Below are 55,707 nucleotides of genomic sequence, written 5' to 3'. Positions count from 1 at the left end.
ACGGGCGTTTTTACGTCGGTGGTGCGGGACTCGGCGCCTGGCGTGGCGATAAAGGTGGCACGCCCGTGGCGATCAAGGTACGTGATGCGCTAGCGCCCGGCGAGTCGTTCACCGTGGTGGCCAGCCGTCGTCATTCGAGTCCGGAGCAAGAGCGATTGCTGGCCGGGTTGAGCGCCAGCCTTGGCGAGCTGCAACTGGCCAATATCGGCAGTTCGCTGAAGTTTTGCCTGCTGGCCGAAGGGGCGGCGGATTGCTATCCGCGCCTGGCACCGACTTCCCAGTGGGACACGGCGGCGGCGCAAGGTGTGTTGGAAGGTGCGGGCGGTGAAGTGCTGGAGTTGAGCGGTGAGCCGTTCAGCTATCCGGCGCGGGCGTCGCTGTTGAATGCGTTTTTCCTGGCATTGCCGGCGAAGGCGGCCTGGCGGGAGAAACTGCTGGAATTGGCACGGTCCTGAGCTCACCTTTACTTTGTGGCGAGGGGGCTTGCCCCCGTTCGACTGCACAGCAGTCGCCAATCAGGCAAAGAGATTTAGCTGAAAATGCGCAATGGTCGGGTTTGGGGCCGCTGCGCAGCCCAACGGGGGCAAGCCCCCTCGCCACAAGTGTTGTGTCAACCGGTTCACCGGTGCAGCACGTACTGTCCGACAAACCTCACCGCATCCTCATCACGACCTTCGTTGACCACCCGTGTATGCAGCGTCAACCGAGCTCGGCTGTATCGCTGGAAGGTGGTCAGGAATTTCTTCCAGATCACCGGGTCCGGCGCCTGGCAAATGGCGTTGGCATCCCCCGTCACCGGCAGCGGATAGCTGATCTGCCCTTCCTGAATCACGATGTGCCCGTCGGTAATGCCTTCTTCCTTGAGGCGCAAATGCAGCCAGCCCCAACCGGCCAGGACCGCGCCGCAATAAAGGCTGCCGCCGAACATGGTGCTCTTGTGGTTGACGTTGGCTTCCAGCGGCAAGTGCAGGCGCAGTTGCTGGTCATGCCAGTCGAGCACTTTGAGGCCCATGTCCCTGGTGAGGGGAATGTCGTGATGGAGAATGGATTCCAGTTGTCGACTGTCGCGGCTCATTCAGGGGCCTCTTGCTTGAAGTGGATGATTGGACGGTAGCTCAATCGAGATCGTCAGGGTGAGCCGAGGCGCCACTGTCGGCGAAACTCAGACCGTGCTTGCGCAGTTTGTCGTGCAGGGTCTTGCGCGGAATGCCGAGGGCTTCGGCGACGCTGCGCACGGAGCTGTGCGAACGTGCCAGTTCGGCGGCGATGAGTGTTTTTTCGAAGTTCTCCACTTGCTCGCTCAAACCGCCGTCGACGACTTCGACCCTGTTGCCAGCGCTGCCTTCCGGCGTGCTGTTGTCGAGGGCCAGTTCCAGCCCGAGGGCAAAACGTTCGGCCGCATTTTGCAGCTCGCGCACGTTGCCGGGCCAGGTGTGGCGCAGCAGCAAGGCACGTTGCCCCGGTTGCAGTTCGTGGGGCGGTAAGCCGTGGCGGGCACTGGCTTCATCGGCAAAATACTGGAACAGCATCAGCGCATCTTCGCCCCGTTCGCGCAGCGGTGGAATCCGCAGCGGCGCAACGTTCAGGCGGTAATACAGGTCGGCACGGAAACGCCCTTGATCCGCTGCCTGGCGCAGGTCTTCCTTGGTGGCGGCGATGATGCGGATGTCCAGCGGGATCAGTTGATTGCCGCCCAGGCGTTCGACCACCCGCTCTTGCAGCAAGCGCAGCAATTTGACTTGCACATCCAGGCTCATGCTTTCGATTTCATCGAGGAACAGCGTGCCGCCATTGGCGAATTCGAACTTGCCGATGCGGCGTTTCTGCGCGCCGGTGAAGGCGCCGGGCTCGTGGCCGAACAACTCGCTTTCGACCACTGATTCGGCCAGTGCACCGGCGTTGATCGCCACGAACGGACCGTTGCGACGGCTGGATAAATCGTGCAGCGCCCGGGCCACGACTTCTTTGCCTGCGCCGGTTTCGCCGAGGATCAGCACGTCGGCCCTGGTCGCCGCCAGGGCACCGATCTGCTCGCGCAGGCGCAGCATCGAAGGTGAGTGGCCAACCAGCCGCGTGCTTAGCTCGTTGCGGTCGCTCAAGGCCAATCGCAGGCTGCGGTTGTCCAGCACCAGCTGGCGCAGGGCCAATGCGCGGCGCACGCTTTCGAGCAGGGCGTCGCTGGCGAAGGGTTTCTCCAGAAAGTCATAGGCTCCGGCGCGCATGGCCTGCACCGCCAGCGGCACATCGCCATGGCCGGTGATCAACAGCACCGGTAGCTCAGGGTCCTGGGCGTGCAGTTCGCTCAACAGCTCAAGACCGTCCATGCCGGGCATGCGGATGTCACTGACCACCACCCCTGGCCAATCACGTTCAAGTTGCGCGGCCAGGCCCTTGGCTTCGGCCAGCGGCAAGATTTTCAGGCCGGCCAGATCCAGCGTCTGGCTCAAGGCCTGGCGCAAATGAGGGTCGTCGTCGATCAACACGACCTGAATGCGGTTGTCGATGGTCATGCACTTCGGTCCTCGGACGGTTGCAGGCTCACGCCCGGTGCGCCTGCGCGCAGCTTCAGGGTAATCAGGGCGCCGCCCTCCTTGTGGTTGGCGAACGACAGTTCACCGCCGAAGGCGCGCATCAGGGTTTCGCAAATCGCCAGCCCCAAACCGAGGCCCTGAGTGCGGGTCTTGGTGGTGTAGAACGGCTCGCTGGCGCGCCCGAGGGCTTCCATGCAAAAGCCGGGGCCGTTGTCGCGAATGTACAGGTTGACGCCATCGGCCGTGGATTGGGCACTGAGCCAGAGTTTACGTGGCGGGCCTTTTTCCGTCAGGGCATCCAGGGCGTTGGCCAGCAGATTGCCGAGTACCTGGCGCAGGCGGGTTTCCCCGGCTTCGACCCACAGGGTGGCGGCGGGCAAGTCGCGGATCAGCTCGACTTCCATGCTGCGTCGACGCTTGGCCAGCAAGGCCAGGGCATCGTCCAGCGCCGGTTGCAGGGCGACGCTTTCCGGGGCATGCCGGTCGCGCCGGGCAAAGGCGCGCAGGTGGGCGATGATCGAGGCCATGCGACCGGTCAATTCGCTGATCAGCTTGAGGTTGCCACGGGCATCGTCGGTGCGCTGGTGATCGAGCAACACTTCGGCGTTTTCCGCGTAGCTGCGAATCGCTGCCAGCGGCTGATTGAGTTCGTGGCTGATGCTCGCCGACATGGTGCCCAGTGCCGACAATTTACCGGCCTGCACCAGATCATCCTGGGCGCGTACCAGTTCCTGCTGGGCCTGTTCGCGTTCCAGCACTTCCTGTTTCAGGCGCCGGTTCAGGCCTTCGAGATCGCTGGTGCGCTCGGCAACCCGGCCTTCCAGTTCGCGGCGGGCCTTGGCTTCGAAAGCAATGCGCTCGAGGTAATGGCGGCGGCGCTGCATCATCAGGCCAAGCAGCAGCATCAACACCAGCAGCGCTGCGCCACCGATGGCCACCACCGTACGTACCGGGCGGTCGATCAAGGTGCGCGGGGCGAGGATGCTGACGTCCCAGCCGGTTTCGGCGATCTGCTGGGTCTGGGTCAGCCAGGCGTCCGGGTTGAGCTTCAGCGGTTTTGGATCGCGGGTTGGATAGGGCTGGATCGCAGTGATGGCCTTGCTTTCTTCCTCGCTCAACGGGCGGGTCGAGCGGAATCGCCACTCCGGTCGCGAGGTGAGAATGACGACGCCGTTGTGGTCGGTCAGCAGCAGTTGTTCCGGGGTTTTGCCCCACAGGCTTTCGGTGTGGTCGAGGTCGACCTTGACCACCAGCACACCCACTATTTTTTCACCGTCGCGCACGCCAGCGGCGAAGAAGTAACCGCGCTTGGCCGAGGTCGTGCCCAGGCCGAAAAAGCGCCCGAGCCGCCCGGCCATGGCTTCGCTGAAATACGGCCGGAAGGAAAAATTGCGCCCGACGAAACTGTCGTGTTTGTCCCAGTTGGAGGCGGCCAGGGTCTTGCCGGTGGTGTCCATCAGGTACATGACTTCGGCACCGGTCTGGGCGGCGATGTTTTTCAGCAGGCGGTTGGCGTTGCCTTGGGTGACGCCATCGTCCGGTGCGCCGAGCACGGCGCGCAGGGCCGGCAGGTCGCCGAGGATCTGCGGCAACACTTCATAGCGATGCAGGGTACCCAGCAGGTTGGCGACGTAGAGGTCGAGGGTCTGACGATTCTGACTGGCCAGCTCGCTGCGGTAGTAACGCTCGGCGAGATGTTCCAGCGGCCACAGCAGCGGCGCCAGGCACAGTGCCAGCAGGGCCAGGCTGCGCCAACGGGGTCTGGGAGGGAGGGTCGGTTTCATGAGCAGCATGCGCCTGTGGGTACAGGCGCATTATGCCTAGGCTTGCCCGCCTTGGGTCAGCTGCATCTTGATCGGCGAGCTTCAGCCGACCTTTCAGGCAAAGACGTCGGCATTCTTGAAAAATACCCCGGCCTGATCTTTCGCCGACAGCTGCGGCGTGCCTTGCAGTTGCCAGTCGATGGCCAGGTCCGGGTCATCCCAGCGAATGCTGCGCTCGGCGGAGGGCGTGTAGTAGTCGGTGGTTTTGTAAAGGAACTCGGCAAACTCGCTCAAGACCACGAACCCGTGGGCGAAACCTTCCGGAACCCAGAGTTGGCGATGATTGTCGGCAGACAGGCGCACAGCGACCCATTTACCGAAGTGCGGTGAGCTGCGACGGATGTCTACGGCGACGTCCAGCACTTCACCGACCGTGACGCGAACCAGTTTTCCCTGGGTATTTTCCAGTTGGTAATGCAGACCGCGCAACACGCCCTTCTGCGAACGGGAGTGGTTGTCTTGAACGAATTCAGTGTCCAGTCCGGTGGCCTCTTTGAAAGCCCTGGCGTTGAAGCTCTCATAGAAGAAACCACGTTCGTCACCAAAGACCTTGGGTTCGAGGATCAGAACACCGGGCAGGTCGGTGGTCACTACATTCATGGCGGCTCTCCAGCATCGTGCGTTTAATGGCCGCCATTCTTGCGCAAAGCGCCGACCGGGGCGAGTGCTCAAGTAAAAATCTACCGGCCTGTTCCAGCCCCTGCAAATGACCATTACCGGTTCCGGGGGGGTTGCGTATCGCCCGAACCAGTGGCGATATAGGCGCCTAATAAAATTTCAGGGGTTGTTGTATGCCGCTCGCCACGTTGATTCATCGCGCCAGTTTGCCCAGCCCGCAGGTGTCTGCGGAGCAAGCGCTAGAGCTGCTGGAAGAACATTACGGGTTCAGCGGCAGGTTGCAGGCCCTTGGCAGCCAGCAAGACCTGAACTATCGCGTCGACAGCGAGCGGGGACGTTTCGTCCTGAAAATCTGCCGTGGCGACTACTCGGTACTGGAGCTTCAGTCACAACATGCCGGGCTCAAGCATCTGGGCGAGCACCCCGATGTACAGGTGCCGCGTGTTATCGAGGCGAAAAACGGTGCAGACCTGCTGTCGCTGGACGTGGGTGGCCAGGCGGTGCACGTTCGTCTGCTCGATTACATCGAAGGCCAGCCACTGACGAGCCTGGGCCATTTCAACCCGACGGTGGTGTCCGGCTTCGGCCGCCTGTGCGGAGAAATGGACCTGGCCCTGGCGGATTTCGACCATCCGGGGCTGGTGCGAACCCTGCAATGGGACGCCCGCCATGCGCACGCCCTGATCGCGCATTTGCTGCCGGTGATCAAGGATGAAGCCCAACGCAAACTGATCGTCGAAGCGTCCGGGCAAGCCGAGCGGCATTTGCAGCCACTGCAGGACAAACTGCCGGTGCAGGCCATTCACATGGACATCACCGACGACAACGTGGTGTGGCAGCGTGATGCGCAGCGCCATTGGCAACTGCAAGGCGTGATTGATTTCGGCGACCTGGTGCGCACCTGGCGCATCACCGATCTGTCGGTGACCTGTGCCGCGCTGCTGCATCATGGCGAGGGCGATCCGTTCTGCATTTTGCCGGCAATCCAGGCGTATCACGCGGTCAACCCGTTGCAACACGAAGAGCTGCTGGCGTTGTGGCCGCTGATCGTCGCCCGCGCGGCGGTGTTGGTGCTCAGCGGCGAACAGCAGGTCAGCATAGATCCGGGCAATGCCTACAGCCGCGACAACCTTGTCCATGAATGGGAAATCTTCCGTGTGGCCACGTCGGTGCCGTTGGCGCTGATGGAAGCAGCGATCCTCACCGCCGTCGGCCAGAACCTGCCCACCATCGGCAGCGAAGGCTTCGCGCCGCTGTTACCGAGCCTGGTCGGGCGTGAGTTCGCCTTGATCGACCTCGGTGTGCTCAGCCCGCATTTCGAGGCCGGGAACTGGGAGCAGGAGGGTGTCGATCAGCGCCTGCTGGATGAAGCGGCCGCGGCACATGGCCTGGCGGCCAGTCGTTACGGGCAATACCGCCTGTCCCACACCCGCCCGGACAGCGCCGCTGAACCGGACACGTGCCCGCTGCACGTCGAGTTGCGTGTGCCTCAAGGCACGGCGGTCGAAGCGCCGTTTGCCGGGGTGGTGCACCAGCCATCGGCGGGCGTGCTGCAACTGGATGGCCCGCAACTGAGTGTGCGGCTATGGGGTGTCACGCCGTCGCTGCACAGCGGCGCGGCCCTGGTCAAAGGCCAAGTGCTGGGTTCGGTCAGCGGGCCATTGATCGTGCAGTTGTGCCGTGGCGCGTCGATCGATGCGCCGTTGTTCTGCACGCCATCGCGCGCCGCCGCCTGGCAGGCGTTGTGCCCGTCACCTGCGGCGCTGCTGGGGCTGGCCTGTGATGCCGAAGCCGAGCTCGACGGAGCGACCTTGCTGGCCCGGCGCGATGCCAGCTTCGCCCGCACACAAAAACACTATTACGTTGATCCACCGCGCATCGAACGCGGCTGGCGCAACCATTTGATCGACATGCAGGGCCGCTCCTACCTCGACATGCTCAACAACGTAGCGGTATTGGGCCACGGCCATCCACGCATGGCGGCAGTCGCCAGCCGCCAGTGGTCGTTGCTCAATACCAACTCGCGCTTCAACTACGCAGCCGTGGCCGAGTTCTCCGAACGTTTGTTGAAGCTGTCCCCTGACGGCATGGACCGGGTGTTCCTGGTCAACAGCGGCAGCGAGGCCAACGACCTGGCGATTCGCCTGGCGTGGGCCTACAGCGGCGGTCGCGACATGCTCAGCGTGCTGGAGGCCTATCACGGCTGGACGGTGGGCGCGGATTCGGTGTCGACCTCGATCGCTGACAATCCCAAGGCCTTGAGCAGCCGCCCGGACTGGGTGCACCCGGTGACCGCGCCAAACACCTATCGCGGTGAGTTCCGTGGCCCAGACAGTGCGCCGGATTATGTACGCAGCGTCGAACACAACCTGGCGAAAATCGCCGAGCAGAAACGCCAACTGGCCGGTTTCATCTGCGAACCGGTGTACGGCAATGCCGGCGGTATCTCGCTGCCACCAGGTTATTTGAAACAAGTCTATGCCATGGTCCGGGCCAGGGGCGGTGTGTGCATCGCCGACGAAGTGCAGGTCGGCTACGGGCGCATGGGCGATTTCTTCTGGGGCTTCGAAGAGCAGGGCGTCGTGCCGGACATCATCACCATGGCCAAGGGCATGGGCAACGGCCAGCCACTGGGCGCGGTCATCACCCGCCGGGAGATTGCCGAGGCGCTGGAGGCCGAGGGTTATTTCTTCTCTTCCGCCGGCGGCAGCCCGGTCAGTTGCCAGGTCGGCATGGCCGTGCTGGATGTGATGCAAGAGGAAAAACTCTGGGAGAACGCCCAGGTCGTTGGCGGGCACTTCAAGGAGCGACTCGAAGCGTTGATCGATATTCATCCGTTAGTGGGCGCGGTGCACGGTTCCGGTTTCTACCTGGGCGTCGAGTTGATCCGCAACCGCGAAACCCTGGAGCCGGCCACCGAAGAAACCACCGCACTGTGCGATCGCTTGCGTGAGCTGGGGATCTTCATGCAACCGACCGGCGATTACCTGAACATCCTCAAGATCAAGCCGCCGATGGTCACTTCGCGCCAGAGCGTGGATTTCTTCGTGGACATGCTGTCGAAGGTGCTCGCAGAAGGGCTGTAAACACATCCCCCTGTGGAAGAATTTTAGTTCGATTGATATCGGCTTTTAATCGATTGTTTTTGTAACGGTGGATGTAAGGTGCTTTAAAAGCCGATATTTATCGGATATAAAGTCGCCACAGCCCACGGCGTTTACACATACGCTTCCATTTCTGTCAGGTATCAATGTCACTCCGGAGTCCTGAGCCATGACCACGTTGAACAGCACCCCTCGCGCCGACGGCTTCTATATGCCAGCCGAATGGGCACCTCAAACCCAGACCTGGATGATCTGGCCCGAGCGCCCGGACAACTGGCGCCTGGGTGGCAAACCGGCACAAGCCGCTCACGTGGCAGTGGCCAAGGCCATCGCCCGTTTCGAACCGGTGACCGTGGCGGTTTCCGCCGGCCAGTACGAAAACGCCCGTGCCCGTCTGGACGTGCCGAATATTCGTGTGGTGGAAATGTCCAGCGACGACGCCTGGGTTCGCGACTCCGGTCCTACCTTCGTCATCAACAACAGTGGCGAAGTCCGTGGCGTGAACTGGGACTTCAATGCCTGGGGCGGATTTGACGGCGGCCTGTATTCGCCGTGGAACCGTGACTCGCAGGTTGGTGGCAAGATCCTCGAGATCGAGCGCAGCCCCCGCTATCGCACCGAAGGCTTCGTGCTGGAAGGCGGTTCGATTCACGTCGACGGCGAAGGCACCCTGATCACCACCGAAGAATGCCTGCTCAACCGCAATCGCAACCCGCACATGAATCGAGCGGAAATCGAAGCGGTCCTGAGTGCAAACCTGGCTGTGGATAAGATCATCTGGCTGCCGGATGGCTTGTTCAACGACGAAACCGACGGCCATGTGGATAACTTCTGCTGCTACGTGCGCCCGGGTGAAGTGCTGCTGGCCTGGACCGATGATCCGCAGGACCCGAACTACCCGCGCTGTCAGGCGGCGATGAAAGCGCTGCAAAGCAGCACCGATGCCAAGGGGCGCCCGTTCACGGTGCACAAGATGCCGATCCCGGGTCCGCTGTTTGCGACCGAGGAAGAGTGTGCCGGTGTCGATCCGGTTGATGGTACGCAGGAACGTAATCCTACTGTTCGTCTGGCCGGTTCCTACGTGAACTTCCTGATCGTCAACGGCGGCATCATCGCGCCGAGCTTTGACGACCCGCAGGATGGTCCGGCAAAGGAAATCTTGCAGAACCTGTTCCCACAGCATGAAGTGGTAATGGTGCCTGGTCGCGAACTGTTACTGGGGGGCGGCAATATTCACTGTCTTACCCAGCAACAACCCGCGCCACACAAGGAGTGAGTGAGGTCGTAACAGCTTGAGTTGATTACGAAATCCCTCAGGCTGTCGATCAGCCTCCCGCAATGCACGGAGCCCGCGGCCCTACAGGCCTGCGGGCTTTTTTGTATCTGCCAGGCCACACTTCAGAAACCTTGGCACAGCTCTTGTATCTCCGCTGTTGTAACTCGGGGGAGGGAGGACTTCTATGTTCTGTCATAAACCTTGGATAAGTTAGCCGCTCACAAACCGGGAGAGAGCGCTGAAATGAACGCCGAAGTGAACGTAGTGAGCGACAAGGCGTTGCATCCCCTGGCAGTAAATAGCGAATCGCTCCAGATCCTGGCGCACTGGTTCAAGTCCAATGGAATGCGTCAGATCAGCGATACTGATCCGCGCCGGACAATGATCGAGCGTTACCCTGCTGGTTTATTCAGCGAGGCGGAACTGGATGCGTTGTGGGATGTGATGGAAGGATAAGAAGAACAACAACGGATTGAACAAAAAAAACGCTGCCGGGATGGCAGCGTTTTTTTTTGCGCGCAGATTCATGCAATCACTACGATCCCCTGTGGGAGCGAGCTTGCTCGCGATGGCGCCCGACCAGTCAGCATTTATATCGACTGACCCACCGCTATCGCGAGCAAGCTCGCTCCCACAAGGGAATAGTGCGAACCAGTGTTATTGGTTCACACAGGGATAAGTGGTGTTTAGAAACTGTAGGTGCCCGTCACCACCAGGCTACGCGGTGCCCCCGGCTGGATCTGGAATGCACTGGTTGCCGATTCGTAATACGTCTTGTCGCTGATATTGTTCAGCGCCGCGCGCAAATCCCAATCCTTCTGGCGGAAGCCTGCCAAGGCGTCCCAGCGGCCATAACCTGGCAACACGGTGGTGTTGAGGTTGTCGGCATAGCGGTCGCCAACCAAGGTCAAGCCGGTTTCGGCGTACCAGCCCATTTCCGGTTTCCAGGTCAGGAACAGGCTGCCGTTGTGCTTGGCCACGTTGTTGATGCGCTTGCCTTCCAAGCCGTTGTTGTCCTTTTCGATGGTTGCGTCCTGCAGACCCACGCCACCGCGCATGTACCAGTTGCCGGCAATTCTGCCAGCGGCGGTCAGCTCGATCCCGCGAGAGCGTTGCAGCCCTGAAAGCAGGGTAATGGTCGGGTTGTTCGGGTCGCTGGTGCGACGGTTGTAGAGCTCCAGCTCATAGATGGCCAGCGTGGTGCTTAGGCGATCGTCGAGCCAGTCGCTCTTCACCCCGATTTCCTTTTGCCTGGTCCGCTCCGGGCTCAGGTCATTGCTGTTACCTGCCGCGCCCGGGGTGATGCCGATCAAGCCACCGCCGACCGGCGAGAATGTCTTGCTCCAGGAGGCGTAGAAGGAGTGATTTTGCAGCGGCGTCCAGACCACGCCAACGCGAGGGCTGGTGCTATGACTGTCACTGTCTTCGGAAATGTTGCGCACCTTGTTGGTCGACTCGATATCGAACGTGTCGTAACGCAGGCCGGCGAGCAATTGCCATTGATCGTTCAGGCGCAATTGATCCTGTACATACACCGCACGGCTCTCGACCTCGGTGTGGGTGTTGCTCGACACCACCATGCGCCCGGTATGACGCAAATTGCGGTCCGGGTTGTTCAGGTCCAGCGCCGGCACCGGTGAACTGCCCGGGCCGGAAGTGGCGGCGGTGTACAGCAGTGGGTCGCGGCGCTGGCTGCCGATTTCGATGCCGGTGAGCAAACGGTGCTCCAGGCCGAAGGTATCGAAACCACCTTCCAGCTCGACGTTGTTGTAGACATTGCGAGTGTTCAGGTCCTGCTGCCAGTGCTGGCGCGTAACCTTGTTGGTGGCCGGGACATAGCCGGTCAAGTAAGTATTGTCGAAATCGCTGTCGAGCTTGAAAACACCCAGGGTCTGGCGCAGTTGCCAGTTGTCGCTCAGTTCATACGTGAGTTTCGAGCGCAGGGACTGCGCCTTGTCGTCGATGAAATCGTTTTCGCTGCCGTAGGTCGTATCGCGTCCCACGTCTGCCGGGCGACCGTTTACGCCGGGGATGCCACGATCCGGCGTGCGGTTGTAGCGGCTGTATTCGTACTGCACCAACCAGTTCAGATCGGGGGTCAGCTGCCAGCTCATCGAGGGCGCGAACAACTGGCGATTGCCACTCACACCATCACGAAAGCTGTTCTCGTCCATGTTGCCCATATTCAGGCGCAGGCTGATGTTCTCGGAAGGGTCGGTGCTGAGGTCGGCATAGAGGCTGCGCAAGTCCTCGCTACCGCCCTGGGCTTCAATAGTCGAGCGGCGACCGAACTCAGGCAGTTTGCTCACCCGGTTGACGATGCCGCCCTGGCTGCCACGGCCATACAACACGGCAGCGGGGCCTTTTAACACGTCGATGCGTTCAATGTTGTGCAGGTCGCGAACGTACTGGCTGTCGTCGCGGATGCCATCGAGATAGAAGTCGTTGCTGGCGTCGAAACCGCGGATGCGCAGGCTGTCGAAACGAGTGTCGGCGCCGCTGCTGACGTTGGGGATACCGCTGAGCGCCGTGCCCAAGTCGTTGGTGCCGTAATCCATGACGTTCGAGGTTTTGATCGAGTCGATGGCTTGTGGCACGTAGCGCACCGGTGTCGCGGTTCGGGTTGCTGTACTGGTTTGGGTTACGCGCGGGTCGTCGGCTTCAGCTTCGGCGCTGATCGATGTGGCAGGTAGGGTGGTCGGTGCAGCGTAGGAAAAACCGGCAGACAACAAGGCAGAGAGCCCAAAGCTGTAGGGCGCAAGACGAAAAGGGGCAGGCATTGAAGAGCGCATCCGTAGGATTTTAGATTGAAGCGTGTAGGAGGGCGCGGATAGTAATGCTTGTCATTTACTGTCGTTAGTTGTTATTGAGAATTTGTCTCATTTGATTGTTTCGAATTGTGTCGGAATTAATGCAAATGCCGACGCATTCATTCGACCGATTCAAGCAACAGACTGAAAGCCAATCCGGCGTTTTTCCGGGGCCGCTGGGGCACTAACCTGCCGACATCGAATTTTCCTGAATTTCTGTCGGAGCCTTCCCATGATCCTGCATTACATCTACGACCCATTGTGCGGCTGGTGCTATGGCGCCAAACCGCTGGTGCAGGCCGCCCAGGCTGTGCTGCCCGTGATTGCCCACGGCGGCGGCATGATGACGGGGGCCAACCGGCAAAAGGTTTCGCCACAACTGCGCAGTTACGTCATGCCCCACGACCGGCGCATCGCCGAATACAGCGGGCAGCCGTTCGGTGAAGACTATTTCGAAGGTTTGTTGCGTGATCACACCGCCGTGTTCGACTCGGCGCCACCCATCGCTGCGGTGCTGGCTGCCGAGCAAATGGGAGGTCGCGGGCTGGAGTTGTTGGGGCGTTTGCAAAGCGCTCACTACGTGGAGGGGCGCCGCATCGCCGACGAATCGGTACTGATTGAACTGGCCCACGGCATGGGGCTGGACCGTCAAACCTTCGAAAGAGCCTTCAGGGCGGCCGACACCGAAGGCCATATCAGGAACAGCCGGGCGCTTTTGGCCAAGGTCGGCGGGCAGGGCTTTCCGACCCTGGCGCTTGAGCACAATGATCAATTCACCCTGATCGATATCGGGCCGTGGCTGGGCAAACCCCAGGCATTTGCGCAGTGGCTGAGTCAGTCGCTGCCCGATCAGGGATCATCCATTTCCGTAGCAGCCTGCGGCCTCGATGGCTGCAGCAATTGAACATTCCTGCTGCGTAAAGCAATTTCTTAGACGGTTTTCGCCTATTTTTAGAAGATTCATGAAATTGACACATCGTTAAGGGCGCAGCTACGATTCGGCCCAACGCCTGTGGCCAACCGCCACGATCAAAAATTATAAAAAGGCCCGCCGCGAGAAATCGTGGGCGGGCCTTTTTGTTTTCGTCATGAAAAAAGAGCGCGATAGCGCCGTTTCGGCCGTTCGGCACAGCGCGTATCAACCGGAAATAAGGAAAAGAACAAAATGTTGAACAAGCGAATCAGCCTGATCGCTCTGGGGATGTTGAGTGCGACACAGGCCATGGCGAACGACCAGGCCGAATCCAAGGGTTTTGTTGAAGACAGCAGCCTTAAAGTGCTGCTGCGCAATGCTTACATCAATCGTGACTACAAAGACGGCAACCCGGATAAATCCGAGTGGGGCCAGGCGGCCATCGGCACGTTCTCGTCCGGCTTCACCCAAGGCACCGTGGGCGTGGGTGTGGACGCTTTCGGGTTGTACGCACTGAACCTGGAGCGCAATGAAGACCGTAGCGGCGCGCAAGGTATCGATTTCTTCAAAAAGGGCGACAGCGGCCAGCCGGCTGACGATCTGTCCAAGGGCGGCGCGGCGATCAAGTTCCGTCTGTCCAGCACCACCCTGACCTACGGCGACCAGATGCCGGCCCTGCCGGTGCTGAACTACGACAATTCGCGCCTGCTGCCGGAAAGCTACACCGGCACTCTGATCACCTCCAAGGAGATCAAAGGCCTGCAACTGGACGCCGGCCGCTTCACCGCCGAATCGCGCAAAAGCGCCGAAGGCCGTGACAGCGGTGGCTTGAAGTCGATCAACGTCTTGGGCGGTAGCTACCAGTTCACCGAGCAATTCAAGGCCGCGCTCTACGCTTCCGACGTCGAAGACGTGCTGAAGAAGCAATACGTGAACGCCAACTACGTGTTCCCGATCGACAAGGACCAGTCCCTGACCCTGGACTTCAACGGCTACCGCACCAAGCTGGAAGACTCCTACGTCCGCGAAAACGGAATCACCGGCGACGACAACAAGATCTGGAGCCTGGCGGCCACCTTCATCACCGGCCCGCACTCGTTCACCCTCGCACACCAGCGCAGCACCGGCGACAGCAACCTGGGCTACGCCTACGGCGGTTACCAGAAAGATCAAGGCCGCATCGGCGACGGTGGCAACACCATCTACCTGGCGAACTCATACTGGTCCGACTTCAACGCCGAAGACGAACGCAGCTGGCAAGTGGGCTACGGCCTGGACTTCAGCACCTTCGGTGTACCGGGCCTGAGCTACAACGTGGCCTATGTGCGCGGTGACAACATCACCACCTCCACCAGCGAAGGCGGCACCGAGCGCGAGATCTTCAACCAGATCAAATACGTCGTCCAAAGCGGCCCGGCCAAAGACCTCAGCGTGAAACTGCGCAGCTCGGTCCTGCGTGTGTCGCAGAAGTCGAGCGAGTACAACGTCAGCGGCAACGAAGTGCGAGTGTTTGTGGATTACCCGATCAACATCTTCTGATGATGGGTTGTGGTCTCGAGGTCTGATGCAAGGCTGAGAAAAAAGAAGAAGCCCCGACTGGTTCGGGGCTTTTTGTGACTAATTGGAATTTTCCAAACGGCTCTTTCAATGGCAATGGCGATGCCCTTCAAGATTGTCGGAAGTCTCTGAGGGAAAAAGAGGATCCACCTGATTTCTCGTGACGATTCAACAGGCTGAAATAGCAGTTGTTACCGTGAGAGATCACCGAATGAAAGCTCCAGGGGTAAAGGAAGCTCCTGATCAGGAAAGCTGGAAGGATCTAGGTTTGCCGGATCTGCGAGACATATCAATACTCTTGGAAACCAAGGTGGTTCGAGAGCTACCAGGGGCCGTTGATGTCTGCTCCGCTCTAAGGCAGGTAGCGCTAGGTTTTGGATTGCATGAAGGGACTGACACGGTGCTGATCGAAACGCCATATTTACCCGTGACGGTTCGGCGTGAGCATCTACGTCACATAGTGGAAAAACGCCCTAACGCCCGAGAGCGTTTCACTGAATTTGCTGTAGATACGCTGAAGAATCCATTAGAAATCTGGCGGGTTTCCTACAGCGATGACTCCTATCGTCTCGCCTTCATTGGCGCATACCACACAAAGTACCAAATGTTGGTAGTAATCCATGTTGACCGTGGGTATGTACTTTGGAACTTCATGAACTGTGACAAAAAGGCGCTGAACAAGCACCGACACGGCGGGTTGGTTTATAAACGTTACCTATTATCCAAACAAAAAAAGCAGCCTGAGTAGGCTGCTTTTTTTGAGAAGCTTGCTTGATATTGTGCTCCCTCAAGCAAGGGAGAAGAGGTCTCACCCGAGCGCTGATTTTCAGGTCATCAACGGGGTTCCTAACGCCGACTATTGCCACCTGAAGGCAGTCGGTTTCGCGCTCTTGGGCAAATTCTCTGTCACAGATGATGTTTGTGTCAACCCGAGCGGTAGCCTTGTGGTGGTGTTGGTCAGATCGGCGAAGTCGCGCACATCGACATCTGACTTTTTTACGATGGGGACCATTACAAAATGGAGAAATTGATCGAAACAACAGGGGGTAATGATTCCTCGGCGGAAATGCGGATAGCTGGTGTGCGCAGTGAAACGGGCTTGCGCAATGCTTGATGCTCAAACCATTCGCAGGAATATCGACTCGGTTGGCGAGGTGATCGAGGTTGCTGTGGGAGGTAACAGAAGGGGATATCGAACAAATCAGTTTCAGAAGGACTTGCTGGAGTTTGTTCGCGATATGAATGAGAGCCGCATCAGCTCTATCGCGCGGGGTAAGCCTTAACAAATGCATTCGCGATTCATCGCGAACGTGTCGTCCGCAGCGACATGTCCCGAAGACGTGTCGCAAAAAGTGGAAAATTGCGACACGTAAGTAATTGGATGACAGAAAAAACGGTATAGAGTCCTACAGTACTCATTACACCACGTAACTAATGAAGTTCCCGCTCCCACCTTTATCCCTTCCAGCAAACTCCATAAATTGAGCTCCAACGCCTCTCCCATCATCCCGACGGGAAGGTCACTGGAGTTTCCCTCATGCCTTTCGTAACCGTACGCATCACCCGCGATGGCGTTACCACTGAGCAGAAAGCTCAGGTGATTGCCGAGATCACTGAAACACTGGAACGCGTCCTCAACAAACGCCCTGACCTGACCCACATCGTGATCGAGGAAGTCGACACCGATAACTGGGGTTACGCCGGCATCACCACCACCCAGTACCGCAAGCAACTGGCCGAGGCGGAAGGGCAGTCATGACGTCCTCCGTCACCATCGATTTCATCTCCGATGTGGTGTGCCCCTGGTGGGCGCTGGGGGCGACGGCGCTGGAGCAGGCGATCGAGAACGTGGCCGGGGAAGTCTCGGTCGAGCTGACCTACAAGCCGTTCGAGTTGAACCCGGACATGCCGGCCGAAGGTGAGCAAGCGGTCGAGCACCTGATGCGCAAGTACGGGAGAACAGCCGACGAAGTCGCTGCCGGCAAGGCCATGCAGATCGCTCGCGGCGAGGCCATTGGCTTCAAGTTCGATCTGGAGAAGCGCACGCACTTCTACAACACCTTCGATGCGCACCGATTGTTGCTGTGGGCGTTGCAGGAAGGGCGACAAGTCGAGTTGAAGAAGGTACTGCTACGGGCCTATTTCAGCGAAGGCCAGAACCCGAGCGATCACTCGACGCTGGTGCGTCTGGCGACTGAAGCGGGGCTGGATGCGACAGGGGCGAGAGAGGTGCTGGCGTCCGACGCATTCGCCAGCGACGTGCGTGAGCTTGAAATCTATTACCGCCAGCACGGCATCAACTCGGTCCCGGCCATGGTGCTGAACGGTCGCCACCTGGTGTCCGGTTCGCAATCGGTCGAGTACTACGAACAGATGTTGAGACAAATGGCGAACGCCTGATTACAGATTTTCTACCCCACTTTTAATTGTCAGAGGTCTTCATCATGAGCATTTCGAAAAAAGTCATCGTTATCACCGGCGCGTCCCAAGGTCTCGGCGACGGTATGGTCAAAGCTTTTCGTGAACTCGGTTACCGGATCGTCGCCACTTCGCGTTCGATCAAGCCGTCCACCGATCCGTACATTCTCACCGTGGCCGGTGACATCGGCGAGCCGGAAACCGCCCAGCGCGTCATCCGTGAAGCGATCTCCCGTTTCGGTCGCATCGATACCCTGGTCAACAACGCCGGGATCTTCATCGCCAAGCCGTTCACCGCGTATACCGCAGAGGACTACGCCAATGTGTTGTCGGTGAACGTCAATGGCTTCTTCTACATCACCCAGCTCGCCATCGCCGAGATGGAAAAGCAAGGCAGCGGCCACGTCGTCAACATCACCACCAGCCTGGTGGACCACGCCATCGACGGCGTGCCATCGGTGTTGGCTTCACTGACCAAGGGCGGCCTCAACGCGGCAACCAAATCCCTGGCCATCGAATACGCCAAGCGCGGGATCCGGGTGAACGCAGTCAGCCCGGGCATCATCAAGACCCCCATGCATGGCGAAGAAACCCATGCCGCACTGGGCAATCTGCACCCGGTCGGGCACATGGGCGAGATCGATGATATTGCGCAAGCGGTCGTGTATCTGGACGGCGCCAAGTTCGTCACTGGCGAAATCCTGCACGTGGACGGTGGTCAGAGCGCGGGACACTGAAAGCGTTTTTTCAAACCCCTGAAACAACAAAGCCCTCGTATTGCTACGAGGGTTTTGTTTGGAATAACCCATTCTTTTTGGTAAGGATGGTCGAATTGAGAGCTCTCGGTTCCATAACCGTGAGTGGTGGGCGCAGCAGTTTCGGATGAAGGTCAGGGTGTGGAGCCTGGAAGCCAATACTTCGAAGGGCAGATTGAATCTGCTAGCGATCGCTTTTTTGTCGACGCTTTTGCCTATGCGGCCGTTTCATTCGTACGCCACACTCAATGAAGTAGCAAGGCAGCTAAATAGCCGCCCTCGAAAAACACTAAACTACGAAACACCCGCTGAACGATTTAGCCAATCTGTTGCGTCGACCGGTTGAATCCACAGCCAGAAGCGGCCAACCGCACCTGCTTTACCATGCCGTCGACCAGATTATTTTTCCTGTCCAAACCAGACTGTTGCGGCCAAATCCATCCGCACTGTATCTGCTCCTGCCTATTTACTACTGGTTAGCATTACTCCTCACTCACGGACTTATGCTCTATGCCGGATACCACTAACCTTTACCTGTTCATTGTTGCCGCCTTGCTGTTGTTGATCGTTCCTGGCCCTAACATGGCTATCGTCAGCAGCCATGCGGTTGCTCATGGATGGCGTGCCGGCCTCGCTGCAGCACTGGGAATAACCCTGGCCGATGTACTGATGACCGTCATGGTTAGCGCAGGCCTCGGTGTGTTGGTGATGAGTTGGGCGCCGGCGTTTGACTTGCTGCGCTGGGCCGGGGCTTGTTATCTGATGTTGCTGGCGTGGCAGGCATTGAAGACTTCTACTTCGGATACTGAGTCTCAAGCCACACAGGCCTCGCTGAAGAAGATCTTTGTCCGAGCCACGCTCAACAGTTTGTTAAACCCCAAGGCGCTGTTGTTCTTCATGGTATTCCTACCGCAGTTCGTCACCGTAGGTACCAGTAGTGTCACCTCGCAATTAATGTTCTTGGGTTTGTTGCTTGCGCTGATCGCATTGATCTTCCATTCCCTGCTCGGATTTTGCGCCGGACAGCTGCATGTGCGCTTTCGCGAAGGCATGATCTCTAAACGCCTTGGTGCCTATAGCTTCGCTGCGGTGATGACAGCTCTGGCGGCACGGTTGCTTCTGCTTGATCGACCATTTTAAAGGAGCGAGACATATCGGCTCGGCACAATTTTTCCTTGCTGATACGTGCTATCGAACACCGTGACCGAGACGATATGTCTGCTTATTGGACTTACTTCAGGTTGCCGCTTAGAAACTGCTTCAGGCGCTCGCTTTTGGGGTTGCCTAATACGTCCTCGGGCGCACCCTGTTCTTCGACTCGTCCCTGGTGCAGGAACAGCACCTGGTTCGACACTTTGCGCGCAAAGCTCATTTCGTGGGTCACCATGATCATGGTGCGGCCTTCTTCGGCCAGGCCCTGGATCACCTTGAGCACTTCGCCCACCAGTTCCGGGTCCAGGGCCGAAGTCGGCTCGTCGAACAGCATGATCTCCGGTTCCATGCTCAGGGCACGGGCAATGGCGACCCGTTGCTGCTGACCGCCCGAGAGAAACGCCGGGTATTGATCGGCAACCCGTGCCGGTAAACCGACCTTGTCCAGGTAGCGCCGGGCGCGATCCTCTGCGTCCTTCTTGCTGACGCCCAGCACCCGGCGCGGGGCCATGGTGATGTTGTCGAGCACGGTCATGTGGCTCCACAGGTTGAAGTGCTGGAACACCATCGCCAGGCGCGTGCGGATGCGTTGCAGTTCATTGGCGTCGGCCACGCGCATGCCGTGGTGGTCATGGACCATTTTAATCGGCTGGTTGTCCAGGCTCATGGCGCCGTCGTTGGGCGTTTCCAGGAAGTTGATGCAACGCAGAAAGGTGCTCTTGCCCGAACCACTGGCGCCAATCAGGCTGATCACATCGCCGGTCCTGGCGTTTAGTGAAACGCCCTTGAGGACTTCATGGTTGCCGTAACTTTTGTGCAGGTTTTCAACGGTCAGTTTGTACATGAACAAGCATCCTGAATTAGTGAGCCGGGCCGAGGAAGGACAACCAGCGGCGTTCAGCCAGGCGGAACAGGCCGACCAGGGAGAATGTGACTGTCAGGTAGATCAACGCGGCGATGCCGAACGACTGGAAGGTCAGGAAGGTCGCCGAGTTGGCGTCCCGCGCGACTTTCAGAATGTCCGGGATGGTCGCGGTGAAGGCCACGGTGGTCGAGTGCAGCATCAGAATCACTTCGTTGCTGTAATAAGGCAGCGAGCGACGCAGGGCGGACGGCATGATCACGTAGGTGTACAGCTTCCAGCCAGTCAGGCCGTAGGCCTTGGCCGCTTCGACTTCACCATGGGCCATGCTGCGAATCGCCCCGGCGAAGATCTCCGTGGTGTAAGCGCAGGTGTTCAGGGCGAACGCCAGGATGGTGCAGTTCATCGCATCGCGAAAGAACGCATCCAGCACTGGCTGAGCTCGTACCGCGGCCAGGCTGTATATCCCCGTGTAGCAAATCAGCAACTGGATATACAGCGGTGTGCCACGGAACAGGTAGGTGTAGAACTGCACCGGCCAGCGCACCCAGACATTGGTCGAGACCCGGGCTATAGACAGCGGGACCGACATCACGAAGCCGAAGAAGATCGAGGCACTGAGCAGCCAGAGGGTCATGGCCAGCCCGGTGATGTGAGTGCCGTCCTGGAACAGGAACGGTTTCCAGTATTCCTGCAGTAGCTCGATCATCGCACGGCCTCCCGGGTGCCTGCGGCGTAGAAGATTTCCATCCGGCGCAAGACGTAGTTCGAAACGGTGGTGATCACCAGATAGATCAAGGCGGCCAGTATCAGGAAGAAGAACAGCTGATAGGAGCTCTTGCCCGCGTCCTGGGCCACCTTGACCAGATCTGCCAGGCCAATGATCGACACCAGCGCGGTGGCCTTGAGGATCACCATCCAGTTATTACCGATGCCCGGCAGGGCAAAACGCATCATTTGCGGGAACACCACCAGGCGAAAGCGCTGGGCGCGGGTCAGGCCGTAGGCAGTAGCCGCTTCCATCTGCCCTCGGGGTACGGCAAGGATGGCGCCACGGAAGGTTTCGGTGAAATACGCCCCGTAGATGAAGCCCAGGGTAATGACCCCGGCGCTAAAGGGGTTGATTTCGATATAGTCCCAGCCCAGTGCTTCGGTCAGGCTGGTCAGCCAGGTTTGCAGGCTGTAGAAGATCAACAGCATCAGCACCAGGTCCGGCACCCCGCGGATCAGCGTGGTGTAGGCCTGCGCAGGGACGCGCAGCAGTGCCGATTTCGAAAGCTTGGCGCTGGCGCCGATCAGGCCCAGGCCAACGCTCACCAGCAAGCACAGAAAGGATAATTTGACAGTCATCCAGGAACCTTGCAGCAACAGCGGGCCAAAGCCCTTGAGGCTGAAGCCTGACAGCCCCAGGATCATCAACAGGTTTTCGAACATTGGGCAGCCCTACGTCAATCCAGAAAGCGCCCATCCGGAAATGGGCGCAGGGTCATTATTGGCCGCTGTAGAGATTCAGATCGCCAAAGTGCTTCTGCTGGACGGCCGCATAGGTGCCATTGTCGTGCAGTGCCTTGATGCCTTTGTTCAGCAAGGCCTGGAGCTCGGCGTTGCCTTTGGTGAGGCCCACGGCGGTTTTGGCTGGCAGCAGAGGGCTTTCCACCGGTTCGCTGATTTGGAAGTCGGCGCCTGGCGGCGACTTCAGGAAGCCCAGTTCGGCTTGCAGCATGTCCTGGATCGAGGCATCGAGGCGGCCGGAGATCAGGTCGGCGTACACCTGGTCCTGGTTGGCGTAGGCCTGCGTCTCTACCCCAGCCTTGTCCAGCACGGCCTTGGCGTAGGCTTCCTGGATGGTGCCTTGCTCGTAGCCGACTTTCTTGCCCTTGAGGGAAGCCGGATCGGTGCCGACGGCCGCGCCTTTCTTGAATACCAGCGCGGTCGGGCCAGAGAACAGCTCGCTCGAGAAATCGATGACTTTCTCACGTGCCGGCGTGACGGTCATGGAAGAGATCACGCCATCGAACTTGTTGGCCTTGAGGCCGGGAATCATGCCGTCGAAGTCGCTTTCAACCCACTTGCACTTGACCTTCAGCTCAGCGCAGATCGCGTTGCCCAGGTCGATATCGAAGCCCACCAGGCTGCCATCGGCGGCCTTGGATTCGAACGGCGCATAAGAGGGGTCAACGCCGAAGCGCAACTCCTTGTACTCCTTGGCCAGCGCGGAACCGGCAGCTACACACAAAGCCAACGCAGAAAGGGTCAGAAATTTTCTTTTCATTGTTTTTATTCCTAAGGACCAACGTGAGCGCTTGTGACACATGAGTACTGTTATGGAACTCGTATGACACTATGGAAGAAGTAACACTCGACAGGTCGCGCTCCTGGTGAACAAGAAGGCAGAGCCCGTGGGGGAAAGTAGTCTAGAAGCAAGCGAGTGCGACGATAAGACGAAAAGTGCGTTGATTTAACGAATTAATGGTCATTATGACGAGCAATACTGACTATGTGATGATTTGGCGTGCTGCCGCTGACCGAAAACTGCCCCAGGTGTTCAACTGTTCCCGTTCAACTTTTGAGCAGGGGCACACAGGGTGATTAGCATGAGGTAGCTTCCATTTTCGCGGACGTGAAAATCGCATCCTGGTACTGCCGAAGCCCTGACACTACGGAGCGACGTGCGGCTGATAATTCCGTCGACTCGCCCACCCATTTGCATTCCACCTGACCAGTTGGATGTGTCAGGTGCTTGAGGAGAGCTGGCAGCATCGATCAAGGGCCACATGGTCAACTCAATCAACGATCATCCGCAGATCCGGGAGGTGTTCTCGGGGCTTCGCCTGAAGGAAGTGCCATTCCGGCATATGGTGGGGAGCAAGGCGGTAAGCAGGCCAATGAGCTGATCTACTTCAACTGGTAACAATCGCACCCAACGAAAAAGCCGCCCTTGAGGCGGCTTTTTTGGCTCTGTACATGTGAAAATTTTGCCAATTTCAACTAAGTGGTGAAATTTGAGGCTACGAAGTCCAAAGTTCTAAGTGAACATCAATTTCGGTGAGAGTATTCGTTGAGTTTTATTAGCTTTAATTAAGAAAGCAACCAACGGATGTCACTGCAATAATGCCTAAGGCAATCAACGCAGTGCTCTTGATTTCGCTCTTTCCCAAAGGCTGCCCGCAAGACTTTGTCATATTTTTCTTCAGCAATTTGAGGGCGAGCAGCTGAGATTTTTTTGTTTATGTAATCGAAGCCGGCATAGTCGATGATGTCCATCATGCACGATTCTAAGCACACCACCTTGGTTCGAAGGAACTCAAAGGCATCAAGCTGATCATAGGCGCAGATTGCTCGCAGAGCTCTCTTGTCACCAGTCAACATGAAGTAATCAAACTTTTTATCGTGATTATCTTTGGCGTGGAGGAAGAGGGCCTGCTTGCCAACATCGATCTCAGGGATCTCTATTAAGTGATCGATTAAATCGAGTATTGGTGCTTCTTGTAGCACATTGCAATGCTCAAAAAATTCACTGATTCGTTCAAAGGCCTGAGGGCTGCCAACATAACGCTCTATGGACTTGCGAAAAGCGTGCGAAAAGGGGACGGATTTATTTTCGGATATTTAGGTTGGGGGGAATGGTGGAGGCGATACCTGCAGTTTCTGGCTTCCCTGTTCCAAGCACCATTGCTGCTGACGTTTCCAGTCATTTGGAAATCCCATGAGTCTCAAATAACCCGGTTCTTGCTGATCCATGATTTCGGCCAAGCGAAGCTTCCACTGGCTGTCTGGACTGATCAAGTCGGTTAGGTAGGCCAGCATCGTCAATACGATGTATAGCCGCTGCTTGGGTTGAGGCCGGTCGGCAGGTGCAGTTGGGATGACCCATTCTTTGGGTAAGGCTGGTCGAATCGAGAGCTCTCGGTTCCATAGCCGTGAGTGATGGGCGCAGCAGTTTCGAATGAAAGTCAGGGTGTGTAGCCAGGAGGCCAATACATCGAAGGGCAGATTGAATCTGGCGGCGATAGCTTTTTTATCGGCACTTCTGCCTATGGCATTGAAGAGGGTAGATACCGTCCCAAGGCTGAGTTCTTCCAGGACCGCCCAAGCGGGCGGCAGCTCAGGGTGGGCATAGGTCGCTCCGTAGTATCGGAAGTAGTTATCGCGCATGCGGTTTTCGATCCGCTGTTGCTGGAGCCCATCGGCCTGTCGGCCATTTTTGATGCGCTCAATATCACGTCTGAGTTTATTGCGCTCCTTGTTCAATTGCTCTCGCAGTGGACGCAACAGCTCGAGGTGTGGGTATGACGAGGAGAAGACTGACGCGTCAGCTATCCAGTCAGGCCCATACTTAGGGCACATGTGATTGCTGATAGTCGCTCGTACGGCGACTTCGACACGTTCGATGGCATCCATGGTTATGCGTCGCAACGAACCATCGAAGCGGTAGATGTCGACGACTGCTTTCAGAGTGCTGCCGGGTTTGAAGGTGTGTTCAGGGTCTGGCTCCTGGAAGGGGCGCATGTAGGGACTCAGTCGAAACAGCGTGACCACTTCGAGAAAGCGCATGGCCCGATCGTCGTTGGCGACGTGCAGGCCTCGTTGCTTTAGCAGTTCCAATTGCTGTTCTACGCTGAGGGCCGGCTTGTCGAAGGGCCTCATTGTAGATTTCTCCAGGCAAAAAAAACCCGCACGATTTGAGCTTGCTGACTGGGTCAACCTAGGCTTGGCGGGTGTGTTGGGGTGCATTATAGGTAGCTGGAGAAGGTCGTCAACGTCATCCCGAAGTGAAACTGTAACGGGTAGGTGTGCAGGTAGATTTTGGTGCAGGCTGTCGGTAAGGGGTAATGCGGTATTTACAGGGGGGGTAGCAGTTGGATTTCCGGATGCCAGAAACAACAAAGCCCTCGCATTTCTGCAAGGGCTTCGTTTTGTATGGTGCCGGCACCAGGAATCGAACCCGGGACCTACTGATTACAAGTCAGTTGCTCTACCATCTGAGCTATACCGGCGTGTCAGGGCGACGATTATAGCGATTGGTTGGCTTCTGTAAACCCCTGAATTATGACTATTTTTGCGCTGGCTTCAGGTCAGGCGTGCAGCAGGGTTTTCTTGAGTTTCTGGATGGCTTGCCAGGTTCGACTGTTTTGCATCGCGCGCAGCTGTGCTTCGGCCTGTTCGGCGCGTTGCAGGGCGGCGGCGAGTTGGTGTTCGATGTCGCCGACAGGGTGGCTGAAGTTGTGGCCTTTGCAGAACTGGAACTCGTCCAGGTTGCACGGCGGGATGTCGAAGGCGGGTTTGAGGTTCAGGTGTTCTTCGGCGAGGTAGTAGGTGTTGATGCCGTCGAACAGGATGGAGTGGTAGCCGGCGTCGGTGACGAGGGTTTCCCAGGTCTGGTCGCGGGCCCAGGGGGTTTCGATAAGGATCACCCATGGCCGCCATTGGCTGAAGTCCATGCCGCGCAGGACGGTTTCTTCGTGGCCTTCGACATCGATTTTCAGGAAGTGAATGGCGCGGCTCTGGGCGTGTTCTTCGCAGATGGAGGCCAGGGTGCGGGACTTGATCGTTTGGCTGCGCACGTCCATGCCGGCGTCTCGGTGCAGTTTGGCCATGGCCGGGTCCAGGGTCGAAAGGCCGGTGCCGGCGATGCCGTAGAAGGTCAGTTCGTCAGCACTTTCCCCGGCCGCGCACTGCAGGTTGGTGTCTTTGGGGCGTTGCTGGCTCAGGGCTTCGAAATAGTTGGGCATCGGTTCGACATTGATGCCGGTCCAGCCGTTGTCGTAGAACGCCTTGGTGACGGAGTCATGGGTGGGATCGTTTGCCCCGACGTCGATGTAGAAGCCGTTCTCGACGGTTTTGAGGGCGCGCCACAGGCGTATGTCTTCGAAATTCTGTGCGTAGGAAATGAAAGTCACTGGCGCATCCTGTCGGAGGAATGTTCTTGTTCGTGGCCGCGCTGCCGGCGCCCTTGCGTGTGTGTATATCAAGAGTAATGAAAGGGTGCAATTTCCCCTGTCTGCGATCCGGGATTAGGCATTTATGTCGTTTTGATTAAATGCTTATGCACAATGCCATTGGCAGCGCACTGGGTTTAGGTCGAAATTGTGGATCCGTTCTCGTTTGTTCGCAAATACCTGTTTTTTCGATTTTTTATGCGAGTGTATAAAAAATGAACAGTGTGGATTTAGCCCTGAAACAGGCGTGGATATTGGATCCACGATTATTTCATCAACAGAGTTATCCACAGGTCGGATGTATTTAAGCGCGTTCGGCCAGGAGCAGGAAATTACGCGGCGTGAGCGGAGTTTCGCAGAAGGTGCCGACACGGGCGCTGTAGCCCTGCTCGGTGAGGAAAAGTGCCCGGTCAAGGACCAGCCAAAGCTCCAGTGGGCGTCGGAAAAGTCCGCGTAGTAGTTCAAGGTTGCGCACTTCGGCCAGTCGCTGCCAACCGGCGGCTTCGAGGGCTGGCCAATCTTGCGGGCCGATTGTGGATAACTCTTTGAGAGTGGCCAGATGATGGCAGTAATCGGCGAAGGGTTTGTCCAGCCAGGCGCTGGGCAGGGAGGGGGTTGGCAGGTACTCGTCCATTCCGCGCAGTTGCCGTTGCAGCAAGTCGAAGCCCAGGCGCCGGGCCATGGAGGTGTCGCGTTGACGTCGCACGCGGGCACCGGCGGTAACGGTTTCGCTCATGGGCAACGCGAGGTCGTCGAGGGAAAGCTGTAAGCCGGAGCCTTGGGCGGCCGAGGAAATCGGCGAGTATTGGGTAAGACTGATCCGGTTGTAGCAACACGGCGCGATGGCGAGCTGTTTGCAGCCTGTGACGCTGGCGAGTTGAATCAGCCGCACATGCAAATCACCGCAGGCGTGAAGCGCGACGGGCGTGTGATACGCACCCAGTAAACAAGCTGCGTCTGCCGCGAGCACATCCTGTTCGATATGCAGCGCATGCAGGTGATGGCGCTGGCTGAGTGCCTGGCCGCTGGTTACCAGTGCCGGGTCGTATTCCAGGCACGTCAGTTGTTGCCCCGGTTGCAGCAGGCGGCGGCCCAGATGTCCCTTGCCCGAGCACCAGTCCATCCAATGCTGCGGTGCTTCGGAAAACTGCAACCGACTGGCGAAGGCTTCGATCTGTTGCCATTTGCGCCCCGGTACATCGACGTTCAACCGATGGCCCGCCGCTTCGAGTGTGCGAGCCGGCAACTCATCCACGGCACTCAAGGCAACGGACATTGTTGCCAGGGAAGCAAAGGGCTCCGGTGCATTCAGAAGGGCAGGTTGGTTGTGAGCGTTTTCCGCTTCTTCCAGCGACCGCTTGCGTAGCCATGCGGCCAGATCAGGGTAGTACGCTTCCCAGGGAAGATGCCGATGAGTGAACGGTCGGGGTTTCCACAGTGCCTGATGCTCTGTCAGAAAAGCATCCAGCGCGGTGAAACGGGCGAGCAGGGCCTCGCCCGTCAACACGCCGCTATCAACGTCCTTGGCAGGCATCGACGCGCAACCAGCGCTCCAGCAGCTTGAAGCCACGCACCAGCACGTAAGCCATTACCAGATAGAACATGCCCGCGGCGAAGAAGATCTCCACCGGCAGGTAGGTCCGGGCAATGATGGTGCGGGCCATGCCGGTCAATTCCAGCAGGGTCACGGTGCTGGCCAAGGCGCTGGCCTTGAGCATCAGGATCACTTCGTTGCTGTAGGCCGGCAGGCCGATGCGCGCGGCGCGCGGCAGCATGATGTAGAACAGCGCTTTTGGTTTGGACATGCCCAGTGCCCGTGCCGCTTCGATCTCGCCCGGTGGAATCGCCTGGATGGCGCCCCGCAGGATTTCCGCAATGTAGGCCGCGGTGTGCAAGGTCATGGTCGCCGTGGCGCACCAGAACGGATCGCGCAGGTACGGCCACATCGAACTGTTACGGATCGCGTCGAATTGCGCCAGGCCGTAGTAGACCAGGAACAGCTGAACCAGCAACGGCGTGCCCCGGAAAAAGAAAATGTAGCCGTAGGGAAATGCCCGCACCCACCACAGGCGCGACGAGCGGGCGATGCCCAGTGGAATGGCCAGCAGCAAACCGGCGATCACGGCGATGGCGACCAGTTCCAGGGTCAGGGTTGCGCCCTGGGCCAGTTTCGGCAGCCACTTGATGATGACTTCCCAGTTCATTGGGTGCTCCTCGCGAAGCCGCGAGCGGCACGTTTTTCCAGGAAGTGCATGCCGGTCATCGCCAGCACCGTCAGGCTCAGGTACATGAACGCGGCCACCATATAGAAGGTGAACGGTTGCTTGGAGACGGTCACGCCGATTTGCGCATGACGCATGATTTCTTCCAGGCCGATCACCGACACCAGCGCGGTGTCCTTCATCAGGATCATGAACAGGTTGCCCAGGCCCGGCAGGGCAATGCGCCACATCTGCGGCATGATCAGCTTGGTGAAGATGCGCCATTTCGACAGGCCCAGGGCCACGCCGGCTTCACGATGGCCTTTGGGGATGGCGAGGATCGCACCGCGAAACACTTCCGTGGCGTAGGCGCCGAAGCACAGGCCAAGCGCAATCACACCGGCGGCGAAGGCGTTGAGTTCAAGGTCGGGGTTGCCGAAGAACTCGCCCAGGGCACGCATCAGGTTGACCGTGCCGAAGTAGATCAACAGCACCCAGAGCAATTCCGGGATACCGCGAACCAGGGTCGAATAAGTGCCGCCAAGCCATTGCAGCGGCTTGTACGGGGAAGTCTTGGCCAAGGCGCCGAGCAGACCGAGTACCAGCCCCAGGCACAAGGCCGAGAGTGCCAGTTTCACAGTCATCAGCGCGCCAGCGGCGAGCGCCGGGCCGAATCCGTAGAGGTCGATAATCATGGATTTCTTTTCAAATCGCGGCAGGCAAGGCCGAGAACCGGCGCCATCAGGCGCCGGTCAGGCAGGTCAGTATCAATAGATGCTGAACGGGAAGTACTTGTCGTTGATCTTCTTGTAGGTGCCGTCAGCGACGATTTCTTTCAGCGCGGTGTTCAGCTTCTCGCGGATCGGGTCTTTCTTGCGCACGGCAATACCGATCTTGTCGCTCTCTTCCACTGGGTCACCCTTGAACTCGTAGCTACGGCCAGCGTCGCTTTTCAGCCATTCGTAGTTGACGTACTTGTCGGCCAGGATGCCGTCCAGGCGGCCGGAAGTCAGGTCGAGGTAGGCGTTTTCCTGGGTGTCGTAGAGCTTGATGGTGATGTCGTCACCATAGTTGTCTTCCAGGAAGGTGCCGGCCAGGGTCGCGCGCTGGGCGCCGATGATCTTGCCTTTGAGCGCGGCCTTGTCGGTTTTGAAGTCGATGTCTTTCTTGGCGATGAACTGCAGCTTGTTGGAGTAGTACGGGTCGGTGAAGTCCACCGCTTGCTTGCGCTCGTCGGTGATCGACATCGAGGAGATCAGGAAGTCGAACTTCTTGGCGTTCAGGGCCGGGATGATGCCGTCCCAGTCGGAGGTCACGACGGTGCACTCGACTTTCATCTTGGCGCACAGGGCGTCGCCGATCTCTTTGTCGAAGCCGACGACATTGCCACTGGCATCTTTATTGTTGAACGGCGGGTAAGCCGCTTCGATGCCCATCTTCAGGGTTTCGGCCATGGCACCGGCGCTGAACGCCAGGGTGACGGCGGCAGCCAGGAAGACCTTTTTGTAGTTCTGCATGTGGGTAGCTCCGTTAGCGGTTGCTGGACATGAATTGTTTGCAGCGCGCCGAAAGCGGGTTTTCAAACACCTGCTGTGGCGATCCTTGCTCTTCTACCAGGCCCTGGTGGAGGAACACCACTTCACTTGAGACCTGACGGGCGAAGCCCATTTCGTGGGTCACGAGCAGCATGGTGCGGCCTTCTTCGGCCAGCGCGCGGATGACATTAAGTACTTCCTGGACCATTTCCGGGTCAAGCGCCGAGGTGGGCTCGTCGAACAGGATGACCTTGGGCTGCATGGCCAGGGTGCGGGCGATGGCCGCGCGTTGTTGCTGGCCGCCAGACAACTGCGCCGGGTAGGCATGGCGCTTGTCGGCGATGCCGACCTTGGCCAGCAGGGCTTCGGCCACTTCGATGGCTTCGGCCTTGCTCTGGCCGAGCACGCGGCGCGGGGCTTCGATGATGTTGTCGAGCACACTCATGTGCGGCCACAGGTTAAAGTTTTGAAATACAAAACCGATTTCGCTGCGCAGGCGATTGATCTGCTTGCCGTCGGCGGCCACCAGTTCACCGTTCTTCGCGGCCTTGAGCTTGAGTTCTTCGCCGGCGACCAGAATCTGGCCCTGGTGCGGGTTCTCCAGCAGGTTGATGCACCGCAGGAACGTGGACTTGCCGGAGCCGGAGGAACCCAGGATCGAGATCACATCGCCGTCGCGGGCGGTCAGCGAGATGCCTTTGAGCACCTCCAGCGAACCGTAGCGTTTGTGCAAGTTGCGGATTTCAAGCGCGGGCGTGGCCTCAGCCATGTGCGTTCCTCATATATGTTGCGCTCCTGCTGTTGGCGGCCTTCCTGGCGAGGCGGCCAACCTAGCATAGCGTTTCAATGGCAGCCAACAGCGCTACGGACGGTAATCGGCTGGTGTGTGGCAGGTTGTCGCATCGACGCAGCAGACTGTCGCCCCATCAACAACCGAACAACCGTTTGAACCTTGCCTGTCGATAAAAAGCGCGGTGGCTGCCGCAAAAAAAGGCGCGATGTTGCCAGCTTTGACAGGGTGTTGGAAGCGCTATCCGGCCAAATGCACCGCTTGTGCACTTTTAATGTGCGCGGAGCCCTTTTCAGGTGTGTTTCCGGTGCGCTGATGTAACCGCAAAAGTGGGGCGCAGGGTAACGCTTTGGCAAAGTGCCATTAAATTCAAAGGGTTGCGATGACCGTCCGGTCGAGGCGAGATCGCCGGGCTAGAGGGTTTTGAAATATTTTGGCGCAATTATTGCGTGCAGAATCCAGAACGCCCTGTTGGCTTCTTTTTACGAGAAGGTCCGCCGAACGGGATGCACGCATTCGCTTCTCCTTACAAAGGTAGTTTTAATGAGCAGTACCCAAAGCTCTAATGGCCTCGAACAGGGGCTCAAACCGCGCCACGTGACCATGCTGTCGATTGCCGGGGTTATCGGCGCCGGCTTGTTCGTTGGCTCGGGTCACGCCATCGCCGCTGCAGGTCCGGCTGTTCTGTTGGCTTACGCCGCCGCCGGCATGTTGGTGGTGCTGGTGATGCGTATGCTCGGCGAAATGGCCGTTGCCTCGCCGGACACCGGTTCGTTTTCGACTTACGCCGACCGCGCGATCGGTCACTGGGCCGGCTTCACCATCGGCTGGTTGTACTGGTGGTTCTGGGTTCTGGTGATCCCGTTGGAAGCCAACGCTGCCGCGACCATCTTGCATGCCTGGTTCCCTGGCGTGGACATCTGGGCCTTCGCCCTGGTCATCACGATGCTGTTGACCGTGACCAACCTGTTCAGCGTGAAGAACTACGGTGAATTCGAGTTCTGGTTTGCCCTGATCAAAGTGTTGGCCATCATCGGTTTCATTGTTCTGGGCCTCATGGCGATCTTCGGCTTCCTGCCGGGCAGCCAGGTCAGCGGCGTTTCCCATCTGTTCGACACCCAGGGTTTCCTGCCAAACGGCATGGGCGCGGTGTTGGGTGCCATCCTGACCACCATGTTCTCCTTCATGGGCACCGAGATCGTGACCATCGCGGCCGCGGAATCGAAGAACCCTGGCAAGCAAATCTCCAAGGCCACCAACTCGGTTATCTGGCGGATCGGCTTGTTCTACCTCGTGTCGATCTTCATCGTCGTGGCTCTGGTGCCTTGGAACGACCCGGTACTGGCAAGCCTGGGCTCCTACCAGACTGTACTTGAGCGCATGGGCATCCCTAACGCCAAGATGATCGTCGATATCGTGGTGTTGGTCGCTGTGACCAGCTGCCTGAACTCGGCGCTCTACACCTCGTCGCGGATGTTGTTCTCCCTGGGCAAGCGCGGCGATGCGCCGGCCATGTCCACCCGCACCAATAAAAGTGGCACGCCATACTGGGCGGTGATGCTGTCCACTGGCGCAGCGTTCCTGGCAACATTCGCCAACTACGTAGCTCCGGCTGCGGTGTTCGAATTCCTGCTGGCCAGCTCCGGCGCCATCGCATTGCTGGTGTACCTGGTGATTGCGATTTCGCAACTGCGCATGCGCAAGCAGCGTATAGCGCGCGGGGAGAAAATTGCCTTCAGCATGTGGCTGTTCCCGGGCCTGACCTACGCGGTGATCGTCTTCATCGTCGCGGCCCTGACCATCATGCTGTTCCAGGAAGCCCATCGCGTGGAAATTCTCGCGACCGGCTTGCTCAGTGCTTTGGTGGTAGCGGCCGGCTTGCTGGTGGCTCGCCGTCGCAAACTGGAAAAGCGTGGCGCGGTAGTGCTGAACTGATCCATACCGCGTAACGCAAAACGGCCGCTGTCAGTGATGACAAGCGGCCGTTTTTGTTTGAGTCGTAACCCTTACTCGGCTTTTTCTTCCGGCGCTTCCAGCGACTCGCGGTAGACATCCAGTGCGTCACCGAAGTCAGCAATGAACTGCGGTTCGCTCAGCCACGCCTGAGCGGTCTCGCGGTCCATGCCGTCGGCCCACATGCGGTAGTCGATCAGCATGTCGGCGGCCAGGTGGGTGGCGGCCATGCCTTCGTCGTCGGCGTTTTCCATGTCCAGCAGTTCTGGATGGTCGATGATGATAAAGGCCAGGTTCGTCAGCAGCACCGAGAGCATTTCGCTGCGGCTGACGGCTTCCGCGTCGCGCATTTTGCTGAACATCGCCAGGGTGTATTCCGGGATCGGCTCGGCGAGGTGGCCAAGATCATCGTCCAGCGCTGCGGGTTTGCGGCCGTGGATATTGATCTGCTTGGCTTTGGCTTTTGCGCGCTTGGCGCGTTTCTGTTGCTTGTTCAGGGAGGCCATGGGAACTCAGTTCGGTTTCTGTTGGGTTTGCGCGGCAATGGCGTCGGACGCCGCCACGTAGTCGGCCTGGAAGGCCGGTGATTCGATCCACGCCAGGGCGCCGGCTTCGTCGGTTTCGGTCGACCATTGGCGATATTCGATCAGCGCGGCAAGGATGAAGTCCATCGCGCCTTCCTCGCCTTCCTGCTCGTACACCAGCTCCAGCAACGGGTCTTCGAGGAAGGCCGTGCACAGGGCTTGCTGGCTGATCTTTTCGGCGTCGATCATTTTCTTGAACAGTTCGGTCAGGTCCACCGATTCGAAGTCGATGCGATCGTCGTTCGGGTCCAGTTCCACCGGCGCGGCAGCCCGCTGGGTGCGGTTCTGCTTGGCCTTGGCCTTGGCGCGGGAGGCGCGTTTTTGCTGCTTGTTGGCGGAGGCCATGGGCGTCGTTCCGTAATTCGTTGAAAGGGGCGGGTGGCTCAGCTGCGTGGCACCGTTCGCCCGGGTGTGCCGGGGACCAGTTCGCCGTTTTGCAACCAGGCCAATGCAATGGGCCATAGTGTGGCTTGGTATGCGCTGCGAAAAAAGGCGAAATGTCCGACTTCTTCTTCGCCGATGTCTTCAGGATGGATACGCAGGTGAGAGTTTGTGCTGCCGGTGAAGTAGCCGAGCAGGCGTTCGATGGCCGGGACCGTGCCGTAGGGATCGTCGCTGATGCTGATGGCCAGGGTTTGCGCGGTGACGTCGGCAAAGGGCAACTGCCCGGCGGTTTTGCTGATTGTGCGGCCGCTGGAGCGTTTCTCGTAGCGGGCAGTGGAGAGGCTCCAGTCACGGACCACGCCGGCGGGTGTATCTTCCAGCCAGCCGAGCCGTTTGCCCGGAAAGTAGCCGCACAGCATCGTCACCAGCGGCATCACCACATGCCACTTGCCGAACATCCGCCAGCGATGAGCGGGCGCATAGTCGCGCCAGTAGGCGAATTGCGCACCGACCGTCACCAGACGCCGGATCAGGTGCCCGGACGCCCCCAGACCCGCTGCACAGCCGCCAAAGCTGTGGCCGACCACATCGATAGGCTGTTGGTGGAACTCACGCTGTGCGCGCTTGAGCATCGCCTCGAAATCCAGCGTTCCCCAATCGGTCCACGAGGCTTGAAGACCCTTGAGCAATGCCGGCCGCGACTCGCCGATGCCGCGGTAGTCATAGGTGATGACATCGAAGCCGTGGACGAACAGGTAGTCGGCGAAGCGCGAGTAGTGGCGACAACGGACCGAGGTGGCGGCATTGATGATCACGACCGGACGAGCGGCGTCCCGAGAAGGGTGTCGCCAGGTGAAGCCACCGAGGACAAAGCCGTCTGCAGCGGTTTCCTTGAACGGTTCACCGGACGCAACGCGTTGCAATGGCAACTCGATTTGAGTTGGGACGAGTGAAGGCGTTTCCTGCAAATTCATCGGCGTCGGACCTTTGCGGGTAGCTGCCAACAATAGTCTTGATGTCGTTGATGAACAATCCATTGGCCTCAACGCAGTGGTTGGTCGAGCCGTCGTTCTTCAAGTGCCATCCGCTCCCGATCCAGTGCATTACGGAGTTCCTCTTCGCTCGGCAGGACAAGCTTGTACTTGCTGGCGAGCAGTTGCTCGTTTCCTTCCTGCACTGAGTAATGCACCACGGATTCATCCTTTTGCGCACAGAGAATGATGCCGACGGTGGGGCTGTCTTGCGCGCTGCGTTTCAGGTCGTCGTACATACTCACGTACATGTCCATTTGCCCCAGGTCCTGATGGGTCAGTTCACCGCGCTTGATATCGAAGATGACGAAGCACTTGAGCAGGTAGTTGTAGAACACCAGGTCGATGTAGAAGTCTTTGCTGTCGGTGCTGATGCGTTGTTGGCGGGCAATGAATGCGAAACCCTTGCCCAGTTCCAGCAAGAAGCCCTGCAATTGTTCGATCAGCGCTTGTTCGATCTCGCTTTCCTGAAGCTTGCCGGCATTGGGTAAACCAAGAAACTCCAGTACCACCGGATCACGGATGAAGTCCCGAGGGCTGGCCTTCATGTTTTGAATGTGGGTGGCGGCCTCCTGCTTGACGCTGCCGCGATCGCGGCTCGCCAGCAGGCGTTCGTAATACAACGTATTGATCTGGCGCTCCAGCGCTCGGCTTGACCAGTTTTGGGTGGCTGATTCGTTCATGTACCAAAGACGAGCGCTGTCGTTGTCGACCCGAAGCAGGTGGCGGTAGTGGGTCCAGCTCAATTCGTGACGCAGTGCGTCACGAATTGGAAAGGCTTGATAGAACAGACGCATGTACCGAAGGTTGGAAGCGTCAAATCCCTTTCCGAACTCCGCAGTTAGCGTTTTGGCCAAGGTCGACGGTAACTCTTTGCCATACCTGACCCGTCGCGCGCCGTTCTGTTCGAACTCAACGATGTGCCGACCAGTTTGCCAACAGGTTTGCACTTGCACGGTGTCGGCCGCCCGAAGCACTTTCTGGCGTGCCTGAAGGATCAATTTGCCAAGGTTGCCAAGCAGTGATGCGAGATAGGGGTCGTGAGTGTCGTTGGGGGTGGGGGCCGTCATGAGGTCTTCCGCAGCAGGTTGAACAGCGAAAGAGAATGACAAGAGAGCCCCTTCGAAGATGCCGGGAGTTGCTGAGAAACAGGCAGGAAATACCGGGCTCTTCGGCAGGACGGGTCTAAATCCGGGCGAGGGCTGAGGAACAAATGGCGTAGTACGTTTCGTACTCAGGCCAAATCAATCTAAAACCCCTCCCTGCGACTGGAAATCCAAAGGATGTAACGATTGGGTTCCGCAGAACCCGGGAGTCGTCATCATGAAATACCTCCATACACTCCTGTTGCCCCTCACCGCTGCAGGCATGCTGATGTTTCCAGCGATGACACCTGCCGCCAGCCTTGAGCCCATCGACAGCCAGGGGGTGCAGGTGCAAAGCCAGGAGCAAAACGGCATCACCTACCTGTCCGGCGGTATCGGCGAGGATGAGTCCAAGGCCATCCAGCAGACCACTGGCTACAACCTGCACATGACGTTCTCTGTCGGGACGAGAAATGAATACACTTCTGACGTGAATGTAGTTATTCAGAAAGCCCCGGGGCAGACCGTACTGACGCTCAATGACGCCGGTCCGCTGGTTTACGTGAAACTGCCTGCCGGTAAATATACGGTCATTGCGACGCGTAACGGCGAAACACGGCAGGACGTTGCCGATGTTGGCAATGGTGCAGCCCGTAACCTGGTTTTCCACTGGAATGATGCGAGTTAACGAGAGGCTCTGAACCCTGAGTCCTGCGACTCAGGGTTTATCGTGATTAACACCTGCATACGCTTGGATGAGTGCAACGCGTAAAGGGTTGGTTTCTACGCTCAGCAGCTTGATGGCCAAAGCGCAGCAGACCACGATCAACATGGGTTTGATCAACCGTGGTCCGACCCGGACAGCGGCCCGTGCACCCAATTGAGCGCCGATGAAGGCCGCCAAAGCCATGGCTATGGCGATCGGCCAGATAATCACACCTTTAGTGATAAAGACCGACAGAGAGCCGAGATTACATGAGGCGTTGGCAAGCTTGGTAAAGCTCATGGCCCGCATCATGCCCAAGCCGCAGAGCAGTACAAATCCGACAATAAAGAAAGAGCCCACACCGGGGCCAAATATACCGTCGTAAAAACCCAGGATCGGCGCAACGCTAAACGAAAAAAACAGAACACTGATTCTCTTGCGTCGATCTTCATTGGCCAGCTTTGGAGAGAGCGCAAAATAGATGGCTACCAGAATCAGCATGATAGGCACGCAAACTTCCAGATAGCGCTTATCAATGGTGCTGACCAGCAAGGCACCACTGGCGCCGCCAACAAATCCGCAGATAACCAGGAAACGGCCTTCGCGCCACTCGATCATTCCTTTGCGAGCAAAGGTTACCGTTGCTGAAACTGTTGCCGAAGCGGCCTGGAACTTGTTCGTGGCAATTGCACTGATCGGATCTACACCTGCCAGGAACAATGCAGGCAAGGTGATCAAACCGCCACCACCGGCAATCGCATCAAAAAAACCGGCGAAAAAAGCGACGAGCGCCAACATGCCAATTACATCCCAAGACATTGCATTCTCTCTTTATGGTTATTGGCCGGTAATCACATGACTGGTCGTTCAACAGCTGGTGATATAAAAAATCAGCCCTGCAGCACTAGCGGGTCTTCGGAAACAACGATGGGGCAAGAAAATTTTGAAAGTCCGAAAATACGAACCAAGACCCGTCTGTTGTCTTTGATGACATCGCGACAGTGCAGAGCCCGGATGTTATTGATGACCATGGCCGATTCCTGGTTCAGCGTGTACTCGACCGGAGTTGCTTCACCCACACCTTGGCAAAGGGCAGTGTAAGCCGCTTTCACAAAGGTCGAGGCGTTGTCATTGACCGAAAAACGATACGTGTTAAAGCGGGCTGCGAACCCCGCCTTGTCGTCGAACTCCAGAATCGAAACGTTGCGGCCATCTTCCCCTTTGCCACTGACAAAGGAGTCACTACGAGTGAACTGGAAGTTACCCGTGGTCAGTGCGAGGCAGTTGGTGACGCCAATTTTTTCGAGTATGGGAGGTAGTGGAATGACTCGCGTAGGCTCAATGCTCGGGTTCCACAAGGCGGATAGTATGAGCGACGATGGAGAGGGCGAGTGCCCGTCTTTCGCGTTCACGGCGCACCAGTAAGGCGCCTCTGTATGCGGGCCAAGCGCGAGGCCGGAATGGGAACTCAGTTCCTTGATGTCCGGCTCGGCAGGGATTCTGGTCAGCCCGCCGCCCTTGAAGTTGGCCACCAGTCGAACCAGTTTTCCTTCATTGTCCATGTCGTAGGCAAAGGCACTATTACCCACCAGTTTCAACAAGATCTGATTACGGGCGGCCAGGCAAAGGACGTCGTATCGGTTTTCCAGGGATGTCTGGTCTGGTAATGCATCTGGAGGGGTGGCGTCTGAGATTTTTTGCAGCCCTTCAAAGATCAACGTGCAAACAAGGCCTTCGGAATAGGCATCCAGCAGTTCGCATTGGTCTTTCGAAAACAGGAACGTTAATTCGGTGGCTGCCAGAGAGGCTTTGGACCTGGCTCCTGGTGCTTGAGGCCCGCCGATGGCGGTCAGCTCTTTGGCCAACTTGTGCAGCAATGCTGACTGGTGGATATCAAAGCTGAAAGTCCTGATTTCTTGTTCAGTAAAAAACTCAGCAGTTTCGACGTCTGGTTGAATCACCTCAGTCATTGTCTATATCCCTGTTGTGTATCTGCTCCCGGTTATGCGGCAGCTCCTCCCCCGATTCTGCTCAATTTCATTTTCAGCGTATGTCATCCATTTCCGTTAGAGCATACGGAGTGTTCCGACAGACCCGAGAGACTGCCAGGAAGGACCGATAACCAATGTCTGAAGCTTTCGGGACTTAGCCCCGGCAACCATTACGGGTACTGGCTGGCGTGGTAACAGGAGGTGGGAATTGTTGTTTCGAGGGTGACGGGATCGGTGCTTCATCAAATCCAAGGCATAAAAAAACCCTGAATCTTGCGATTCAGGGTTTTCGGTATTTGGTGCCCAGAGACGGAATCGAACCGCCGACACGGGGATTTTCAATCCCCTGCTCTACCGACTGAGCTATCTGGGCAACGGGGCGCATTAAACGGGTTTTTCAGGGGGTCGTCAAGCAAGTTTTCAAAAAAATTTTAATTATTACCGTCGCTTACGTTCCGACCCCCGATAAATCGGGGTTATTCCGACGGCGGCACGTAGCCTTCAGCCTTGGCGTAATCCTCGCCGGAGAAGTACTTGTCCATCTCGCCCTGAAGATATTTGCGATCTTCGGCGTTCATCATGTTCAGGCGTTTTTCGTTGATCAGCAGGGTCTGGTGCTTTTGCCAATCTGCCCAGGCCTTGGCCGAGACGTGGTCAAAAATGTCCTGGCCTTTGGCGCCCGGGAACGGTGCACGCTCCAGGGCAGGCAATTCTTCTTTGTACTTGCGGCACATGATGGTGCGGGTCATGACGACTCTCCTGCGTTCAATACGGCGGCCGCGCGTTCGAGCAAGGTTTTGACCGGGGCGGCAAGGCCCAGGCGCGGCGGGGTGGCGAGGTTATACCAGAGCCAGTCAGCCTCGGCCACGTGATGGCCGTTCTCCTGGACCTGAACCAGCCAGGGTTCGATGGATAACTGAAAATGGCTGAAGGTGTGCACCAGGCTCGGCAATGCCTGTTGTGTGCCCAGTTCCAGCGAATGCTGCGATGCCAGGTGCGGCAGGTCGTCGAGGTCGTCGAGTTCCGGCAGGCTCCACAAGCCGCCCCACAGGCCCGTGGAGGGGCGACGGTAAAGCAGGATCGCGCCTTCGGCGTTGGCGAGCATCGGCATCAGTGTGCGCTTCTGCGGGATGGCTTTGCGCGGCTTGGGGATCGGGTAGCGGGTTTCCAGGCCGAGCATGTGCGCCTCGCAGCCCTTTTCCAGCGGGCACAGCAGGCAACTCGGTTTGCTGCGGGTGCAGAGCGTCGCCCCCAGGTCCATCATCGCTTGGGTGTAGGCGTTGACGCGGGTCTGCGGCGTAAAGCGCTCAGCGTTGGCCCAGAGCTGTTTGGCGACCTTCGGCTCGCCGGGGTAGCCCTCTTGCGCGGTAAAACGCGCCAGCACCCGTTTGACGTTGCCATCGAGGATCGGTGCGCGCAGGCCCATGCTGATGCTGGCAATGGCGCCGGCGGTGGACAGGCCGATCCCCGGCAGATCAGTGAGTTTTTCCACGTCCCGGGGAAATTCGCCGCCGTACTGCTCGACGACGATCTTCGCGGTCTTCTGCAAGTTGCGCGCGCGGGTGTAGTAACCAAGGCCCGTCCACAGGTGCAGCACTTCGTCTTCCGGCGCGCACGCCAGCGCCTGGACCGTCGGCAACGAGGCCATGAAGCGGTCGAAGTAGTTCAGCACGGTGCTGACCTGGGTCTGCTGCAACATGATTTCCGAGACCCACACCCGATACGGGTTGATGTCCTGCTGCCAGGGCAAATCGTGACGGCCGTGGCGGTCGAACCAGTCCAGCACCGCCGTTGAAAACTGCTCGGCTCTCATCGCTTGAACATTTCCTTGAGCGCGTCTTTCAGTTTCGGGTCGACTTTGTCGCCCCATTTCTCCTCGATTTTTTCGCTGATCCTGTCGCCAGCCTGTTTGGCCGCGACCTGGCCCATGCGGTCGTTATCCAAACGGCAAGCCTTGGCGCCCAGCTCCAGCGGGCCGCGGCAGCGCAGCGGCCACTCGATGCCGACAAACTTGTCGCCCACCTGGCAAGCAGGGTCCGGCATGGCGCTGGTATCGCCTTCGACGATGATGCCGACGCGGTAGTCCATGCCCAGCACTCGCAGATCGATGTCACCGTCACCGTTGACGGTCATGCCTGGGATGCGCACTTTCAGGTCCGGGTTGCTGGCTACGCCGTTACGCAAGGTCAGGTTGCCCTTGAGCTCCTGGAACGGTGTGTCCTTGCCCCGGGGCTCGCCGCTGAGGGTTTTGCGGTTGAGCGTGGCGATGCCTTTGCACAGCTGTTGCTCAAGGTTGGCGTTGAGCAGCACGCCATTGTTGATGATGAAACTGGCATTGCCGTTGAGGGTATCGATCAACGCTTTCTGGCTGTTGCCGCTACCGGTCAGGCTGCTGTTGAGCGTGACCAGGCCTTTGACGGGCGGGTTCTTGCCCTGGCTTTCGAGGATTTTTTCCGCCGGTACCCGGCTGATCTTCGTCTGCAGGTTCAGCGCCGGCACTGGCTGGCGCACATCGAGCGTGCCGGTGGTTTCGAAGTTGCCCTCGTACAGGTCGCCGCGCAGGTTGGCCAGTGTCAGCAGGCCACCCTGGCCGGTGGCCTTGAGCGCAGCGTTATGAATCGGCAATTTTTGCAGGGTCAACTGGCCGAAGGTCAGGTCGGCGTCCACATCGAGCTTGCTCAAGCGTTCCACGGGCAACAGGCGGTCGCTGCTCCAGGCGTCCTTGGTCGGCGCGGGTGGCAACGGAGTGCTGCCGGCGCCGGCCATGGCATCGGCTTCGGTGCTGGCGACTTCGGCCTGGCGCACTTGTGTCGCGCTATTGGCCTCGGCGGATTTCGGCGGCAGGTAGCGGTCGACGTTGAAGGTGTCGGCCTTGAGTGCTGCGCGCAGCGATTGCTTGGCGAAATCTTCGACGGCAATGCGGCCGCTGAAGGTGCTGTCGTCGACTTTCAGGTTGATGTTGTCGAGCGCCAGGCTGGTGGGTGTTGCTGCCAGGCGGCTGACCAGTTCGACCTTGCTCAGGCTGCCTTCGGCCATGGCGGGGAGTTTCTGGCCGATGCTATCGACGAATTTCGCCAGGTCGAACTGGGCGATCGAGATGCCGCCACTGACTTGTGGGGTCTTGTCGAGGTCGTTGACCTTCAGTTCACCCAGTGCCCGCAGCTGGTTGGCGGAGATCTTGATGCCGGTCCACTCGGCGACATTGGCGGCCTTGTCCAGCACCAGCTGGCCCTGGGCGGAGAACGTCATGGTCTTGCCTTGCAGCGGGTCGCCGGTCACTTCACCGGACAATTTCATGTCTTCGAGCTGATAGCGCTGCAGCGCGCGTGCGATACGCACCTCACCATTGAGCTCGGTTCGAACCCGCAGTGCCGGCTGGTTGGCGGACAGGAAAGCCGTGAGCTTGAGCGGAATGTTGACGGAGTCGTGAACCGCACCGGTGCTCAACTGAATACTTTCGGCGCTGAAGCTCTTGCCGGTTCGTTCGTCGGTGTACTCGACCCGTGCGTTGTTTACGGTCAGGCTGTCGATGTCCAGGCGGATCGGCTGAGGCGGTTTTTCCGCCGCGACGCTGGCTTCGGGCGCCGGTTCGCCAGCGGCTGGCGGGGTGCTGGTCGCGCCGGTGTTGGCCGGTACCGGCAGCTTGCCGACGTCTTCCCAATTGCCGTGGCCGTCCTTGTCACGGTTCAGGCGCAGGTTCAGGCCCTCGACACGTACGTCGCTCATCTGCACTTCACGGCGCAGCAGCGGCAGTACGCGTACCGACAGGCCTAGCATCTGCAAGTCGGCAAACGGTTCGGTCGGTTTGACCATGGTCGCGACACTGGCGTCGTGCAGTTCCAGACCCAGCCACGGGAACAGGCTCCAGCCGATATCGCCATTGAGCGTCAGCTCGATGTGGGCCTTGTCGCGGGCAATCTGGCGGATCTCGTCTTTGTAGTCGTTGGGATCGAAGAGGTGGGTCAGGGCAAAGCCCAGCGCCACAATGATCAGCAACAGCCCGAGAAGTACCAGACCCAGGATTTTGCCGAACGCTTTCATGGGCGAGTCCTTGTAATTAGTCGAATTCAAAATTTAGCCGAGGAGTATAGCGCCCCCGAACAGACGACCGGTCAGTGATCACGCCGGCAGCACATCCAGTGGCAGTTTCAGCTTGGCGGCCAGCGCCTGAGCCTCCAGATGCCCGGCAGGCGCCAGCAGGCGCAGGGGCATGCCCGATTGCGCGGCCATTTTCTGGGCTTCGGCAACCAGTCGCTCGGCAACACCACGGCGACGGGTAATTTTTCGAACACATATTTGGGACAAGTGCCAGGCGTCTTGGTGCCTTTGCAACCGGGCCGCGCCCAGCAGGCGATCGTTGAAGCGTCCGGCGATCAGTGTGCCGTCGCGCAAACAGTCTTCGATCAACTGCACGGCCCCGGAAAAAGGGGCGAACAGCCAGTCCGGGGCGTCGCAGTAGATCTTTTGCAGATCCTGCCGATCCTGGGCAGTGGCTTGGTTCAGCGGCTCGACAATGATCGGCATGGTGATTCCTGTGAGGTCATGAAGCGTTAGAGATCAGATGACGTACAAAAGGTGATGTCAGTTTGGTTTTTCTGTCACTTGCAAATGGTAACCTTTGCCCGTTCGTCCGTCCTTCTGCGACCTGTTGTCGCACAACAAGGTGCTCTACAAAAAACGGTCATGCCTGCGTGCATAAAGGCCGGGAGTGAGCTGTGGCTGGCGAACCATACAAATAATTGGGGGATACACAATGACCACGAGCATCACGGCGGACGACTTCAGCACCGACCAGCCTGCGTTCCTTTCCAAGGAGCGGATCATCGCCAAGCCCGGTTTCAACCGTTGGCTGGTGCCACCGGCCGCGTTGGCCATCCACTTGTGCATCGGCATGGCCTACGGTTTTTCGGTGTTCTGGTTGCCGCTGTCCAAGGCGCTGGGCATCTCCGCTCCAGTGACCTGCGCACCGGACATGAGTTTTATCGCACAAGTCTTTTCGTCCCAGTGTGACTGGCCGATCTCGATGCTCGGCTGGATCTACACCCTGTTCTTCATCTTCCTGGGTTGCTCGGCCGCCATCTGGGGTGGCTGGCTGGAGCATGCCGGACCGCGCAAGGCCGGTGTCGTATCGGCACTGTGCTGGTGTGGCGGCCTGCTGATTTCGGCGCTGGGGGTGTATACCCACCAGATCTGGCTGATGTGGATCGGCTCCGGGGTCATTGGCGGTATCGGCCTGGGTCTTGGCTACATTTCGCCGGTGTCGACCCTGATCAAATGGTTCCCGGACAAGCGTGGAATGGCGACCGGCATGGCGATCATGGGCTTCGGCGGCGGCGCAATGGTCGGCGCCCCGCTGGCGGCGGCTCTGATGGGGCATTTCGCCTCGCCAACCAGCGTCGGCGTCTGGCAAAGCTTCCTGGTGATGGCCGCGATCTACTTCGTGTTCATGATCGGTGGCGCACTGTCCTACCGCGTTCCGCCAACCGGCTGGAAGCCGGAAGGCTGGACGGCCCCGGCGAAAAAAGCCTCGAACGCGATGATCACTCATCGTCATGTTCACGTGAATGTGGCCTGGAAGACGCCGCAGTTCCGTCTGGTGTGGCTGGTGCTGTGTCTGAACGTATCGGCTGGAATCGGCATCCTCGGCATGGCGTCGCCGCTGTTGCAGGAAGTGTTCGCTGGCAAGTTGCTGGGCAATGACCTGGCGTTCGGCCAACTCGACGCTTCGCAACTGGCTTCGATCGCCGCCATCGCTGCCGGCTTCACCGGTTTGCTCAGCCTGTTCAACATCGGCGGGCGCTTCTTCTGGGCTTCGTTCTCGGATTACCTGGGCCGCAAAAACACTTACTTCGTGTTCTTCGCCCTGGGCTTTGCCCTGTACGGACTGATTCCGAACCTGGGTCACCTGGGCAGCATCGCGCTGTTCGTGGCGGCGTTCTGCATCATCCTGTCCATGTATGGCGGTGGCTTCGCGACTGTTCCGGCGTATCTGGCGGACCTGTTCGGTACGCAAATGGTCGGTGCGATTCACGGTCGTCTGCTGACGGCGTGGGCTGCTGCCGGTGTGCTCGGTCCGGTGCTGGTGAACTATCTGCGTGAATACCAACTGAGCATCGGCGTCGAGCGTGCGGCGGCTTACGACATCACCCTGTACATCCTCGCCGGCCTGCTGGTGCTGGGTTTCCTGTGCAACCTGCTGGTGCGTCCGGTGGCGGACAAGTACTTCATGACCGACGCCGAACTGGCCGCCGAACAGGCGCTGGGCCATGACAAAGGCGCCGACAGCAGCACCGTGCTGGAGTGGAAAGCCGCGCCGGGCACCAAGCCGCTGGCGGTTGCGGCGTGGCTGGTGGTGGGCATTCCGCTGGCGTGGGGTGTCTGGGTGACCTTGCAGAAGACGGCGGTGCTGTTTCACTAACACCAGTTTCAACCCGAAACCTGTGGGAGCGAGCTTGCTCGCGATAGCGGTCTGACAGTCAGCAAAAATGTTGAATGTGATGGCCCTATCGCGAGCAAGCTCGCTCCCACATTTTGTTTTGTGGTGTGCCAAATGGCTTGTATGGACATGTACATCGCCGGCACCCCCGAATTCACTCCGTCAGGGATATCACCTCTCGTGTTTCTGTTTCGGCCCCGCACGCCTATAATGGCTGCCTTTTTCGCCCAATGATTTTGCGGAGCTGGTGATGGCCGAACGTAAGGCGTCTGTCGAGCGCGACACTCTGGAAACCCAGATCAAAGCCTCGATCAACCTCGATGGCACCGGAAAGGCCCGATTCGATATCGGTGTTCCTTTTCTTGAGCACATGCTGGACCAGATCGCCCGTCACGGGCTGATCGACCTGGATATTGTCAGCAAGGGCGACCTGCATATCGATGACCACCACACGGTGGAAGACGTCGGTATCACCCTCGGCCAGGCGTTTGCCAAAGCCATCGGCGACAAAAAAGGCATCCGTCGCTACGGCCACGCCTACGTGCCGCTCGATGAAGCGCTGTCGCGGGTTGTGATCGACTTCTCCGGCCGTCCAGGCCTGCAGATGCATGTTCCGTACACCCGCGCCACCGTCGGCGGCTTCGACGTTGACCTGTTCCAGGAATTCTTCCAGGGCTTCGTCAACCATGCATTGGTCAGCCTGCACATCGACAACCTGCGTGGCACCAACACCCACCACCAGATCGAAACCGTGTTCAAGGCTTTCGGCCGCGCTCTGCGCATGGCCGTCGAGCTCGATGACCGCATGGCCGGACAAATGCCATCGACCAAGGGCGTCCTGTAATGCAGACAGTCGCGGTTATCGATTACGGCATGGGCAACCTGCACTCGGTGGCCAAGGCCCTCGAGCACGTCGGTGCCGGCAAGGTGCTGATCACCAGTGATGCCAATGTGATTCGCGAGGCCGACCGGGTGGTTTTCCCCGGCGTTGGCGCGATTCGCGATTGCATGGCGGAGATCCGTCGCCTCGGCTTCGATTCGCTGGTGCGTGAAGTCAGCCAGGACCGGCCGTTCCTTGGCATCTGCGTGGGCATGCAAGCCTTGCTCGACACCAGCGAAGAGAACGACGGTGTCGACTGCATCGGCCTGTTCCCGGGCGCGGTGAAGTTCTTCGGCAAAGACCTGCATGAAGACGGGGAACACCTGAAAGTCCCGCACATGGGCTGGAACGAAGTGAAGCAGAAGGTCAGTCACCCGCTGTGGCACGACATTCCGGACCTGGCGCGGTTCTACTTCGTGCACAGCTACTACATCGCTGCCGCCAACGCGCGGCAGGTGGTGGGGGGCGGTCACTACGGTGTCGATTTCGCCGCAGCGCTGGCCGAAGGTTCGCGTTTCGCCGTGCAGTTCCACCCGGAGAAAAGCCATACCCATGGCCTGCAGTTGCTGCAGAACTTCGCCGCGTGGGACGGTCGCTGGTAAATGGCCGTCAAGAAGAAGCCGCCGATTCTGACCCTCACTCCCGAACAGGAGAGCGAGGCCAATCGCAAGATCAAGCGTTTCATGGAAGACCGCTTTGAGCTCGACCTCGGCTCGTTCGAGGCGGCGGAGATTCTTGAGCTGTTTACCCGTGAAATTGCTCCGCACTATTACAACAGGGCGATTTTCGATGTGCAGGCGCACCTCAAAGAGAGGTTCGAAAGCATTGAAAGCGACCTGTGGGCGCTCGAGAAAAACTGATTTCCGAGCCAAGCTGAACATTCGAATTTGAAGGTTTGCCAGATGCTGATTATTCCCGCTATCGATCTTAAAGACGGTGCCTGTGTCCGTCTGCGCCAGGGCCGCATGGAAGATTCCACAGTGTTCTCCGATGACCCGGTGAGCATGGCTGCCAAGTGGGTGGAGGGCGGTTGCCGTCGTCTGCATCTGGTCGACCTGAACGGCGCCTTCGAAGGCCAGCCGGTCAACGGCGAAGTGGTCACTGCCATCGCCAAGCGTTATCCGAACCTGCCGATCCAGATCGGCGGCGGTATCCGCTCCCTGGAAACCATCGAACACTACGTGAAAGCGGGCGTTAGCTACGTGATCATTGGCACCAAGGCCGTGAAAGATCCGGCCTTTGTTGCAGAAGCCTGCCGCGCGTTCCCGGGCAAAATCATCGTGGGTCTGGATGCCAAAGACGGTTTTGTCGCCACTGACGGCTGGGCTGAAATCAGCACCATCCAGGTGATCGACCTGGCCAAGCAGTTTGAAGCCGACGGCGTGTCTTCGATCGTTTATACCGACATCGCCAAAGACGGCATGATGCAGGGCTGCAACGTACCGTTCACCGCGGCACTGGCTGCTGCAACAAAGATCCCGGTGATCGCTTCCGGCGGCATCCACAACCTGGGTGACATCAAGACCCTGCTCGACGCCAAGGCGCCAGGCATCATCGGTGCGATCACAGGCCGTGCGATCTACGAAGGCACCCTCGATGTCGCTGAAGCGCAAGCTTTCTGCGATTCATACAAAGGCTGAGGACTGATCATGGCGCTGGCCAAACGCATCATCCCTTGCCTGGACGTGGACAACGGCCGGGTGGTCAAGGGTGTGAAATTCGAAAACATCCGCGACGCCGGTGACCCGGTGGAAATTGCTCGTCGCTACGACGAGCAGGGCGCCGACGAGATTACCTTTCTCGACATCACCGCCAGCGTCGATGGCCGCGACACCACGCTGCACACCGTCGAGCGCATGGCCAGCCAGGTGTTCATCCCGCTGACCGTGGGCGGCGGCGTGCGCACCGTGCAGGACATCCGCAACCTGCTCAATGCCGGCGCGGACAAGGTCTCGATAAACACCGCCGCAGTGTTCAACCCGGAATTTGTCGGCGAAGCCGCGCAGCATTTCGGTTCGCAATGCATCGTGGTGGCTATCGACGCGAAGAAGGTTTCCGGACCGGGCGAAACCCCGCGCTGGGAAATCTTCACCCATGGCGGTCGCAAACCAACCGGTCTCGACGCCGTTGAGTGGGCGAAGAAAATGGAAGGCCTGGGTGCCGGCGAAATCCTGCTGACCAGCATGGATCAGGACGGCATGAAAAACGGCTTTGACCTGGGCGTCACCCGCGCCATCAGTGATGCACTGGGCATTCCGGTGATCGCCTCCGGCGGTGTCGGTAACCTGCAACACCTGGCCGACGGCATTATCGAAGGCCACGCCAGCGCGGTACTGGCGGCGAGTATTTTCCACTTCGGCGAATACACCGTGCAGGAAGCCAAGGCCTATATGGCCCATCGCGGAATCGTGATGCGTTAAACAAACCGGTACAGGCCAGTGGACACCATGGCGTACCCAAGGCACTCTTGGGTACGCCATGGATTTCGGTAGCCAGACATGCTTAAACGCTTTCTTCTCGTCCTTGCCAGCGCTTCTCTGTTGTTGATCAATGGAGCAAACGCTAAAGACAGTCCCGATACCGACCTGGTGTTGCTGACGGAAAACTTCCCGCCGTACAACATGGCGAAGAACGGCAAGAACTTCGCTCAGGACGAGAACATCGATGGCATCGCCACCGATATCGTCCGCGAGATATTCAAGCGCGCCGACATTACCTACAGCCTGACGCTGCGTTTCCCTTGGGAGCGAATCTACAAACTCACCCTGGAAAAACCCGGTTACGGCGTATTCGTCATGGCGCGCCTGCCCGATCGCGAAAAACTCTTCAAATGGGTCGGCCCGATTGGCCCGGACGACTGGATCATGCTGGCCAAGGCTGACAGCAAGATCACCCTCGAAACCTTGAATGACGCGCGCAAATACAAGATCGGCGCCTACAAGGGCGACGCCATTGCCGAGACGCTGGCCAAGCAGGGACTCAATCCGATTGTTGTACTGCGCGACCAGGACAACGCGAAAAAACTGGTCAACGGGCAGATCGACCTGTGGGCCACTGGTGACCCGGCCGGGCGCTATCTGGCGCGCCAGGAAGGGGTTAACGGGTTGAAAACCGTATTGCGTTTCAACAGTGCCGAACTGTACCTGGCACTGAACAAGGACGTGCCGGACGAGACGGTTGCCAAGCTCCAGGCGGCGCTGGATCAGATGCGCAAGGAAGGTCGGGTGGACGAGATCATGGCGCAGTATCTGTAGGATTCAATACCAACCCTTTAGCCATGCCCGGACCACTGTGGGAGCGAGCTTGCTCGCGATGATGGTCTGCCAGTCGATAGAGATGTTGAATTTGATGGCGCCATCGCGAGCAAGCTCGCTCCCACGGTAGTTTTGTGGTGCCGCAGACTCAGCGGTACACCCCATCCTTGCCGTGCGCCGCCGTCGCCCGGTTTCCGCGCACGCTGATCATCTGCCGGATATCAATCCACTCGATCCCCTGAGCCTTGAGCTTGGGTAGTTCGCGTTCCAGTACCGCCAGCGTCTGTGGATACGGATGCCCGATCATCACCGCCGAACCCTGCTTACGCGCGAGGCTGATCGCGGTTTGCAACTGGGTCAAAATCGCTGCTTCAGTACGCTCATCGTCGAGAAATACATCCCGTGAAACGCTCGCCAAACCGATCTTCTGCGCTTGGGCAGCGGCTACGGTCTGGGCGCTGGTGCGGCTGTCGACGAAGAACTTGTGCCGTCGCTGCAAGGCCGCCATCAGCCAGGCCATGGCCGTTGGTTGTGCGGTCATGCGGCTGCCCATGTGGTTGTTGATGCCGCTGGTGTACGGGACCATTTTGAACGCGGCGTTCAGGCGCTTTTCCAGCTCATCGACGGGCAGCTCGGGATGCCAGGCGAACGGTCCGATGGCCGGATCCATGGGCATGTGCAGAATGACGATCTTGCCGGCGCGATGGGCTTCGCGGGCGAATTCGGTGGCGTGGGGTGTATCGGGCATGATCGCCGCAGTCACCGGGCCGGGCAGGGCCAGCACGCGGCGATCCCGGGGCAGGTTCTGCCCCAGGTCATCGATGATCAGGCTCAGGTAGGCTTTGTGGGACGTCGATCCGGCGGGTTCTGCATGAACAACACCCGCCAGACAACACAGCAGACCGATCAGTAACCGCAGAAACATCTCAACGGCCGGACGTGATGCTCAGCCCTTTGAGCAGGCTCAGGGCCTGGGCCAGTTGGTAATCATCGTCCTGCGGCATCGGCTTGGCTTTGCCGCTGGAACCGGTCGGTTTGTCGACACCGCCGTTGCCGTTGCCCAGGTGACCCTGCAAGTCCGCTTCCTTGAAGTAATCGCTGTCCTGCTCGCTGGTGATCTTGGCCTTGCGCACTTCGATGTCCGGGACGATGCCCTGGGCCTGGATGGAGCGGCCGTTCGGCGTGTAATACAACGCTGTGGTGATCTTCAATGCGCGTTCATTGTTCAGCGGCAGCACGGTTTGCACCGAGCCCTTGCCGAAACTGGTGGTGCCCATCAGCACGGCGCGTTTCTGGTCCTGCAGGGCGCCGGCGACAATTTCCGAAGCCGAGGCGCTGCCGCCGTTGATCAACACGACCATTGGCACGGCTTCGCTTTCGTCCTTGCCGGTGGCAGAGAAACGCAGCTCGGAGTTGGCGATACGGCCCTTGGTGTAAACGATCAGGCCCTTGGTGATGAAGTGGTCGACCACTTCCACCGCCGCCTGCAACACCCCGCCCGGGTTGTTGCGCAGGTCGAGAATGATGCCCTTGAGCTTCTTGCCGTTGTCTTTGCGCAGCTTGGCCAGGGCCTTGGAAACCTCTTCACCGGTCTTGACCTGGAACTGGGTGATGCGGATGTAGCCGTAGCCCGACTCCAGCAGCTGGCTCTTCACGCTCTTGACCTGGATGACGGCGCGGGTCAGGGTCACGTCGAACGGCGTGCCGCCATCGCGCACCAGAGTCAGGGTGATTTTCTGGCCGATCTTGCCGCGCATCTTGTCCACGGCTTCGGTCATGCTCTGGCCGCGAGTCGGCTGGCCGTCGATCTTGACGATGAAGTCGCCGGCCTGAATACCGGCCTTGGAGGCCGGAGTGTCGTCAATCGGTGACACCACCTTGATGAAGCCGTCTTCGGCGCCGACTTCAATGCCCAGGCCGCCGAATTCACCGCTGGTGCTTTCCTGCAGCTCGGCGAAATCTTCAGGGCCCAGGTAGGCGGAATGCGGATCGAGGTTGCTGAGCATGCCCTTGATGGCGTTCTCCAGCAGGGTCTTGTCGTCTACCGGTTCGACATAAGCGGCCTTGATCCGGTCCATCACCTCGGCAAAGGTGCGCAACTCATCCAGCGGCAGCGGCGCCTTGGTGGTCGCGGCTGTGCCCGCAGGCGCAACCACCGGCGCTGGTTGAGCGGCAAACGCCAGAGGCGCGCCGATCACCAGGGCGATCGTCAGGGCCAGCGAGGTAAGGCGGGACAAATGCAGCATGTCGAACGAACTCCTAATGTAGGTGACTCTACGCCTATCCTTGCGCGTGGCACCATTGCGCAGGGTCACTCGGGTGACCCTGCTGACGAATTGCGAAATACAGCGCTGGTGTGTCCTGCCCGCCACTGCTACCGACAGTGGAAATAGGCTCACCGGCTTTTACAACGTCACCGGCAGACTTGAGCAGCGTCTGGTTGTGACCGTACAGACTCAAATAACCATTGCCGTGGTCGAGGATCACCAGCAGCCCGGCGCCGCGCAACCAGTCGGCGAACACCACGCGACCACCGTGTACGGCACGCACCGCACTGCCGGCAGACGCGCCGATCATCACGCCATCCCACTTGGTCCGGGCATCGTCGCCTCTGCTTTCACCGTAGCGCGCCAGCAGTCGACCATCGACAGGCCAGGGAAGTTTGCCGCGGGTTGACGCAAACGGACCGCCAAAGGTTTCGCCGGAACTGGAAACCAGTGCGCCAGGTGTCGATCTGAGCGGTTTGCGTGGGGCATCGTCGCTGGCATCTGCCTGCGCCTGGGCCTCACGTAAACGCTTTTTTTCGGCTTCCTGCTGGGCAATCAGCGCTTTTTGTCGCGCTTCTTCTGCCTCACGGGCCTGGCGTGCCAGAGTTTCTTCAATGGTTTTAAGGACTTTAGACAGGTCTGCCTGATCCTGCTCGCGCGCCGCCAGTTTCTGATCGCGGGCCTTTACGTCGTCATTGAGCTTGGCCAGGACTTGCTGGCGCTCCTTGCGGACTTTCTCGAGCTCATCACGCTGGGTGTCGAGGCTGCTTTGCTGCACCAGCAGTTGCGCCTGCTGCATGGCGATGTCTTTCTCGACATTGGACAGTTGGCGCAGGGTTTCGTTGAAATTCTTCAACTGCTCCAGGCGAGCCTGGCTCAGGTAATCGTAATAGGTGAGGGTACGGGCAAATCTTTCAGGATTCTGCTGGTTGAGCAGCAGCTTGAGGTATTCCTGGCGACCGTTCTGGTAGGCCGCCCGGGCCTGAATGGCGATCAGTCGTTGCTGTTCAATGCGCGCGCTCTGGAGTTTTTTTTTCTCTGCATCGAGTCGCTGCAGCTCGGCTTCGCTTTTCTTCAGCTCTTTTTGCAGGGCTTCGACCTGCTTCTCGAGCTTGCCCATTTCGGTTTCGGTGCCCTTGAGCTCTTTCTGCACACCGGACTTTTCTTCCTGCAGCTTGCCCAGCAGCTTCTTCAGCTCGGCAATGTCCTGACGCGTGGCGTCCAACTGTTGTTGGGTATCTGCGCGCTCGTCAGCAAAGGCCGGTTGGAGCAGGCATGTCAGAGCTAGGGCTATCAGGACGCGAAGCATAGGGGCGGGCGGCACCAGGGAAAGGGACGGCCTAGTATGCCCGCCATGGGCAGCAAAAAAAATGCCCATTTCTGACTGTGTGATGACTGGAGCGAGCGACAGACTGAATTCCATTTCGAAAACTCCATAAACCATTGTGGGAGCGAGCTTGCTCGCGATGGCGTCCGATCATTCAACATAGATGTTGGCTGTCAGATTGCTATCGCGAGCAAGCTCGCTCCCACAGGGTTTTTCAGTGTTCGGGATATCCCGGTTACACCAGAATCGAAGTCCCGGTCATTTCCGCCGGTTGCTCAAGGCCCAGCAACTTCAGCATGGTCGGCGCCACGTCCGCCAGCACGCCGCCTTCGCGCACCTTCAGGTCGCGCTTGCCGACATAGATGAACGGTACCGGCTCGGTGGTGTGCGCAGTGTGCGCCTGGCCGGTGGTTTCATCGGACATTTGCTCGACGTTGCCATGGTCAGCGGTGATCAAGGCTTCGCCGCCGACTTTTTCCAAGGCATCGACGATGCGACCCACGCACAGGTCCAGGCATTCAACGGCCTTGACCGCCGCTTCGAACACGCCGCTGTGGCCAACCATGTCGCCGTTGGCGTAGTTGACCACGATCACGTCGTAACGCTGGTTTTCGATGGCGTCGACGATGCGGTCGGTGACTTCCGGTGCGCTCATTTCCGGCTGCAAGTCATAGGTGGCGACTTTTGGCGACGGAATCAGGATGCGTTCTTCGCCCGGGAACGGTTCTTCGCGGCCGCCGGAGAAGAAGAAGGTCACGTGGGCATATTTTTCGGTTTCGGCGATGCGCAGTTGGGTCTTGCCGTTTTTCGCCAGGTAATCGCCCAGTACGTTTTCCAGGCTGCCGGCCGCGAAAGCCGACGGCGCAGGAATGCTGGCGGCGTATTGGGTCAGCATGACGAAACCGGCCAGTTTCGGCTGGCGGGCGCGCTCGAACTCACTGAAGTTGTCTTCGACGAACACGCGGGTCAGCTCGCGGGCACGGTCGGCGCGGAAGTTCATGAACACCACGGCATCACCGTCTTCGACTTTTACCGGCTCACCGATGGAGGTGGCCTTGACGAATTCGTCGCTCTCGCCACGTTCGTATGCCGCCTGCAGGCCTTCCTGGGCGGTGGCGGCGTTGAATTCGCCCTGGCCATCGACAATCAGGTTGTAGGCCTGGGACACGCGGTCCCAACGGTTGTCGCGGTCCATGGCGTAGTAGCGGCCGATGATGCTGGCGATCCGGCCTTTGCCCAGGGCCTGGAAGGTCGCGTCGAGCAGTTCGATCGACGACTGCGCGCTTTTCGGCGGAGTATCGCGGCCATCGAGGAAAGCGTGCAGGTAGATGTTTTGAGCGCCGCGCTTGAAGGCCAGTTCGGCCATGGCAACCAGGTGATCCTGGTGGCTGTGTACGCCGCCATCGGACAGCAGGCCCATGAAGTGCACGGCTTTGCCGGCGGCGACCGCTTTGTCCACGGCAGCGCAGATGGTCGGATTCTCGAAGAACTCGCCGTCGCGGATCGATTTGGTGACGCGAGTGAAGTCCTGATACACCACGCGACCGGCGCCCAGGTTCATGTGGCCGACTTCGGAGTTGCCCATCTGGCCGTCCGGCAGGCCGACGTCCATGCCGCTGCCCGAGATCAGACCGTTCGGCACGGTGGCCCACAGGCGGTCCAGTACGGGCTTCTTCGCGGCGAAGATAGCGTTGGATTCAGGGCTGTCACTGTGACCGAAGCCGTCGAGAATCATCAGGACCAAAGGTTTAGGCGTGGTAGTCATGGAATCCACTCGTGGCTGAGATAAAAAGGAGCAATGGAAAAGGGAGTGGCAGTTTAAAGCGAAGTTCCGGCCGCGTCACCGCCGGACGGGGTTTGGCCCACCATAGTGGCTGTGTATACTGGCCGACATTTTAACGCCCTGGAACCTCCTTCGATGGTTGCTAACCTGATTCAATTTGCCACTAACCACTACATTCTCGTCGGTATCTTCGTCGTACTGCTGGCGTTGCTGATTGCCTATCAAATGCAGGGCGGCGGCCGTAGCCTGAGCACCGGCGAACTGACCGGGCTGGTCAACAAGGACGCAGGCGTAGTGATCGACATTCGTCCGACCAAGGATTTCGCCGCCGGTCACATTGTCGGCGCGCTGAACATCCCTCAGGACAAACTGACCGCTCGTGTAGGTGAGCTGGAAAAGCACAAGGCCAAGACCATCATCCTGGTCGACGCCATGGGCCAGACCGCCGGCACCCACGCCCGCGAATTGATGAAATCCGGCTTCACCGCCGCCAAGCTGTCCGGCGGTATCTCCAGCTGGAAAGCCGACAATCTGCCGCTGGTGAAGTGATATGAGTAGCGTCGTCGTCTATTCCAGCGATTACTGCCCTTACTGCTCGCGAGCCAAGTACCTGCTCGAGAACAAAGGTGTGGCCTTCGAAGAGATCAAGGTCGATGGCAAGCCGCAGGTTCGCGCTGCGATGGCCCAGAAGGCCGGGCGTACGTCCGTGCCGCAAATCTGGATCGGCAGCACCCATGTGGGCGGTTGTGATGATCTGTTCGCCCTGGACCGCGCCGGCAAGCTCGACGCGCTGCTCAAGGCCTGACGGCAATACCCCAAACAAGCAAACCTAAAAGAACCCTGGATCAAGAAGGATCTGCGATGACTGACCAACAGAACACTGCTGCGAACGAAGAAGAAACTGCACCGCAATTCTCCTTGCAGCGCATTTATGTGCGTGACCTGTCCTTCGAAGCTCCGAAAAGCCCGGCGATCTTCCGCCAGCAGTGGGAGCCGAGCGTCGGTCTGGATCTGAACACCCGTCAGAAGACGCTGGAAGCCGACTTCCACGAAGTCGTGCTGACCCTGTCGGTTACCGTGAAAAACGGTGACGAAGTGGCGTTCATCGCTGAAGTGCAACAGGCCGGGATCTTCCTGATCAAGAACCTGGATGACGCTTCGATGAGCCATACCCTGGGTGCGTTCTGCCCGAACATCCTGTTCCCGTACGCTCGCGAAACCCTGGATAGCCTGGTGACCCGCGGTTCGTTCCCGGCACTGATGCTGGCTCCGGTGAACTTCGATGCGCTGTATGCGCAAGAGCTGCAACGCATGCAGGCTGCTGGCGAGACTCCGACCGTTCAGTAAAAGCGTATCAATACTGTGGGAGCGAGCTTGCTCGCGATGAGGTCACCAGCTTCAACATCAATGTTGACTGATGCACCGCCATCGCGAGCAAGCTCGCTCCCACATTTTTTTGGGGGTTACTTGAAGTCGTTCTGACGCCAGGCTTCGTAAACGGCCACCGCCACGGTATTGGATAGATTCAGGCTGCGGCAGCCCTCGCGCATCGGCAGGCGCAGGCGTTGCTCGCCGGGCAGGGCATCCAGCACTTCGGCGGGCAAGCCACGGCTTTCCGGGCCGAACAGGAATGCGTCGCCCGGGGCGAAGCTGGCATCGTGGAACGGCCGCGAACCCTTGGTGGTGAAGGCGAACAGTCGTGGATGGCCGAGGCTCTCCAGGCAGCTGGCAAGGTCCGCGTG

General features: G+C 58.9%; 55 protein-coding genes and 2 tRNA genes (2 of these 57 running past the window's edge). 23 read left to right on the top strand and 34 right to left on the bottom strand.

Going from position 1 to position 55,707, the window contains the following annotated elements:
• On the top strand, positions 1-455 hold the 3' portion of the coding sequence (cysQ, locus tag AC1RDQ_RS12350; protein WP_057712446.1) for a 3'(2'),5'-bisphosphate nucleotidase CysQ. The gene continues 373 nt to the left of window position 1, outside the view; only the last 455 of its 828 coding nucleotides appear in the window; the start codon falls outside the window, past its left edge; it ends in the stop codon at positions 453-455.
• 164 nt (positions 456-619) lie between these two features.
• Here the strand turns inward: cysQ and AC1RDQ_RS12345 are convergent, their stop codons facing one another.
• From AC1RDQ_RS12345 to rfbC, 4 genes are all read right to left on the bottom strand, one after another.
• Entirely contained in the window at positions 620-1,075 is a 456-nt protein-coding gene (locus AC1RDQ_RS12345; protein WP_218495330.1) for a YiiD C-terminal domain-containing protein, read from the bottom strand.
• A 40-nt stretch (positions 1,076-1,115) separates the two neighbouring features.
• Positions 1,116-2,510, bottom strand: a complete 1,395-nt coding sequence (locus AC1RDQ_RS12340) for a sigma-54-dependent transcriptional regulator (protein ID WP_349734766.1) — start codon at positions 2,508-2,510, stop codon at positions 1,116-1,118.
• Entirely contained in the window at positions 2,507-4,315 is a 1,809-nt protein-coding gene (locus tag AC1RDQ_RS12335; RefSeq protein WP_057716530.1) for a sensor histidine kinase, read from the bottom strand. Before AC1RDQ_RS12335 ends, AC1RDQ_RS12340 begins: the two co-directional genes overlap by 4 nt.
• 93 nt (positions 4,316-4,408) lie before the next feature.
• Positions 4,409-4,954, bottom strand: a complete 546-nt coding sequence (rfbC, locus tag AC1RDQ_RS12330) for a dTDP-4-dehydrorhamnose 3,5-epimerase (protein ID WP_489339571.1) — start codon at positions 4,952-4,954, stop codon at positions 4,409-4,411.
• A 191-nt stretch (positions 4,955-5,145) separates the two neighbouring features.
• On the opposite strand from rfbC, the gene AC1RDQ_RS12325 reads away from it, so the two are divergent.
• The 3 genes from AC1RDQ_RS12325 (at position 5,146) to AC1RDQ_RS12315 (ending at position 9,808) form a co-directional block, all read left to right on the top strand.
• Positions 5,146-8,058, top strand: coding sequence for an aminotransferase (locus tag AC1RDQ_RS12325; RefSeq protein ID WP_492587400.1), 2,913 nt, complete (start codon positions 5,146-5,148; stop codon positions 8,056-8,058).
• A 187-nt stretch (positions 8,059-8,245) separates the two neighbouring features.
• The gene (gene aguA / locus AC1RDQ_RS12320) at positions 8,246-9,352 is read left to right on the top strand and encodes an agmatine deiminase (RefSeq protein WP_057712442.1); all 1,107 of its coding nucleotides are present in this window, start codon (positions 8,246-8,248) and stop codon (positions 9,350-9,352) included.
• Between the two features lie 243 nt (positions 9,353-9,595).
• A complete protein-coding gene (locus AC1RDQ_RS12315; RefSeq protein WP_057712441.1) occupies positions 9,596-9,808 on the top strand; it encodes a hypothetical protein in 213 nt (70 codons plus the stop codon).
• Positions 9,809-10,038: 230 nt separating this feature from the next.
• Here the strand turns inward: AC1RDQ_RS12315 and AC1RDQ_RS12310 are convergent, their stop codons facing one another.
• Positions 10,039-12,132: a TonB-dependent receptor gene (locus tag AC1RDQ_RS12310; RefSeq protein ID WP_057712440.1), complete on the bottom strand. Its 2,094-nt coding sequence runs from the start codon at positions 12,130-12,132 to the stop codon at positions 10,039-10,041.
• A gap of 262 nt (positions 12,133-12,394) precedes the next feature.
• Here AC1RDQ_RS12310 and AC1RDQ_RS12305 point away from each other — a divergent pair, with 262 nt between their 5' ends.
• The 7 genes from AC1RDQ_RS12305 (at position 12,395) to AC1RDQ_RS12275 (ending at position 18,945) form a co-directional block, all read left to right on the top strand.
• Positions 12,395-13,066: a DsbA family protein gene (locus tag AC1RDQ_RS12305; RefSeq protein ID WP_492587399.1), complete on the top strand. Its 672-nt coding sequence runs from the start codon at positions 12,395-12,397 to the stop codon at positions 13,064-13,066.
• Positions 13,067-13,327: 261 nt separating this feature from the next.
• Positions 13,328-14,614 (top strand): OprD family porin, encoded by a 1,287-nt coding sequence (locus tag AC1RDQ_RS12300; protein WP_349734759.1) that lies wholly within the window; start codon positions 13,328-13,330, stop codon positions 14,612-14,614.
• Positions 14,615-14,792: 178 nt separating this feature from the next.
• The gene (locus tag AC1RDQ_RS12295) at positions 14,793-15,380 is read left to right on the top strand and encodes a PBECR2 nuclease fold domain-containing protein (RefSeq protein WP_492587397.1); all 588 of its coding nucleotides are present in this window, start codon (positions 14,793-14,795) and stop codon (positions 15,378-15,380) included.
• Positions 15,381-16,169: 789 nt separating this feature from the next.
• Positions 16,170-16,391, top strand: a complete 222-nt coding sequence (locus AC1RDQ_RS12290; protein ID WP_008046542.1) for a tautomerase family protein — start codon at positions 16,170-16,172, stop codon at positions 16,389-16,391.
• Entirely contained in the window at positions 16,388-17,032 is a 645-nt protein-coding gene (locus AC1RDQ_RS12285; protein WP_492587395.1) for a DsbA family oxidoreductase, read from the top strand. The genes AC1RDQ_RS12290 and AC1RDQ_RS12285 overlap by 4 nt, the downstream gene beginning before the upstream one ends.
• 44 nt (positions 17,033-17,076) lie before the next feature.
• Positions 17,077-17,787 carry an SDR family NAD(P)-dependent oxidoreductase gene (locus tag AC1RDQ_RS12280; RefSeq protein ID WP_492587394.1) on the top strand — a complete coding sequence of 237 codons (711 nt, stop codon included), beginning with the start codon at positions 17,077-17,079 and terminating at the stop codon, positions 17,785-17,787.
• Between the two features lie 528 nt (positions 17,788-18,315).
• Positions 18,316-18,945 carry a LysE family translocator gene (locus AC1RDQ_RS12275; RefSeq protein ID WP_057712435.1) on the top strand — a complete coding sequence of 210 codons (630 nt, stop codon included), beginning with the start codon at positions 18,316-18,318 and terminating at the stop codon, positions 18,943-18,945.
• Between the two features lie 91 nt (positions 18,946-19,036).
• Here the strand turns inward: AC1RDQ_RS12275 and AC1RDQ_RS12270 are convergent, their stop codons facing one another.
• The 13 genes from AC1RDQ_RS12270 to AC1RDQ_RS12210 form a co-directional block, all read right to left on the bottom strand.
• A complete protein-coding gene (locus tag AC1RDQ_RS12270) occupies positions 19,037-19,801 on the bottom strand; it encodes an ABC transporter ATP-binding protein (protein WP_102671510.1) in 765 nt (254 codons plus the stop codon).
• A gap of 16 nt (positions 19,802-19,817) precedes the next feature.
• A complete protein-coding gene (locus AC1RDQ_RS12265) occupies positions 19,818-20,528 on the bottom strand; it encodes an ABC transporter permease (RefSeq protein WP_492587393.1) in 711 nt (236 codons plus the stop codon).
• On the bottom strand, positions 20,525-21,253 hold the full coding sequence (locus AC1RDQ_RS12260; RefSeq protein ID WP_057712432.1) for an ABC transporter permease: 729 nt from the start codon (positions 21,251-21,253) through the stop codon (positions 20,525-20,527). Before AC1RDQ_RS12260 ends, AC1RDQ_RS12265 begins: the two co-directional genes overlap by 4 nt.
• 55 nt (positions 21,254-21,308) lie before the next feature.
• Positions 21,309-22,091: a transporter substrate-binding domain-containing protein gene (locus AC1RDQ_RS12255; protein WP_154861232.1), complete on the bottom strand. Its 783-nt coding sequence runs from the start codon at positions 22,089-22,091 to the stop codon at positions 21,309-21,311.
• 806 nt (positions 22,092-22,897) lie between these two features.
• The gene (locus AC1RDQ_RS12250) at positions 22,898-23,314 is read right to left on the bottom strand and encodes a hypothetical protein (RefSeq protein ID WP_057712430.1); all 417 of its coding nucleotides are present in this window, start codon (positions 23,312-23,314) and stop codon (positions 22,898-22,900) included.
• A gap of 114 nt (positions 23,315-23,428) precedes the next feature.
• Positions 23,429-24,466: an Abi family protein gene (locus AC1RDQ_RS12245; protein WP_057712429.1), complete on the bottom strand. Its 1,038-nt coding sequence runs from the start codon at positions 24,464-24,466 to the stop codon at positions 23,429-23,431.
• Positions 24,467-24,740: 274 nt separating this feature from the next.
• Positions 24,741-24,816 (bottom strand) — tRNA-Thr (locus AC1RDQ_RS12240).
• Between the two features lie 78 nt (positions 24,817-24,894).
• Positions 24,895-25,719 (bottom strand): FkbM family methyltransferase, encoded by an 825-nt coding sequence (locus tag AC1RDQ_RS12235; RefSeq protein WP_492587391.1) that lies wholly within the window; start codon positions 25,717-25,719, stop codon positions 24,895-24,897.
• A 343-nt stretch (positions 25,720-26,062) separates the two neighbouring features.
• Positions 26,063-27,292 (bottom strand): methyltransferase, encoded by a 1,230-nt coding sequence (locus AC1RDQ_RS12230; protein ID WP_492587389.1) that lies wholly within the window; start codon positions 27,290-27,292, stop codon positions 26,063-26,065.
• Entirely contained in the window at positions 27,273-27,962 is a 690-nt protein-coding gene (locus AC1RDQ_RS12225; RefSeq protein WP_057712426.1) for an ABC transporter permease, read from the bottom strand. Before AC1RDQ_RS12225 ends, AC1RDQ_RS12230 begins: the two co-directional genes overlap by 20 nt.
• A complete protein-coding gene (locus tag AC1RDQ_RS12220; protein ID WP_057712425.1) occupies positions 27,959-28,654 on the bottom strand; it encodes an ABC transporter permease in 696 nt (231 codons plus the stop codon). The genes AC1RDQ_RS12225 and AC1RDQ_RS12220 overlap by 4 nt, the downstream gene beginning before the upstream one ends.
• Before the next feature lie 72 nt (positions 28,655-28,726).
• Entirely contained in the window at positions 28,727-29,476 is a 750-nt protein-coding gene (locus AC1RDQ_RS12215) for an ABC transporter substrate-binding protein (protein ID WP_015093061.1), read from the bottom strand.
• 13 nt (positions 29,477-29,489) lie between these two features.
• Complete coding sequence (locus tag AC1RDQ_RS12210; protein WP_007972784.1) at positions 29,490-30,263, bottom strand: ABC transporter ATP-binding protein; 774 nt, start codon at positions 30,261-30,263, stop codon at positions 29,490-29,492.
• Between the two features lie 564 nt (positions 30,264-30,827).
• Here AC1RDQ_RS12210 and gabP point away from each other — a divergent pair.
• Positions 30,828-32,219: a GABA permease gene (gabP, locus tag AC1RDQ_RS12205; RefSeq protein WP_057712424.1), complete on the top strand. Its 1,392-nt coding sequence runs from the start codon at positions 30,828-30,830 to the stop codon at positions 32,217-32,219.
• Positions 32,220-32,290: 71 nt separating this feature from the next.
• On the opposite strand, the gene AC1RDQ_RS12200 is transcribed toward gabP, so the two are convergent.
• The 4 genes from AC1RDQ_RS12200 to AC1RDQ_RS12185 form a co-directional block, all read right to left on the bottom strand.
• Positions 32,291-32,743 carry a hypothetical protein gene (locus tag AC1RDQ_RS12200; RefSeq protein ID WP_057712423.1) on the bottom strand — a complete coding sequence of 151 codons (453 nt, stop codon included), beginning with the start codon at positions 32,741-32,743 and terminating at the stop codon, positions 32,291-32,293.
• 6 nt (positions 32,744-32,749) lie between these two features.
• Positions 32,750-33,166, bottom strand: coding sequence for a hypothetical protein (locus tag AC1RDQ_RS12195; protein WP_090452584.1), 417 nt, complete (start codon positions 33,164-33,166; stop codon positions 32,750-32,752).
• 38 nt (positions 33,167-33,204) lie between these two features.
• The gene (locus AC1RDQ_RS12190) at positions 33,205-34,179 is read right to left on the bottom strand and encodes an alpha/beta hydrolase family protein (protein WP_492587387.1); all 975 of its coding nucleotides are present in this window, start codon (positions 34,177-34,179) and stop codon (positions 33,205-33,207) included.
• A gap of 68 nt (positions 34,180-34,247) precedes the next feature.
• Positions 34,248-35,306: a PDDEXK nuclease domain-containing protein gene (locus tag AC1RDQ_RS12185; RefSeq protein ID WP_057712420.1), complete on the bottom strand. Its 1,059-nt coding sequence runs from the start codon at positions 35,304-35,306 to the stop codon at positions 34,248-34,250.
• A gap of 253 nt (positions 35,307-35,559) precedes the next feature.
• On the opposite strand from AC1RDQ_RS12185, the gene AC1RDQ_RS12180 reads away from it, so the two are divergent.
• The gene (locus tag AC1RDQ_RS12180; protein ID WP_489339585.1) at positions 35,560-36,009 is read left to right on the top strand and encodes a carboxypeptidase regulatory-like domain-containing protein; all 450 of its coding nucleotides are present in this window, start codon (positions 35,560-35,562) and stop codon (positions 36,007-36,009) included.
• A 30-nt stretch (positions 36,010-36,039) separates the two neighbouring features.
• Here the strand turns inward: AC1RDQ_RS12180 and AC1RDQ_RS12175 are convergent, their stop codons facing one another.
• From AC1RDQ_RS12175 to AC1RDQ_RS12145, 7 genes are all read right to left on the bottom strand, one after another.
• Positions 36,040-36,846, bottom strand: a complete 807-nt coding sequence (locus AC1RDQ_RS12175) for a TSUP family transporter (protein WP_057712418.1) — start codon at positions 36,844-36,846, stop codon at positions 36,040-36,042.
• A gap of 71 nt (positions 36,847-36,917) precedes the next feature.
• Positions 36,918-37,997 (bottom strand): hypothetical protein, encoded by a 1,080-nt coding sequence (locus AC1RDQ_RS12170; RefSeq protein WP_492587385.1) that lies wholly within the window; start codon positions 37,995-37,997, stop codon positions 36,918-36,920.
• Between the two features lie 318 nt (positions 37,998-38,315).
• Positions 38,316-38,391: transfer RNA gene (locus tag AC1RDQ_RS12165), tRNA-Phe, on the bottom strand.
• 103 nt (positions 38,392-38,494) lie between these two features.
• Positions 38,495-38,767, bottom strand: coding sequence for an oxidative damage protection protein (locus AC1RDQ_RS12160; RefSeq protein ID WP_057397205.1), 273 nt, complete (start codon positions 38,765-38,767; stop codon positions 38,495-38,497).
• Complete coding sequence (gene mutY / locus AC1RDQ_RS12155) at positions 38,764-39,831, bottom strand: A/G-specific adenine glycosylase (RefSeq protein WP_492587383.1); 1,068 nt, start codon at positions 39,829-39,831, stop codon at positions 38,764-38,766. The genes AC1RDQ_RS12160 and mutY overlap by 4 nt, the downstream gene beginning before the upstream one ends.
• Positions 39,828-42,059, bottom strand: a complete 2,232-nt coding sequence (locus tag AC1RDQ_RS12150) for an AsmA family protein (RefSeq protein WP_223502463.1) — start codon at positions 42,057-42,059, stop codon at positions 39,828-39,830. Before AC1RDQ_RS12150 ends, mutY begins: the two co-directional genes overlap by 4 nt.
• A 78-nt stretch (positions 42,060-42,137) precedes the next feature.
• Complete coding sequence (locus tag AC1RDQ_RS12145; protein WP_429521806.1) at positions 42,138-42,542, bottom strand: acetyl-CoA sensor PanZ family protein; 405 nt, start codon at positions 42,540-42,542, stop codon at positions 42,138-42,140.
• A gap of 229 nt (positions 42,543-42,771) precedes the next feature.
• Between AC1RDQ_RS12145 and AC1RDQ_RS12140 the strand changes: the two genes are divergently transcribed.
• The 7 genes from AC1RDQ_RS12140 (at position 42,772) to AC1RDQ_RS12110 (ending at position 48,588) form a co-directional block, all read left to right on the top strand.
• Positions 42,772-44,436: an OFA family MFS transporter gene (locus AC1RDQ_RS12140; RefSeq protein ID WP_492587381.1), complete on the top strand. Its 1,665-nt coding sequence runs from the start codon at positions 42,772-42,774 to the stop codon at positions 44,434-44,436.
• Between the two features lie 268 nt (positions 44,437-44,704).
• Positions 44,705-45,298: an imidazoleglycerol-phosphate dehydratase HisB gene (gene hisB, locus AC1RDQ_RS12135; protein ID WP_003218037.1), complete on the top strand. Its 594-nt coding sequence runs from the start codon at positions 44,705-44,707 to the stop codon at positions 45,296-45,298.
• Complete coding sequence (gene hisH, locus AC1RDQ_RS12130; RefSeq protein ID WP_057712412.1) at positions 45,298-45,936, top strand: imidazole glycerol phosphate synthase subunit HisH; 639 nt, start codon at positions 45,298-45,300, stop codon at positions 45,934-45,936. The genes hisB and hisH overlap by 1 nt, the downstream gene beginning before the upstream one ends.
• Complete coding sequence (locus AC1RDQ_RS12125; protein ID WP_007989200.1) at positions 45,937-46,194, top strand: DUF2164 domain-containing protein; 258 nt, start codon at positions 45,937-45,939, stop codon at positions 46,192-46,194.
• A 42-nt stretch (positions 46,195-46,236) separates the two neighbouring features.
• Complete coding sequence (hisA, locus tag AC1RDQ_RS12120) at positions 46,237-46,974, top strand: 1-(5-phosphoribosyl)-5-[(5-phosphoribosylamino)methylideneamino]imidazole-4-carboxamide isomerase (protein ID WP_027617356.1); 738 nt, start codon at positions 46,237-46,239, stop codon at positions 46,972-46,974.
• Between the two features lie 9 nt (positions 46,975-46,983).
• Positions 46,984-47,754 (top strand): imidazole glycerol phosphate synthase subunit HisF, encoded by a 771-nt coding sequence (gene hisF, locus AC1RDQ_RS12115; RefSeq protein ID WP_007972752.1) that lies wholly within the window; start codon positions 46,984-46,986, stop codon positions 47,752-47,754.
• A 78-nt stretch (positions 47,755-47,832) separates the two neighbouring features.
• A complete protein-coding gene (locus AC1RDQ_RS12110; protein WP_090452595.1) occupies positions 47,833-48,588 on the top strand; it encodes a substrate-binding periplasmic protein in 756 nt (251 codons plus the stop codon).
• 148 nt (positions 48,589-48,736) lie between these two features.
• On the opposite strand, the gene AC1RDQ_RS12105 is transcribed toward AC1RDQ_RS12110, so the two are convergent.
• The 4 genes from AC1RDQ_RS12105 to gpmI all read right to left on the bottom strand — a co-directional run bounded on the left by AC1RDQ_RS12105 (position 48,737) and on the right by gpmI (position 53,947).
• Positions 48,737-49,513 (bottom strand): divergent polysaccharide deacetylase family protein, encoded by a 777-nt coding sequence (locus AC1RDQ_RS12105; RefSeq protein WP_492587379.1) that lies wholly within the window; start codon positions 49,511-49,513, stop codon positions 48,737-48,739.
• Between the two features lies 1 nt (position 49,514).
• Positions 49,515-50,834, bottom strand: a complete 1,320-nt coding sequence (locus AC1RDQ_RS12100; RefSeq protein WP_057712409.1) for a S41 family peptidase — start codon at positions 50,832-50,834, stop codon at positions 49,515-49,517.
• A gap of 34 nt (positions 50,835-50,868) precedes the next feature.
• Positions 50,869-52,164 carry a murein hydrolase activator EnvC family protein gene (locus AC1RDQ_RS12095; RefSeq protein ID WP_492587377.1) on the bottom strand — a complete coding sequence of 432 codons (1,296 nt, stop codon included), beginning with the start codon at positions 52,162-52,164 and terminating at the stop codon, positions 50,869-50,871.
• 253 nt (positions 52,165-52,417) lie between these two features.
• Positions 52,418-53,947, bottom strand: coding sequence for a 2,3-bisphosphoglycerate-independent phosphoglycerate mutase (gpmI, locus tag AC1RDQ_RS12090; protein WP_429521811.1), 1,530 nt, complete (start codon positions 53,945-53,947; stop codon positions 52,418-52,420).
• A 153-nt stretch (positions 53,948-54,100) separates the two neighbouring features.
• On the opposite strand from gpmI, the gene AC1RDQ_RS12085 reads away from it, so the two are divergent.
• From AC1RDQ_RS12085 to secB, 3 genes are read left to right on the top strand one after another with little or no spacing between them, the layout of a single operon-like run.
• A complete protein-coding gene (locus AC1RDQ_RS12085) occupies positions 54,101-54,514 on the top strand; it encodes a rhodanese-like domain-containing protein (protein ID WP_008047735.1) in 414 nt (137 codons plus the stop codon).
• Position 54,515: 1 nt separating this feature from the next.
• A complete protein-coding gene (gene grxC / locus AC1RDQ_RS12080; protein WP_154910705.1) occupies positions 54,516-54,770 on the top strand; it encodes a glutaredoxin 3 in 255 nt (84 codons plus the stop codon).
• Between the two features lie 56 nt (positions 54,771-54,826).
• Positions 54,827-55,312, top strand: coding sequence for a protein-export chaperone SecB (secB, locus tag AC1RDQ_RS12075; RefSeq protein ID WP_008047739.1), 486 nt, complete (start codon positions 54,827-54,829; stop codon positions 55,310-55,312).
• A gap of 116 nt (positions 55,313-55,428) precedes the next feature.
• On the opposite strand, the gene trmL is transcribed toward secB, so the two are convergent.
• On the bottom strand, positions 55,429-55,707 hold the 3' portion of the coding sequence (trmL, locus tag AC1RDQ_RS12070) for a tRNA (uridine(34)/cytosine(34)/5-carboxymethylaminomethyluridine(34)-2'-O)-methyltransferase TrmL (RefSeq protein ID WP_090452600.1). The gene runs 177 nt beyond the window's last position; only the last 279 of its 456 coding nucleotides appear in the window; the start codon falls outside the window, past its right edge; the stop codon is at positions 55,429-55,431.

This window comes from Pseudomonas sp. GW823-FHT02E01 (assembly GCF_058797535.1).
Note: the sequence above shows the minus strand (reverse complement) of the source record. Positions and strands in the feature narration are given on the sequence as shown.

Excerpts from the sequence above, each read along its gene's own strand:
- AC1RDQ_RS12345 (WP_218495330.1), bottom strand. The coding sequence starts at position 1,075 with ATGAGCCGCGACAGTCGACAACTGGAATCCATTCTCCATCACGACATT.
- AC1RDQ_RS12340 (WP_349734766.1), bottom strand. The coding sequence starts at position 2,510 with ATGACCATCGACAACCGCATTCAGGTCGTGTTGATCGACGACGACCCT.
- AC1RDQ_RS12335 (WP_057716530.1), bottom strand. The coding sequence starts at position 4,315 with ATGAAACCGACCCTCCCTCCCAGACCCCGTTGGCGCAGCCTGGCCCTG.
- rfbC (WP_489339571.1), bottom strand. The coding sequence starts at position 4,954 with ATGAATGTAGTGACCACCGACCTGCCCGGTGTTCTGATCCTCGAACCC.
- AC1RDQ_RS12325 (WP_492587400.1), top strand. The coding sequence starts at position 5,146 with ATGCCGCTCGCCACGTTGATTCATCGCGCCAGTTTGCCCAGCCCGCAG.
- aguA (WP_057712442.1), top strand. The coding sequence starts at position 8,246 with ATGACCACGTTGAACAGCACCCCTCGCGCCGACGGCTTCTATATGCCA.
- AC1RDQ_RS12315 (WP_057712441.1), top strand. The coding sequence starts at position 9,596 with ATGAACGCCGAAGTGAACGTAGTGAGCGACAAGGCGTTGCATCCCCTG.
- AC1RDQ_RS12310 (WP_057712440.1), bottom strand. The coding sequence starts at position 12,132 with ATGCCTGCCCCTTTTCGTCTTGCGCCCTACAGCTTTGGGCTCTCTGCC.
- AC1RDQ_RS12305 (WP_492587399.1), top strand. The coding sequence starts at position 12,395 with ATGATCCTGCATTACATCTACGACCCATTGTGCGGCTGGTGCTATGGC.
- AC1RDQ_RS12300 (WP_349734759.1), top strand. The coding sequence starts at position 13,328 with ATGTTGAACAAGCGAATCAGCCTGATCGCTCTGGGGATGTTGAGTGCG.
- AC1RDQ_RS12290 (WP_008046542.1), top strand. The coding sequence starts at position 16,170 with ATGCCTTTCGTAACCGTACGCATCACCCGCGATGGCGTTACCACTGAG.
- AC1RDQ_RS12285 (WP_492587395.1), top strand. The coding sequence starts at position 16,388 with ATGACGTCCTCCGTCACCATCGATTTCATCTCCGATGTGGTGTGCCCC.
- AC1RDQ_RS12280 (WP_492587394.1), top strand. The coding sequence starts at position 17,077 with ATGAGCATTTCGAAAAAAGTCATCGTTATCACCGGCGCGTCCCAAGGT.
- AC1RDQ_RS12275 (WP_057712435.1), top strand. The coding sequence starts at position 18,316 with ATGCCGGATACCACTAACCTTTACCTGTTCATTGTTGCCGCCTTGCTG.
- AC1RDQ_RS12270 (WP_102671510.1), bottom strand. The coding sequence starts at position 19,801 with ATGTACAAACTGACCGTTGAAAACCTGCACAAAAGTTACGGCAACCAT.
- AC1RDQ_RS12265 (WP_492587393.1), bottom strand. The coding sequence starts at position 20,528 with ATGATCGAGCTACTGCAGGAATACTGGAAACCGTTCCTGTTCCAGGAC.
- AC1RDQ_RS12260 (WP_057712432.1), bottom strand. The coding sequence starts at position 21,253 with ATGTTCGAAAACCTGTTGATGATCCTGGGGCTGTCAGGCTTCAGCCTC.
- AC1RDQ_RS12255 (WP_154861232.1), bottom strand. The coding sequence starts at position 22,091 with ATGAAAAGAAAATTTCTGACCCTTTCTGCGTTGGCTTTGTGTGTAGCT.
- AC1RDQ_RS12245 (WP_057712429.1), bottom strand. The coding sequence starts at position 24,466 with ATGAGGCCCTTCGACAAGCCGGCCCTCAGCGTAGAACAGCAATTGGAA.
- AC1RDQ_RS12230 (WP_492587389.1), bottom strand. The coding sequence starts at position 27,292 with ATGCCTGCCAAGGACGTTGATAGCGGCGTGTTGACGGGCGAGGCCCTG.
- AC1RDQ_RS12225 (WP_057712426.1), bottom strand. The coding sequence starts at position 27,962 with ATGAACTGGGAAGTCATCATCAAGTGGCTGCCGAAACTGGCCCAGGGC.
- AC1RDQ_RS12220 (WP_057712425.1), bottom strand. The coding sequence starts at position 28,654 with ATGATTATCGACCTCTACGGATTCGGCCCGGCGCTCGCCGCTGGCGCG.
- AC1RDQ_RS12215 (WP_015093061.1), bottom strand. The coding sequence starts at position 29,476 with ATGCAGAACTACAAAAAGGTCTTCCTGGCTGCCGCCGTCACCCTGGCG.
- AC1RDQ_RS12210 (WP_007972784.1), bottom strand. The coding sequence starts at position 30,263 with ATGGCTGAGGCCACGCCCGCGCTTGAAATCCGCAACTTGCACAAACGC.
- gabP (WP_057712424.1), top strand. The coding sequence starts at position 30,828 with ATGAGCAGTACCCAAAGCTCTAATGGCCTCGAACAGGGGCTCAAACCG.
- AC1RDQ_RS12200 (WP_057712423.1), bottom strand. The coding sequence starts at position 32,743 with ATGGCCTCCCTGAACAAGCAACAGAAACGCGCCAAGCGCGCAAAAGCC.
- AC1RDQ_RS12195 (WP_090452584.1), bottom strand. The coding sequence starts at position 33,166 with ATGGCCTCCGCCAACAAGCAGCAAAAACGCGCCTCCCGCGCCAAGGCC.
- AC1RDQ_RS12190 (WP_492587387.1), bottom strand. The coding sequence starts at position 34,179 with ATGAATTTGCAGGAAACGCCTTCACTCGTCCCAACTCAAATCGAGTTG.
- AC1RDQ_RS12185 (WP_057712420.1), bottom strand. The coding sequence starts at position 35,306 with ATGACGGCCCCCACCCCCAACGACACTCACGACCCCTATCTCGCATCA.
- AC1RDQ_RS12180 (WP_489339585.1), top strand. The coding sequence starts at position 35,560 with ATGAAATACCTCCATACACTCCTGTTGCCCCTCACCGCTGCAGGCATG.
- AC1RDQ_RS12175 (WP_057712418.1), bottom strand. The coding sequence starts at position 36,846 with ATGTCTTGGGATGTAATTGGCATGTTGGCGCTCGTCGCTTTTTTCGCC.
- AC1RDQ_RS12170 (WP_492587385.1), bottom strand. The coding sequence starts at position 37,997 with ATGACTGAGGTGATTCAACCAGACGTCGAAACTGCTGAGTTTTTTACT.
- AC1RDQ_RS12160 (WP_057397205.1), bottom strand. The coding sequence starts at position 38,767 with ATGACCCGCACCATCATGTGCCGCAAGTACAAAGAAGAATTGCCTGCC.
- mutY (WP_492587383.1), bottom strand. The coding sequence starts at position 39,831 with ATGAGAGCCGAGCAGTTTTCAACGGCGGTGCTGGACTGGTTCGACCGC.
- AC1RDQ_RS12150 (WP_223502463.1), bottom strand. The coding sequence starts at position 42,059 with ATGAAAGCGTTCGGCAAAATCCTGGGTCTGGTACTTCTCGGGCTGTTG.
- AC1RDQ_RS12145 (WP_429521806.1), bottom strand. The coding sequence starts at position 42,542 with ATGCCGATCATTGTCGAGCCGCTGAACCAAGCCACTGCCCAGGATCGG.
- AC1RDQ_RS12140 (WP_492587381.1), top strand. The coding sequence starts at position 42,772 with ATGACCACGAGCATCACGGCGGACGACTTCAGCACCGACCAGCCTGCG.
- hisB (WP_003218037.1), top strand. The coding sequence starts at position 44,705 with ATGGCCGAACGTAAGGCGTCTGTCGAGCGCGACACTCTGGAAACCCAG.
- hisH (WP_057712412.1), top strand. The coding sequence starts at position 45,298 with ATGCAGACAGTCGCGGTTATCGATTACGGCATGGGCAACCTGCACTCG.
- AC1RDQ_RS12125 (WP_007989200.1), top strand. The coding sequence starts at position 45,937 with ATGGCCGTCAAGAAGAAGCCGCCGATTCTGACCCTCACTCCCGAACAG.
- hisA (WP_027617356.1), top strand. The coding sequence starts at position 46,237 with ATGCTGATTATTCCCGCTATCGATCTTAAAGACGGTGCCTGTGTCCGT.
- hisF (WP_007972752.1), top strand. The coding sequence starts at position 46,984 with ATGGCGCTGGCCAAACGCATCATCCCTTGCCTGGACGTGGACAACGGC.
- AC1RDQ_RS12110 (WP_090452595.1), top strand. The coding sequence starts at position 47,833 with ATGCTTAAACGCTTTCTTCTCGTCCTTGCCAGCGCTTCTCTGTTGTTG.
- AC1RDQ_RS12105 (WP_492587379.1), bottom strand. The coding sequence starts at position 49,513 with ATGTTTCTGCGGTTACTGATCGGTCTGCTGTGTTGTCTGGCGGGTGTT.
- AC1RDQ_RS12100 (WP_057712409.1), bottom strand. The coding sequence starts at position 50,834 with ATGCTGCATTTGTCCCGCCTTACCTCGCTGGCCCTGACGATCGCCCTG.
- AC1RDQ_RS12095 (WP_492587377.1), bottom strand. The coding sequence starts at position 52,164 with ATGCTTCGCGTCCTGATAGCCCTAGCTCTGACATGCCTGCTCCAACCG.
- gpmI (WP_429521811.1), bottom strand. The coding sequence starts at position 53,947 with ATGACTACCACGCCTAAACCTTTGGTCCTGATGATTCTCGACGGCTTC.
- AC1RDQ_RS12085 (WP_008047735.1), top strand. The coding sequence starts at position 54,101 with ATGGTTGCTAACCTGATTCAATTTGCCACTAACCACTACATTCTCGTC.
- grxC (WP_154910705.1), top strand. The coding sequence starts at position 54,516 with ATGAGTAGCGTCGTCGTCTATTCCAGCGATTACTGCCCTTACTGCTCG.
- secB (WP_008047739.1), top strand. The coding sequence starts at position 54,827 with ATGACTGACCAACAGAACACTGCTGCGAACGAAGAAGAAACTGCACCG.